This window comes from Micromonospora sp. CPCC 206061, assembly GCF_036906915.1.
Lineage (GTDB): Bacteria > Actinomycetota > Actinomycetes > Mycobacteriales > Micromonosporaceae > Phytohabitans.
Window position 1 is genome coordinate 1 of record NZ_JBAKHX010000005.1, and the last position, 56,473, is coordinate 56,473.

52 protein-coding genes and 1 pseudogene (1 of these 53 cut by a window edge) are annotated in these 56,473 nt (G+C 68.5%); 33 read left to right on the forward strand and 20 right to left on the reverse strand.

Annotated elements, in window-relative coordinates:
• Positions 1-421: 421 nt before the first annotated feature.
• The 3 genes from V6V89_RS06115 to V6V89_RS06125 all read left to right on the forward strand — a co-directional run bounded on the left by V6V89_RS06115 (position 422) and on the right by V6V89_RS06125 (position 2,247).
• Positions 422-691: a helix-turn-helix domain-containing protein gene (locus tag V6V89_RS06115; protein WP_334617961.1), complete on the forward strand. Its 270-nt coding sequence runs from the start codon at positions 422-424 to the stop codon at positions 689-691.
• Positions 685-888 (forward strand): hypothetical protein, encoded by a 204-nt coding sequence (locus V6V89_RS06120; RefSeq protein ID WP_334617962.1) that lies wholly within the window; start codon positions 685-687, stop codon positions 886-888. Before V6V89_RS06115 ends, V6V89_RS06120 begins: the two co-directional genes overlap by 7 nt.
• A 126-nt stretch (positions 889-1,014) precedes the next feature.
• Positions 1,015-2,247, forward strand: a complete 1,233-nt coding sequence (locus V6V89_RS06125; protein WP_334617963.1) for an MFS transporter — start codon at positions 1,015-1,017, stop codon at positions 2,245-2,247.
• Positions 2,248-2,275: 28 nt separating this feature from the next.
• Here V6V89_RS06125 and V6V89_RS06130 read toward each other — a convergent pair whose 3' ends face one another.
• Positions 2,276-2,506, reverse strand: coding sequence for a hypothetical protein (locus V6V89_RS06130; protein ID WP_334617964.1), 231 nt, complete (start codon positions 2,504-2,506; stop codon positions 2,276-2,278).
• Between the two features lie 38 nt (positions 2,507-2,544).
• On the opposite strand from V6V89_RS06130, the gene V6V89_RS06135 reads away from it, so the two are divergent.
• Both V6V89_RS06135 and V6V89_RS06140 read left to right on the forward strand, forming a co-directional pair.
• On the forward strand, positions 2,545-3,903 hold the full coding sequence (locus V6V89_RS06135) for a TolB family protein (protein WP_334617965.1): 1,359 nt from the start codon (positions 2,545-2,547) through the stop codon (positions 3,901-3,903).
• A 248-nt stretch (positions 3,904-4,151) separates the two neighbouring features.
• On the forward strand, positions 4,152-4,859 hold the full coding sequence (locus tag V6V89_RS06140) for an HAD family hydrolase (RefSeq protein ID WP_334617966.1): 708 nt from the start codon (positions 4,152-4,154) through the stop codon (positions 4,857-4,859).
• Between the two features lie 174 nt (positions 4,860-5,033).
• Here the strand turns inward: V6V89_RS06140 and V6V89_RS06145 are convergent, their stop codons facing one another.
• Positions 5,034-5,504, reverse strand: coding sequence for a winged helix-turn-helix transcriptional regulator (locus V6V89_RS06145; protein WP_334618144.1), 471 nt, complete (start codon positions 5,502-5,504; stop codon positions 5,034-5,036).
• An 86-nt stretch (positions 5,505-5,590) separates the two neighbouring features.
• Here V6V89_RS06145 and V6V89_RS06150 point away from each other — a divergent pair, with 86 nt between their 5' ends.
• From V6V89_RS06150 to V6V89_RS06165, 4 genes are all read left to right on the forward strand, one after another.
• The gene (locus V6V89_RS06150; RefSeq protein ID WP_334617967.1) at positions 5,591-6,952 is read left to right on the forward strand and encodes an MFS transporter; all 1,362 of its coding nucleotides are present in this window, start codon (positions 5,591-5,593) and stop codon (positions 6,950-6,952) included.
• A 126-nt stretch (positions 6,953-7,078) separates the two neighbouring features.
• Positions 7,079-8,722 carry an AMP-binding protein gene (locus tag V6V89_RS06155; RefSeq protein ID WP_334617968.1) on the forward strand — a complete coding sequence of 548 codons (1,644 nt, stop codon included), beginning with the start codon at positions 7,079-7,081 and terminating at the stop codon, positions 8,720-8,722.
• Positions 8,719-9,621 (forward strand): phosphopantetheine-binding protein, encoded by a 903-nt coding sequence (locus V6V89_RS06160; protein ID WP_334617969.1) that lies wholly within the window; start codon positions 8,719-8,721, stop codon positions 9,619-9,621. Before V6V89_RS06155 ends, V6V89_RS06160 begins: the two co-directional genes overlap by 4 nt.
• Positions 9,622-9,723: 102 nt before the next feature.
• Positions 9,724-10,284 (forward strand): peptidase inhibitor family I36 protein, encoded by a 561-nt coding sequence (locus V6V89_RS06165; protein ID WP_334617970.1) that lies wholly within the window; start codon positions 9,724-9,726, stop codon positions 10,282-10,284.
• A 67-nt stretch (positions 10,285-10,351) separates the two neighbouring features.
• Here the strand turns inward: V6V89_RS06165 and V6V89_RS06170 are convergent, their stop codons facing one another.
• On the reverse strand, positions 10,352-14,662 hold the full coding sequence (locus tag V6V89_RS06170; protein WP_334617971.1) for an nSTAND1 domain-containing NTPase: 4,311 nt from the start codon (positions 14,660-14,662) through the stop codon (positions 10,352-10,354).
• Positions 14,663-14,674: 12 nt separating this feature from the next.
• Positions 14,675-15,382, reverse strand: coding sequence for an NUDIX hydrolase (locus tag V6V89_RS06175; protein ID WP_334617972.1), 708 nt, complete (start codon positions 15,380-15,382; stop codon positions 14,675-14,677).
• A 100-nt stretch (positions 15,383-15,482) separates the two neighbouring features.
• On the opposite strand from V6V89_RS06175, the gene V6V89_RS06180 reads away from it, so the two are divergent.
• Positions 15,483-16,250 carry an AfsR/SARP family transcriptional regulator gene (locus V6V89_RS06180; protein WP_334617973.1) on the forward strand — a complete coding sequence of 256 codons (768 nt, stop codon included), beginning with the start codon at positions 15,483-15,485 and terminating at the stop codon, positions 16,248-16,250.
• A 222-nt stretch (positions 16,251-16,472) separates the two neighbouring features.
• Here the strand turns inward: V6V89_RS06180 and V6V89_RS06185 are convergent, their stop codons facing one another.
• Entirely contained in the window at positions 16,473-16,961 is a 489-nt protein-coding gene (locus tag V6V89_RS06185; protein ID WP_334617974.1) for a DoxX family membrane protein, read from the reverse strand.
• Between the two features lie 159 nt (positions 16,962-17,120).
• Complete coding sequence (locus V6V89_RS06190) at positions 17,121-18,119, reverse strand: AraC family transcriptional regulator (protein WP_334617975.1); 999 nt, start codon at positions 18,117-18,119, stop codon at positions 17,121-17,123.
• A 183-nt stretch (positions 18,120-18,302) separates the two neighbouring features.
• Here V6V89_RS06190 and V6V89_RS06195 point away from each other — a divergent pair, with 183 nt between their 5' ends.
• The 3 genes from V6V89_RS06195 (at position 18,303) to V6V89_RS06205 (ending at position 21,313) form a co-directional block, all read left to right on the forward strand.
• A complete protein-coding gene (locus V6V89_RS06195) occupies positions 18,303-18,929 on the forward strand; it encodes an anthrone oxygenase family protein (RefSeq protein ID WP_334617976.1) in 627 nt (208 codons plus the stop codon).
• 111 nt (positions 18,930-19,040) lie between these two features.
• The gene (locus V6V89_RS06200; protein WP_334617977.1) at positions 19,041-19,901 is read left to right on the forward strand and encodes an alpha/beta fold hydrolase; all 861 of its coding nucleotides are present in this window, start codon (positions 19,041-19,043) and stop codon (positions 19,899-19,901) included.
• A 227-nt stretch (positions 19,902-20,128) separates the two neighbouring features.
• Entirely contained in the window at positions 20,129-21,313 is a 1,185-nt protein-coding gene (locus V6V89_RS06205; protein ID WP_334617978.1) for an MFS transporter, read from the forward strand.
• A gap of 69 nt (positions 21,314-21,382) precedes the next feature.
• Here the strand turns inward: V6V89_RS06205 and V6V89_RS06210 are convergent, their stop codons facing one another.
• Together V6V89_RS06210 and V6V89_RS06215 are read right to left on the reverse strand one after the other, a co-directional pair.
• The gene (locus V6V89_RS06210; RefSeq protein WP_334617979.1) at positions 21,383-23,098 is read right to left on the reverse strand and encodes a carboxylesterase/lipase family protein; all 1,716 of its coding nucleotides are present in this window, start codon (positions 23,096-23,098) and stop codon (positions 21,383-21,385) included.
• A gap of 20 nt (positions 23,099-23,118) precedes the next feature.
• A complete protein-coding gene (locus tag V6V89_RS06215; RefSeq protein ID WP_334617980.1) occupies positions 23,119-23,727 on the reverse strand; it encodes a TetR/AcrR family transcriptional regulator in 609 nt (202 codons plus the stop codon).
• Between the two features lie 278 nt (positions 23,728-24,005).
• On the opposite strand from V6V89_RS06215, the gene V6V89_RS06220 reads away from it, so the two are divergent.
• On the forward strand, positions 24,006-24,761 hold the full coding sequence (locus tag V6V89_RS06220; RefSeq protein WP_334617981.1) for a GNAT family N-acetyltransferase: 756 nt from the start codon (positions 24,006-24,008) through the stop codon (positions 24,759-24,761).
• Positions 24,762-25,016: 255 nt separating this feature from the next.
• Here V6V89_RS06220 and V6V89_RS06225 read toward each other — a convergent pair whose 3' ends face one another.
• Positions 25,017-25,616, reverse strand: a complete 600-nt coding sequence (locus tag V6V89_RS06225; protein WP_334617982.1) for a TetR/AcrR family transcriptional regulator — start codon at positions 25,614-25,616, stop codon at positions 25,017-25,019.
• Between the two features lie 47 nt (positions 25,617-25,663).
• On the opposite strand from V6V89_RS06225, the gene V6V89_RS06230 reads away from it, so the two are divergent.
• The 3 genes from V6V89_RS06230 (at position 25,664) to V6V89_RS06240 (ending at position 28,741) form a co-directional block, all read left to right on the forward strand.
• Entirely contained in the window at positions 25,664-26,011 is a 348-nt protein-coding gene (locus V6V89_RS06230; protein WP_334617983.1) for a DoxX family protein, read from the forward strand.
• A 512-nt stretch (positions 26,012-26,523) separates the two neighbouring features.
• Complete coding sequence (locus V6V89_RS06235) at positions 26,524-28,572, forward strand: bifunctional diguanylate cyclase/phosphohydrolase (protein ID WP_334617984.1); 2,049 nt, start codon at positions 26,524-26,526, stop codon at positions 28,570-28,572.
• 31 nt (positions 28,573-28,603) lie between these two features.
• Positions 28,604-28,741: a hypothetical protein gene (locus V6V89_RS06240; RefSeq protein WP_334617985.1), complete on the forward strand. Its 138-nt coding sequence runs from the start codon at positions 28,604-28,606 to the stop codon at positions 28,739-28,741.
• Positions 28,742-28,785: 44 nt separating this feature from the next.
• Here V6V89_RS06240 and V6V89_RS06245 read toward each other — a convergent pair whose 3' ends face one another.
• Positions 28,786-30,030: a PQQ-dependent sugar dehydrogenase gene (locus V6V89_RS06245; RefSeq protein WP_334617986.1), complete on the reverse strand. Its 1,245-nt coding sequence runs from the start codon at positions 30,028-30,030 to the stop codon at positions 28,786-28,788.
• Positions 30,031-30,605: 575 nt separating this feature from the next.
• On the opposite strand from V6V89_RS06245, the gene V6V89_RS06250 reads away from it, so the two are divergent.
• The 5 genes and pseudogenes from V6V89_RS06250 to V6V89_RS41605 all read left to right on the forward strand — a co-directional run bounded on the left by V6V89_RS06250 (position 30,606) and on the right by V6V89_RS41605 (position 35,138).
• Positions 30,606-30,878, forward strand: a complete 273-nt coding sequence (locus V6V89_RS06250) for a hypothetical protein (protein ID WP_334617987.1) — start codon at positions 30,606-30,608, stop codon at positions 30,876-30,878.
• A 24-nt stretch (positions 30,879-30,902) separates the two neighbouring features.
• A complete protein-coding gene (locus V6V89_RS06255; protein ID WP_334617989.1) occupies positions 30,903-33,731 on the forward strand; it encodes a glycosyl hydrolase family 95 catalytic domain-containing protein in 2,829 nt (942 codons plus the stop codon).
• Between the two features lie 29 nt (positions 33,732-33,760).
• Positions 33,761-33,916, forward strand: a complete 156-nt coding sequence (locus V6V89_RS41595; protein WP_442935078.1) for a hypothetical protein — start codon at positions 33,761-33,763, stop codon at positions 33,914-33,916.
• A gap of 42 nt (positions 33,917-33,958) precedes the next feature.
• Positions 33,959-34,788 (forward strand): annotated as a pseudogene (locus tag V6V89_RS41600) (glycoside hydrolase family 27 protein); the annotation flags it as partial.
• A gap of 68 nt (positions 34,789-34,856) precedes the next feature.
• A complete protein-coding gene (locus tag V6V89_RS41605; protein WP_442935079.1) occupies positions 34,857-35,138 on the forward strand; it encodes a cellulose binding domain-containing protein in 282 nt (93 codons plus the stop codon).
• A gap of 226 nt (positions 35,139-35,364) precedes the next feature.
• Here V6V89_RS41605 and V6V89_RS06265 read toward each other — a convergent pair whose 3' ends face one another.
• Positions 35,365-36,075: a FadR/GntR family transcriptional regulator gene (locus tag V6V89_RS06265; protein WP_334617990.1), complete on the reverse strand. Its 711-nt coding sequence runs from the start codon at positions 36,073-36,075 to the stop codon at positions 35,365-35,367.
• A gap of 324 nt (positions 36,076-36,399) precedes the next feature.
• Positions 36,400-36,552 (reverse strand): hypothetical protein, encoded by a 153-nt coding sequence (locus V6V89_RS06270; RefSeq protein ID WP_334617991.1) that lies wholly within the window; start codon positions 36,550-36,552, stop codon positions 36,400-36,402.
• Positions 36,553-36,618: 66 nt separating this feature from the next.
• On the opposite strand from V6V89_RS06270, the gene V6V89_RS06275 reads away from it, so the two are divergent.
• Together V6V89_RS06275 and V6V89_RS06280 are read left to right on the forward strand one after the other, a co-directional pair.
• The gene (locus V6V89_RS06275; protein WP_334617992.1) at positions 36,619-36,933 is read left to right on the forward strand and encodes a hypothetical protein; all 315 of its coding nucleotides are present in this window, start codon (positions 36,619-36,621) and stop codon (positions 36,931-36,933) included.
• Between the two features lie 75 nt (positions 36,934-37,008).
• Complete coding sequence (locus tag V6V89_RS06280) at positions 37,009-40,482, forward strand: ThuA domain-containing protein (RefSeq protein ID WP_334617993.1); 3,474 nt, start codon at positions 37,009-37,011, stop codon at positions 40,480-40,482.
• A gap of 95 nt (positions 40,483-40,577) precedes the next feature.
• On the opposite strand, the gene V6V89_RS06285 is transcribed toward V6V89_RS06280, so the two are convergent.
• Positions 40,578-42,911: a beta-L-arabinofuranosidase domain-containing protein gene (locus V6V89_RS06285; RefSeq protein WP_334617994.1), complete on the reverse strand. Its 2,334-nt coding sequence runs from the start codon at positions 42,909-42,911 to the stop codon at positions 40,578-40,580.
• 421 nt (positions 42,912-43,332) lie between these two features.
• Here V6V89_RS06285 and V6V89_RS06290 point away from each other — a divergent pair, with 421 nt between their 5' ends.
• The gene (locus tag V6V89_RS06290; RefSeq protein ID WP_334617995.1) at positions 43,333-44,112 is read left to right on the forward strand and encodes an HAD family hydrolase; all 780 of its coding nucleotides are present in this window, start codon (positions 43,333-43,335) and stop codon (positions 44,110-44,112) included.
• Here the strand turns inward: V6V89_RS06290 and V6V89_RS06295 are convergent.
• Together V6V89_RS06295 and V6V89_RS06300 are read right to left on the reverse strand one after the other, a co-directional pair.
• Entirely contained in the window at positions 44,078-44,722 is a 645-nt protein-coding gene (locus V6V89_RS06295) for a nitroreductase family protein (RefSeq protein ID WP_334617996.1), read from the reverse strand. The genes V6V89_RS06290 and V6V89_RS06295 overlap by 35 nt on opposite strands.
• Positions 44,723-45,124: 402 nt before the next feature.
• On the reverse strand, positions 45,125-45,511 hold the full coding sequence (locus tag V6V89_RS06300; protein ID WP_334617997.1) for a MerR family transcriptional regulator: 387 nt from the start codon (positions 45,509-45,511) through the stop codon (positions 45,125-45,127).
• A gap of 124 nt (positions 45,512-45,635) precedes the next feature.
• Between V6V89_RS06300 and V6V89_RS06305 the strand changes: the two genes are divergently transcribed.
• The 4 genes from V6V89_RS06305 to V6V89_RS06320 all read left to right on the forward strand — a co-directional run bounded on the left by V6V89_RS06305 (position 45,636) and on the right by V6V89_RS06320 (position 50,946).
• Entirely contained in the window at positions 45,636-46,628 is a 993-nt protein-coding gene (locus V6V89_RS06305) for an NADPH:quinone oxidoreductase family protein (protein WP_334617998.1), read from the forward strand.
• A 79-nt stretch (positions 46,629-46,707) separates the two neighbouring features.
• Positions 46,708-47,280, forward strand: coding sequence for a cyclase family protein (locus V6V89_RS06310; protein ID WP_334617999.1), 573 nt, complete (start codon positions 46,708-46,710; stop codon positions 47,278-47,280).
• Positions 47,281-47,511: 231 nt separating this feature from the next.
• The gene (locus tag V6V89_RS06315; RefSeq protein ID WP_334618000.1) at positions 47,512-48,810 is read left to right on the forward strand and encodes a LacI family DNA-binding transcriptional regulator; all 1,299 of its coding nucleotides are present in this window, start codon (positions 47,512-47,514) and stop codon (positions 48,808-48,810) included.
• Positions 48,811-48,903: 93 nt separating this feature from the next.
• Positions 48,904-50,946: an alpha-L-fucosidase gene (locus V6V89_RS06320; RefSeq protein ID WP_334618001.1), complete on the forward strand. Its 2,043-nt coding sequence runs from the start codon at positions 48,904-48,906 to the stop codon at positions 50,944-50,946.
• Positions 50,947-51,126: 180 nt separating this feature from the next.
• Here the strand turns inward: V6V89_RS06320 and V6V89_RS06325 are convergent, their stop codons facing one another.
• Positions 51,127-51,555 carry a hypothetical protein gene (locus V6V89_RS06325; protein ID WP_334618002.1) on the reverse strand — a complete coding sequence of 143 codons (429 nt, stop codon included), beginning with the start codon at positions 51,553-51,555 and terminating at the stop codon, positions 51,127-51,129.
• Between the two features lie 589 nt (positions 51,556-52,144).
• Between V6V89_RS06325 and V6V89_RS41610 the strand changes: the two genes are divergently transcribed.
• Positions 52,145-52,300, forward strand: coding sequence for a BBE domain-containing protein (locus V6V89_RS41610; protein ID WP_442935082.1), 156 nt, complete (start codon positions 52,145-52,147; stop codon positions 52,298-52,300).
• 132 nt (positions 52,301-52,432) lie between these two features.
• Here the strand turns inward: V6V89_RS41610 and V6V89_RS06330 are convergent, their stop codons facing one another.
• Together V6V89_RS06330 and V6V89_RS06335 are read right to left on the reverse strand one after the other, a co-directional pair.
• The gene (locus tag V6V89_RS06330; RefSeq protein WP_334618003.1) at positions 52,433-52,891 is read right to left on the reverse strand and encodes a DJ-1/PfpI family protein; all 459 of its coding nucleotides are present in this window, start codon (positions 52,889-52,891) and stop codon (positions 52,433-52,435) included.
• Complete coding sequence (locus V6V89_RS06335; RefSeq protein WP_334618146.1) at positions 52,855-53,109, reverse strand: hypothetical protein; 255 nt, start codon at positions 53,107-53,109, stop codon at positions 52,855-52,857. Before V6V89_RS06335 ends, V6V89_RS06330 begins: the two co-directional genes overlap by 37 nt.
• Between V6V89_RS06335 and V6V89_RS06340 the strand changes: the two genes are divergently transcribed.
• From V6V89_RS06340 to V6V89_RS06350, 3 genes are all read left to right on the forward strand, one after another.
• On the forward strand, positions 53,044-53,256 hold the full coding sequence (locus V6V89_RS06340; RefSeq protein WP_334618145.1) for a helix-turn-helix domain-containing protein: 213 nt from the start codon (positions 53,044-53,046) through the stop codon (positions 53,254-53,256). The two genes, V6V89_RS06335 and V6V89_RS06340, sit on opposite strands and share 66 nt — an antisense overlap.
• A gap of 266 nt (positions 53,257-53,522) precedes the next feature.
• Positions 53,523-54,968 (forward strand): MFS transporter, encoded by a 1,446-nt coding sequence (locus V6V89_RS06345; RefSeq protein WP_334618004.1) that lies wholly within the window; start codon positions 53,523-53,525, stop codon positions 54,966-54,968.
• Between the two features lie 97 nt (positions 54,969-55,065).
• Positions 55,066-55,242, forward strand: a complete 177-nt coding sequence (locus V6V89_RS06350) for a hypothetical protein (protein WP_334618006.1) — start codon at positions 55,066-55,068, stop codon at positions 55,240-55,242.
• A gap of 316 nt (positions 55,243-55,558) precedes the next feature.
• On the opposite strand, the gene V6V89_RS06355 is transcribed toward V6V89_RS06350, so the two are convergent.
• Entirely contained in the window at positions 55,559-56,224 is a 666-nt protein-coding gene (locus V6V89_RS06355) for an LppU/SCO3897 family protein (RefSeq protein ID WP_334618007.1), read from the reverse strand.
• Positions 56,225-56,264: 40 nt separating this feature from the next.
• On the reverse strand, positions 56,265-56,473 hold the final stretch of the coding sequence (locus tag V6V89_RS06360; RefSeq protein ID WP_334618008.1) for a hypothetical protein. The gene runs 1,330 nt beyond the window's last position; only the last 209 of its 1,539 coding nucleotides appear in the window; its start codon lies beyond the right edge, outside the window; it ends in the stop codon at positions 56,265-56,267.

The window sequence follows — 56,473 nt, forward strand, 5'->3', positions numbered from 1 at the left end:
TGGAAACGTGCACGTCCGGTTCTGAGGGGGCGGCGGCGCAGCAATGCGCCGCCGCTACCCGGCAGATCAGCGTATGGTGCCGCTCGGCCGTGTTGACAGGCGTATGGCGCTGGATGTTTGGGGCGTCGGCTCGTACACGAGCAGAAGTGCGCCCGAATCGAACGGCCGCGTCCGGGTCAACCGTAGTTCGGTTCGCGGATACAAGCCGTCGAACAAGCGCGGGTGCCGCCACCGAGGGGCACCGGGTTCACAATGATCCGGTACTCGTCAACGACGCCCATTTGCGGCGGCAGCGCTCGCCGCTCGTCCCCGGCGAACAGTGCCAGGTTCCGGCCGTCTCGCTTGAGCTGGTTGATTGCCTCGGCCGGGTCGTCCTGAAGGACGTACGAGTTGTGCCAGTCGTTGTAGCTAGCATCGCGTCATGGCAGTCACCGGCCGACCCCGCTCGTTCGACGACACCCAGGTCATCGCCCACGCCAAGGAAATCTTCTGGCGGCGTGGGTATGTCGGCACGTCGATGCGCGACCTCAGCGACGAACTGGGCGTCCTTCCCAGCAGCCTGCACGCGGCCTTCGGCGGCAAGCGCGCGATCTTCCTGAGGCCCTCGACCACTACGCCGAAGACGCACGCGAGGCTGCTGCGGCACTCCGAGCGCAAGAGCCGGCGCTGTCCGGGGTGCGCCAGTTGTTGACCGACGCACTCGACGGGGCCCGAGCCATCCCCGGTCGTGGCTGCATGCTGGGCAACACGGCCACAGAAGTACGTTCCACCGACGACGACGCCCGCCGGACCGTACTGCGAGCCTTCGGTGACCTGGAAGCTGGAATCGACCCGAGCCGGCTCAGCGACGCCATCGACGCGGCCCTCTTCGCCGTCTCTGCGCGGTAATCGTCCTCGTTGGGCATGGCGTCGGACGTTGGCCGTGTTGGAGCGTCACTGGGTCGCTCACGCCGGTCCCGGAGAAGCTCCTGACCGCCGCCATCGACCGTGTGACGAGAGGGTTGAGGAGACCGAGTGGTTGAAGCCCCGCCATCAGCGGTACCCGGGACGAGCCGGCCGTACGCGGCGGTCGGCGCACTGTTGGCGTTCTCCGTCGCGGCGTTCTGCTACGTCGCCATGGAGACGCTCCCGATCGGGCTGCTGGAGCTCATCGCCGAGGACATGCACGTGTCCATATCGGACGGTGGTCTCCTCGTCACCGGCTACGCCCTCACCGTGGTGCTGGTATCCGTGCCGCTCGCGCACGTGACGCGGGGGATACCACGCCGGCTCCTGATGGGTACGCTGCTGGCGGTCCTCGTCATCGCCACGGTGGTCTCGGCAACCGCGCACGACTACGCGGTTCTGCTCACCGCGAGAGTCGTGGTCGCCTTGACCCAGGCGCTGTTCTGGGCGGTGGTCGCGCCCGCCGCGGCCGCGATGTTCCCGCCGCACATTCGGGGCAGGGTGACGTCCGTCGTGTTCGCCGGAGCCTCGCTCGGTCCAATGCTCGGCGTACCCGCCGGCACCTGGCTGGGTCAGCAGCTCGGCTGGCGGGCGGCCTTCTACGCCCTCGCCGGCCTGGCGTTCGTGGCGTTCGTGGCCGTCGTCGTCGTGATGCCCAAGGCTCCGGTAGCCGAGAGTCACGCCGCCACGGGGAGCAGCCCGAGCCGCGGCCGGTACTGGATGGTGATCGCCACCACGGCCTTGTCCGTGGCGGGTCTCTTCACCGTGTTCACGTATACGACGGTCTTCCTCACCGATGTCACCGGCATCGCGCCGGCCGCCATCGGCCTGATGTTGCTGATTCGGGGTGTTGCCGACTTCGCGGGCATCGCCGCCGGTGGCGTTGTCAGCGACCGTAACCAGAGGCTGGCGGTAACCGGCCCCGTGGTCCTGCTCGCGGCATCGCTGTTCGGCATGTTCGCGTTCGCTCGGACTCCCGTGCCGACAGTGGCGATGCTGGCCGTCTCCGGGTTCGCCATGGGGGCTCTGACCACTGGCTTGCAGAATCGAGTCATGACGGTGGCACCGGGAAGTACCGACATGGCATCGGCGGGCAACTCCGCCGCTTACAACGTCGGAATCGCCGCCGGTTCGCTGCTGGGCGCGGGCATCCTGCCGGCGTTTGGAACGCGCGGCACCGCCCTGGCCGGCGGACTGATCGCCGCCTTGGCACTCGCGGTGACAGCGGCGGAACCGCTGGTCGCCGGCCGTCTTCTCGACCGTAAATCGTGGACGAGAGCAGAAGCACCTCGGCCGGAATGAGCACGCCGCCGAACCGATCGCCGAGATCTCAGGGAGCCTGCCCCGGGCGTGACGTGATCAGGACCGGGCTGCTGAGGATGGTGGTGGCGCCGCGTAGGAGTTCGGCGCGCAGGTCGTGCGGTGGCACGTCGGGAAACTGGCCGATGGGGTCGGTGGCGGCGGCGAACGCCTGGGCCGCACGGACCCGTTGGCGCCAGACGGGGTTGGGACCGCGAGCAGTTCGATGGCTCGTCGCGCTCCGGTGTCGGGTGCTGGACAACGGCGAACAATCGGGGGCCAGCCGGTGACCAACAGGGTATGACAACTCGATTCGAGGCACCTGCCATGCGGCACCGGCATGTCCGTCCCCGCACCCACCGTCCGGTCCACCTGGCTGCCGCCGGCGGTATTGCCGTGCTCGGCTGTCTTGCCGCCGGCGTTCCGCCTGCCGCCTCCGCCGCGGCGGCCCCGGCGACCAGCCGGATCAGCGTGGACAGCAGCGGTGGCCAGGCCACGGAGTACCGCAGCGAGCCCTTCGCGGCGAGCGCGGACGGCCGGTACGTCGCCTTCACCACCGCCGCGCCGAACCTGGTGCCGGGCGACACCAACAACACCTGGGACGTGCTGGTCCGCGACCGCCGTACCGGCACCACCAGCCGGATCAGCGCGTCCAGTGCCGGTGTGCCGGGCGACAGTTCCAGCTACGGCCAGGCCATGAGCCCGGACGGCCGGTACGTGTCCTTCACTTCCGATGCCACCAACCTGGTGCCGGGCGACACCAACGGCGCCTACGACGGCTTCGTCCACGACCGCCGCACGGGGACCACCAGCCGGGTCACGCTGACCGACGGCGGCACCCAGGCCGACGCCCGCAGCTATGCGCCGGCCATCAGCGCCGACGCCCGGTTCGTGGCCTTCGTCTCCGACGCCACCGACCTGGTGCCCGGCGACACCAACGGTGTGGCGGACATCTTCCTGCGTGACCGGCGGGCCGGTACCACCGTCCTGGTCAGCGGGGCGCACGCCGACGCCCCCTCCGACGCGCCAGTGATCACCGCGGACGGCCGCTACGTGGCGTTCACCTCGGAGGCGGCGCTGGTGCCCGGCGACACCAACGGCGTGAACGACGTGTTCCAACGCGACCTACGCACCGGGACCATCCGGCGGGTCAACGTGTCCACCACCGGCGCCCAGGCAGACGCGCTCACCGTCTCCCCGACGATGAGCGCGGACGGCCGCTACGTGGCGTTCACCTCGGAGGCGGCGCTGGTGCCCGGCGACACCAACGGCGTGAACGACGTGTTCAGGCGTGATCTGCGCACTGGCACGACCGTCCAGGTCAGCCTGGCGGCTGACGGCGGACAGACCGTCGGCGGAAGCAGCTACGGCCCGATGATCAGCACCGACGGCCGGCACGTCGTATTCGGCTCCGACGCCGCCAACCTGGTGCCGGGCGACACCAACGGCGTGGCCGACGTGTTCCTGCGTGACCTGCGCACCGGCACGACCGTCCGAGTCAGCCTGGCGGCCGACGGCGGACAGCCCAACGGGGCCAGCAACGACGGGGTGCTCATCCGCGACGGCCGATCCGTCGCCTTCTCCTCGGCCGCCACCAACCTGGTGCCCGGCGACACCAACGGCTTGATCGACGCATTCCTGCGCCGTCTATCCCGCTGATCCACTCGCGTACAGCACGAGGGCCCGGCTTCGTGAGAAGCCGGGCTCTACGACGGCCAACTAGTCGGCCCGCAGGACAGCTTCGGGCTGCCGCGACGGCGACCGCCGAATCCTTCATCGCCGCCTCCCTGGTCGCCGGTGGACCTTCCTTGAGTGTTACCCAGTCCGGATGGTCGGCCACCTCGACGAACAAGGTTGCCATCGCACTCTGATGCGAGGCCGAGGATGCGCGGCGGATAGGCTACAGCGTGATCATCAACGAGGCGCCCGAACCGATCAAGGGGGTCATCTTTGACTTCCATGCCACGCTGGTTGAGGGCGGCGACGCCCGTCGTTGGATCGAGGCCGCTCTACGCCGTCTGGCCGAGCAGGGGAACGCGGAGCCGGACCTGAGCGCCGACCAGATCGCGGGCCTGGGTGAGCATCTTGACCAGATCTGGCAGCACGCCCACACGATCGACCCCAGAAGCGAGCGCGATCTGAGCCAGGATCGCCATTGGGACGTCTTCAACAGGACGGTCGCGTTGTATCCCGGCATCAAACCCGATCTGATCGCCGCGCTGTACGCAGTGATGCCGGATCAGTGGGTGCCCTTCATCGACACCCTCCCTGTCCTTCGAGAACTGAAGTCGCGCGGCGTCAGAATCGTGGTGCTGTCCAATATTGGGCTGGACATTCGTCCGCTCCTCGATCGGGTCGGTGTGAGCGGTCTACTCGACGGTGTAGTGCTGTCCTTTGAAGTAGGTCTGGTGAAGCCCGACCCGGCGATCTATGCCCGCGCGCTGGAGCTGCTTGATGTTCCGGGCAGCCAAACCTTGATGGTCGGCGACAGCCCCAGAGACGACGTCGGCGGAGTTTCGTTGAAGATCCGAACGTTGATCTTGCCTCGGACCCAAGGCCCGGTGCACGGCCTGGGCACGGTTCTACAGATGGTCGGCGGTCCGGGGGTGGTCTGAGATCCTCGGCGGACAGTGTGGCTGGGTTGCGTCAGGATGCTGAGACGCCACCCACTACCAGGCCGGGCCTGAAACCACCCACGAGAACGTCAGGAGATCCCTATCCTTCGTGTCGGCCAGCCGCGGCCGCGCGTCGGGCGGGGCCGGCAGCCCCGACGACTTGCCAAGCGCGCCTTAGCCGAGCGTCGGTGCCCCCAGCTTCGCTAGGACGCTGTTCTCGCCAATGAAGACGCACCCGCCTCGGCGTACCGTATCGGTGATCATCGCGATCATCTCCGGCTTCCGTGAATCGACCAGGTCGACCCACTCCATCGGGGCCTGTGTGTGTGGATCGACGCGTGCGCTCCAGGCGGCGATCTCCACGAGGATGGGGATCAACGCCAGCCCGGTCTCGGTCAACTGGTAGCTCACTCGTCGCCGGTCGGCCGGATCGGGACTGCTGACGAGCACTCCTGCTGCCTCCAGTTGGGTCAGTCGGGCGGACAGCACGCTGGGTGCGATCTTCTCCTCGGAGGCGAGGAACTCCTTGAAGGTGTGCTTACCGAAGTACACGATGTCGCGCACGATCAGCAACGACCAGGGGTCGCCGAAGGTTTCGAGGCCGAAGTTGATCGGGCAGTGCGACTTGCCGCTCGCGCGTTTCATGGTCACCCACTTGACTATGATGATGATAGTGAAATAGCCTGACGCCAGGATAGGTCACTACGGTCATCATAGTAAAGGCGGACACGATGCGCACCTTCCACCGACTGGTTGCCAACACCCTGCTGGCCGGCATGACGAACAACCTCATCTGGTTCGCGTTGACCTTCTGGGCCTACCTGGAGACGAAGTCCGTCATCGCGACCTCTGTGGTCGGTGGCGCATACATGCTCATGCTCGCCGGGAGCGGCCTGTACTTCGGCACCTTCGTCGACCGGCATCGGCGGAGAACCTCGATGCTGGTCTCCAGCGTGGCGTCGCTGACGGCGTACGCACTGGCGGGAGCCCTTTACCTGGTCACCCCGGCGGAGAATCTCCGCGATTTGGGCCGGCCCGAGTTCTGGGGGCTCACCCTGCTCGTGCTGGCCGGCGCCGTCGCCGGGAACCTGCGCACCATCGCGCTGTCCACCTCGGTCACGCTGCTGGTTCCGCAGGAGCAGCATGCCCGGGCTAACGGCCTGGTCGGCACCGTCAACGGCATCTCGTTCGCGCTCACCTCGGTCTTCAGCGGCCTCGCCATCGGGCTGCTCGGTATGGGCTGGTCGCTGCTGATCACCCTGACACTGACCGGGCTGGCCCTGGCGCACCTGTCCACCATCTCGCTGCCCGAGCCCGCTCCCGAGCCGCAGTCCGGCAACGCCCCGGCGTTCGACCTGCGCGGCGCTCTCGCCGCAGTGCGCGCGGTGCCCGGCCTGCTCGCCATCCTGTACTTCAGCACCTTCAACAACCTGCTGGGCGGCGTCTTCATGGCGCTGATGGACCCGTACGGCCTGACGCTGGTGTCGGTCGAGGCGTGGGGCGTGGTGCTCGCCATCAGCAGCGCCGGCTTCATCATCGGCGGCCTGATCGTCGCCCGCCGCGGCCTCGGCGCCCGCCCGGTGCGCGTCCTGCTGCTGGCCAACATGGCGATGTGGACCGTCACCATCCTGTTCCCGATCCGGTCCTCGATCGTCATGCTGACCATCGGCTTCCTGATCTACCTGATCCTCATCCCGGTCGCCGAGAGCGCCGAGCAGACCGTCATCCAGCGCGTCGTCCCGCTGGCCACGCAGGGCCGCGTGTTCGGCTTCGCGCAGAGCCTGGAGACCGCGGCCTCGCCGGTGACCTCGTTCCTCATCGGACCCATCGCCCAGGTCTGGGTCATCCCGTTCATGACAACCGGCGCGGGTGCGGCGACAATCGGCGGCTGGTTCGGCACCGGCCCGGACCGCGCGATGGCGCTGCTGTTCATCGGTGCCGGGTTGATCGGTCTGGTGATGACGATCGTGGCGATGCGCTCCCGGGCGTACACCGCCCTGTCCGCCCGCTACGCCGACACGACCCAGGCGTCGCCCGCCGCCGCCCAGGCACCCAGCCGCGACCAGGAGCTCGAACTCGCCACAGCGGCCTGACATCGACCCTTCCGGCAGGCCCGGCCTCCGCAGCGCGCCGGCCAAATACAACATCGACTCGCCCGTTCCGCCGTGGTACCGGCCGGTTCTGATCCGACTGTGACCGATGCGGTTCATCGTGCATCCATGCGGACGGTGGTGGATGAGATTGTTGATCGGGCCGGTGGGACCTGCGCGCTAACTGTGTTGGGCGGCGCGGGCGAGACCATCGCGGCGGTGCCGTGGGCGGTCGTGCACGGGCAGGCCCGGCGAATGGCGACCGTGCTGGCCGCCGGCGGAGTGGGGCGTGGGTCGCGGGTCGGCCTGGTCGGTGACACCGGGGTGGACCTAGTGGCCGCGCTTCAGGCGGTGTGGCTGCTCGGCGCGGCGGTGACCGTCCTGCCGCCGCCGGCCCGGGGTCGGCTGGGTAACCTGGTCGCGATCGCCGCCGACGCGGGCCTGGACCTGGTGGTCGCGGAGTCGGACGTGGCCCCGCTGGCCGAGGTGACTCGGGTGGTGTCGCTGGCCGCACTGGCGGTTTCGGCGCGGGCGGCGGTGCCCGCGAGCCCGCACCGGCCGGCGCCGGAGGATCTGGCGATCCTTCAATACACCAGCGGTTCTACCCGGGCTCCGCGGGGTGTGCCGGTTACCCATCGGCACCTGGCGGCGAACATCGCGGCGATCAAGGAAGCGATCGACTTCTATGGCCCCCGACCTACGCGGATGCTGTCCTGGCTGCCGCTCTACCACGACATGGGACTGATCGGGTTCCTGATCCTGCCGATGTCTGCCGGCTGCCCGCTGGTGCTGCAGTCCCCGCTCAATTTCGCCCGACGTCCGGCGAGCTGGTTTCAGGCGCTGTCCCGGCACCGGGCCACGACGACCGGCGCGCCGAACTTCGCGTACCACCTCATGACCCGCCTGCTGGCCGCGGATCAGGAGCTGGACCTGCGCGCGGTGCGGTTCATGCTGACCGGCGGCGAACCGGTCGACGCGGAGATGATGGACCAGTTCGCCGGCGCCGCCGGCCGGTACGGCTTGGACCCGTTGGCGATCGTGCCAGCGTATGGGCTGGCCGAGTCGACGCTCGCCGTCACGTTCTCTTCGCTGGGTGCTGGCGTGCGGGTCGATGCCGTCGACCCAGGTGCTCTGGAGCATCACGCTCGCGCCGTACCGGCCACGCCGGGCGGCCCGGCCCGGCGGCTCGTCCGGCTCGGCCCCGCTGTCCGGGGTACGACGCTGCGCGTGGTCGATCGGCACACCGGTGCCCCGGTGGGCGAGCGGGTCGTTGGACACGTCGAGATCCGTGGCCCCTCTGTCGTGGGCCACTACTGGGGGGAGCCGCAGCCACCGGCCGGATGTTGGTTGCGCACGGGAGACCTCGGCTACCTCGTCGATGGCGAGCTGGTGGTGTGTGGCCGGTACAAGGATGTGCTGTTCGCCGCTGGCCGCAACATCTTCCCGCAGGACGTGGAGGCCGCGGCCCAGGTGTCCGGCGTACGTCCCGGCGCCGCCGCCGCGTTCGGCGTGCCACACGATGCCGGCGACCGGCTCGTCGTCGCGGTCGAGTCCCGCGCCGCGGACCCCGCACAGCTACGCCATGACGTGGCCGTCGCCGTGCTCGACGAGGTCGGCCTGACTCCGGCCGATGTGGTGACGCTGCTACCCGGGCGGCTGCCCAGGACCTCCTCCGGCAAGCTTCGCCGCGCCGAGACTCGTCGCCGGTACCTGGCCGGCGAGTTCGACGGCGCCCGCATCATCCAACCAGTCCAGAAAGGAAGCTTTCGATGACCACCCTCGACACCAGAGGTGACCCGAGCAGAGTTGACCCGAGCAGGGTGGCGCCGAGCCGGGAGGCGTACCGCCGCGAGCTTGCCGACCTTCTCGGCCTCGACCACGCCGCGCTGCCCGACGCCGCCCGGCTCGTCGACGACTTGGCCTTGGACAGCCTGGCCATGATGCGGCTGCTCACCTGGCTGGAAGCCGGCGGCGTCACTCTCGACTCCGCCAGCGGCCGGCCGACGAGTGTTGGCGGGGTGCTGTCGCTCTTGGAGAAGGCGACCTTTCCCGGCCTGTCCATCCGGGTGACCGGTGGTCCGGACCCGCACCCCGTCGGGCCCACCGACGTCACCGCGAGAGCGCAACCGGCAGTCGATCCGCTCGTCCCGGTGCTAGAGACACACGCGTTCCGGTTGGCTCCCATCGAACCGAACGACATGGGCTTTCTGTACACCCTCGCCATCCAACCGGAGACCTGCTTTCGCTGGCGGTACCGCGGCGCCCCGCCACCGTTCGACCGGTTCACCGCGGACCTGTGGAAGCAGGTGCTCGTGCAGTATGTCGCCCGGCGCGCCCAGGACAATGAGCCTGTCGGTCTGGTTGTCGCATATGGCGCCAACGTCAGCCTGCGGCACGCGTATCTGGGTGCCGTGTTCCAGCCGCGATGCGCTGGCACCGGGCTCGCCGCGCAGATAGTGGCGCTGTTCGCACGGCATCTGTTTCACACGTTCCCGCTGCGCAAGCTGTACCTCGAGGTCCCCGGCTTCAACTGGCCGCAACTGCGCAGCGGCGAGAATCGGCTCTTCCAGGTTGAGGGCGTGCTGCGCGACCACCACTACTACGCCGGACGGTACTGGGATCAGTTCGTCTGCGCGATCTACCGCGACGAGCCCATCGAGGACGCACGGTGATCCGGCGCCGGCCGGCGCGCGCCCGATCGCCGCCTCTTCACGGCCTGCACCACGTCGACATCGTGACGACCGATAGAACACTCAACCAGAATGGAGATTCTCGTGCACACTGCAAATCGTCGCCGGCAGTTGCTGGCCATGGCCGGTGCGACAGTCGGCCTCGCCTCTGTCCTCGCACCCTCGGCCACACCCGCCTACGCCGGCACACAGTCGCAGGTGGACAGCGGCAAGTCGCAGGCCGGCCTGACTTCGGCCGACGCGCCGGACGCCGTGGCCGGCGCAGCCGCGAGCGGCTGGCTCGGCGTCGCCGCCGCGGCGCCGGACAGCGACGACGTGACGGTCGCCGCGCCGCTACGCAACGGCGTCTGCGATCCCGGAGAGATCTGCGTCTACAAGAACAGCAACCGGGAAGGCCCGATCATCGACTGGGCGCGCGGTGACGCCGACTACCACTACGGCAACGACAGCTGGCCGATCGTGGGCGGCGAGGTCATCAACGAGGCGTCGTCGGTATGGAACCGCACCGACTGCGAGGTGCGTCTCTACGCGGACGACAACCACAATGGCAACTCGACTCCCGTCGGCGCCAACCGCTGGCGCAATCTCGGCGGCACCCCCGTCGGCAACGACAACGCCGAATCCCACAAGTCGTTCTGTCCCTGATCCCGTCCGCTGATCAGCGTCTGGTGAGCTCTTGGCGGCAACCGGGAGCTCATCAGGCGCCGCGGGATCAGTGCGGGCAGGCGGGGGTGCCGGGCGTACCCGGGGGGAGGGTGCGGCGCTCGGCGGCGGTCAGATCGCGGCCGATGGCGCGGCACAGGTGCTCGGCCCAGCGCTCCGGTTCCAGCGGCATCCGCATCAGGCCGGCGGACCGCATCCAGATGAGTAGGGTGTCACCGTCGGCCGAGAGCACGGGCCGCACGTTCAGCGAGTCGATGTCGATTTCGGCCATGATGGAGTCGCGCGCCAGATCCCAGATCCGCAGTCCGCCGCCGATCTTGACGATGATCCGGTCGCGGGTCGGGAAGTGCACGATCGAGTGGTACGGCAGGCCGGCTGGCAGCACGGTCAGCGCCTCGATGACGCGCAGCCGCTGGTCCACGTCCCAGACGTCCAGCGCGCCGTCCGCGCCCAGTACGGCCAGGTGGCTGCCGTCCGTGCTGAACCTGACGTCCACGATCTCGGCGGGACGGTCGAGCGGGAAACTGGCCACCCATGCCTTATCCGTCAGGCTCCACACCTCGACCGTGCGGCTGTTGTCGAACGCGAGCTGGTCGTGTCGGGGTCGGAGGGAACAGCTGTTGGTGCCTGCGAAGGTCGGCAGCTCCGTCCGGTCGCGCCAGAGTCGGATCCGGTCGACCAGCGTGCCAGATCGCAGGTCGATCCGGCTGGCGTAGCCGGCGAAGAGAACGGCGACTATGTCCGGATCGGGGGTGTCGGCCGCGCAGAGGCCGTAGAAGAGCCCGTTCGCGACCACCTCCGGCTCGGTGTGCAGCGGTAACCGTCGCCCCACGACGCCGAGCGATGGCACGTCCCGCACCACGAGATTGTTGGGCGCGACGCGGGTCAGCAGCCGGTCGTCGGCGGCGAACCGCACCAGCGTCTCGTTCTTGCCGGCCGCGACCGTCGTTCCTCGCTGGCCGGTGTCGGTGTCCCAGATGGACAGAGCCGGGGGTTTCGAGGCGGCGGTGGCGGCCACGGGCTGTCCCGGCCCAAGGAGCGGGCCGGCGGCGAAGTCCGGCTCGAGGCCTCGATTGAGCGGCGCGAAGTCGGCGGGTGCCAGGTCCACGACCGCGATCGCCGAACCGGCCGCGCTGACCACCCGGACGGTGTCGCCGACAGCGGCGATGTCGTACGCGAGAACGGGGCCGCTGTTGGGCGGCAGCACCGGATACGCCATGGCGCGTCTCTCAGTGTCCATGAGGGACGCCCGGACGCGGAGGTGCTGGTTGCGGCCCTCCAGTGGAGCACCGGTGACCAGGAAACGACCACTGTGGTCGGTCGGCACGCCACCGTGGATAACGCTGCCGCTCTCGTCGAGCGCGTAGTCGGACAGATCCGGGCACCGCGCGCCAGGTGCCGGCAACGAGGTCTTCTTCCGCGTGACGAGGTTCCAGGCGGTCAACGTCGTGCCCGCGCACGTGTACGCCGTACGCCCGTCGCTGCTGACCGCCGCGCCGTTCGCGCCGGCCCCGGTCATCCGGGCGTCCTCGTTGGTGCTCAGGTCCCAGACGGTGAGTGTGCCGTTCACCGCCACGACGAGGTCGTCTCCGGATGGGCCGAACCACGCCTGGACGCGTTCGGCGTCCCTGACCTGATCGATGGCGTCCGCGGGCAGGGTGACGGCCCGGCCCTCGACGTCCCATGCCTTCAGGCCGACGCGGGGCTGCACCGCGAGCAGGCGCCGCCCGTCGGGGGCGAAGCGCAGCGAGGGGATACCGGTGAGGAGGTTGCCGAACTCGCCCAGCGCCACCCTGGCGCCGTCCTGCCCCCAGACGGCGACCCGCCTCGACCCGTCGATGCCCGCCACCCGCTGCCCGTCCGGGCTGAGGGCGATCCCGGTCAGTCCACTGTCGAGGTACACGGGCGTGGCCGGCTGCTCGTTCAGGCGCCAGAGCACGCCGCCGCCGGTGCCGACCGCCGCGATCACCTGGCCGTCGGTGCTGACCCGCACCTGTCGCAGGTACGTCACGTCGCTGGGGAGAAGGCGGTCGGTCGACCGGTACCGCTGGTACTGGCCGGCCAGGTGGGCCAGTACGGTCGGGTCCGAGTTGGCCCGGTACGCCGCCACCGTCATCAGCGCCGCGGTGTCCGGCTTGTTCGGCGCGACCTCGCCGGCGTCGGTGACCAGCGCGTGCGCGGCGTTTTGCCGCACCTGCTCGGCGAGTTCGCCGCCGCGCTTGGTCAGGATGACCGTCAGCGTGCTGGTCAGCAGGGCGAGGATGGCGATGAGGGCAGCGGCGCCGCGCCACGCGGCCGTCCGGCGGCGGTGCCGGTGCAGGCTGCCGGCGATGAACCGGCGCTCCTCGCCGGTGATGTCCTGGGGGTGCTCGCGCAGCCACCGCCGGGCCTCGGACAGCCGCTGCCCGCGCAGCGGCTCGCCGCGCTGCTGGCTCTCGCGCAAATCCTCCTGCCAGGCGCGGAAGTCGCGTTCCTCGGCGAGCCAGCCGGCCAGGCGCTGCCAGTGCGTCGCGAGGGCGGCGTGCGCCAGGTCGTAGGCCGGCTCGCCGCCCGCGTCCACGCTCTCCACCACCAGCCTGGTGGCGGCCAGCCGCCGTGCCACGGGCCGCAGGCCCGGGTCCAGCGCGCCCGCCCGGGCGGTGCGGCGCACGACGCCGTCGGCACCGATCGGGCGGGTCAACTGAGGCAACAGGCGGCGGGCCGCGGCCCGCTCGTCCGGGTCGAGGTCCGTGGCCCAGACCCGTTCGGCGTACCCGGCCAGCGCGCCCTCGAAGCCGCCGAAGCCGTCGTAGACGGCGTGCGTCAGCAGCGGCCCGTCCTGCTCCTCCCACAGCCTGGTCAGGGCGAACTGGATCAGCGGCAGCGAGGCCGAAGCGCCGCCAGCCGCCACGATCCGGTCGACCAGGCCCTCCTGGAAGGTGACGCCGGTCGGCCCGACCGGGGCTTCGATGGCGGCCCGGAGCTGGTCGGGCCGCATCGGCGTGAGCAGGAAGACGGAGGTGCGGGCCAGCTCGCCCAGGCCGAGCCGGCCGGCCGCGAGGTCCAGCGCCTCGGTGCGCAGCGTCAACACGACGTGCACCGGCAGGGCACCGGTGGCCAGTCTGGCCAGCAGTCCGGCCAGGTCTTCGGCCGCCCCCTCGTCCAGTTCCTCGAACTGGTCCACGCACACCAGCAGGCGAGCCGCGCCGGTCTCGGCCAGCACCGTGCCGACCAGGTCCGGCAGCCGCCCGTCGGCGATCATGCCGGCCATCGCGGCCCGGCGCGGCGACGTGTCGGTGCCCTCCGGGTGCAGCAGCGGCAGCAGGCCCGCGGCGAGGGCCTTGGCGGCGGGGACGCCGGCCAGCGGGCGGAACGCGGCGATGGCCCACCCGTGCGGGCGCAGGCGTGGCTTCAGCCCGGCGTGCAGCAGCGACGACTTCCCGCTGCCGGACGGACCGGTGACGGCGACGAACCGTCGCCGTGTCACCAGGTCGGCGAGTTCGTCGGCGAGCTCGCCGCGGCCGAAGAACAGGTCGGCGTCCTGCTCGCCGAACGCGGCCAGGCCGGGGTACGGGCACGGTCCGGTCTCGGCCCGCCGTGCGGGCGGCGGCGCCGGTACCGGTCGGACGACCCGCTCGGCCATGGTGACCGCGAAGGCGGCCGCGTGTACCGCCGCGCGCGGCTGCCAGCCATGCGCGTCGGTGCGCCGCTTGTGACCGCCGGCAGCGTCGCTCACGCCTCGGATGGTGACCGCCCGGTAGAAGTCCTTGCGGAGTGCGGCCTCGGCGACGCCGACGCTTTCCATGTCGATCGCGATCGCGTCGCTGAAGTTTTGGAAGATCGTCTCGGCGATCGGTCCGGTGTGGGTGTCAAGCACCACGTCGCCGGAGACCAGCGGCTTGAAGTGCACCCGGGCGCCGCCACCGCCGCCGCCCAGCGACGCGGTCCAGTCACCGGTACGCGCCACGCCGCGGGCGATCTGCTCCAGGCGATGGGCCAGCGGCCAGCCCTTCGGGCGGACCCGTGTGCCGCCGGGCTCGGCCCGGGCGCCCTGGTAGGCGTACACGTGGGTGGCCACCACCACGTCGCCGAGTCTGGTGTCGTCCACGAGCCCGCCGGCGATCCCTACCAGGAACAGCGCGCGTGGCCGGAACTCCTCGATGGCACGGCCGGTCAGCGCGGCGGCGGCCACGTTGCCCGGACCCATGACCGCGAGGGCCACCCGGCAGGCGCCGCCGCGCAGCACGCCGACCGCGTAGCGCGTGCCGTCGGAGTCGACGTGCTCCCGCGGATCGGCCAGGTACGGGTACACCGCGTCGTATTCAAGACCCAGCGCGGTGAGGACGACGACGTCCACACCAGCATCCCGCGACCGCGTCACGGGCGCATGGTATTAATCCGTGTCCATTCCGATGTTGGTGCGCAGCATCGGCGGATAGAGCGTCTTCGCCGGACCAGCGCGGTAGAGCGCCGCCGGTCGGCCGGGGACCGAGCGCCTGGTCTCGCCGGTCGGCACCACGAACCCGTCGGTGCCGGTCACCTTGCGGTTGAAGTTGCGTGCGTCGACCGGACCGCCCCACACCGCCTCGTACACCCTTCTGAGCTCCCCGATGGTGAACGTTTCCGCGCAGAACACGGTCGCGAGCGTGCTGTGCTCGAGCTTGCTGCGGGCGCGTTCGAGGGCGTCGGCGAAGATGTCGTTGTGGTCGAAGGCGAGCCGGTCCACCCGATCCACCGGCTCCCATCGGGCGTGACGGGCGTCCGAACCGGCGATCGGGACCGGCAGCCTGGGCGCGATCGCCAGATAGGCGACGGTGACCACGTGGTCCCGCGGGTCCCGGCCGGGCTCGCCGTAGGTGGCCACCTGCTCCAGGTGTAGGCGGGCGTCGTCCAGGCCGGTCTCCTCGGCCAGTTCCCGGCGGGCGGCGTCGGGGAGGTTCTCGCCCTCCCGCAGAAACCCGCCGGGGAGGGCGAGCTGTCCCTGGTACGGCTCCTTGCCGCGCTCGACCAGCAGGACGTGCAGGCCCTCCTCCCGGATGGTCAGGATCACCAGGTCGACGGTGACGTAGAGGCGGGCGTGCCTTCGCGATACGGCGGCCATGACCATGAGACTACGTCATAAATGTCAGCTTGACACTAATGGGTGACGACAGTTAGTGTCAGAAAGGCATTAATGAATGTCCGATGTGGAACGAGGGGCGATGGACATTCGACTGCTCGGCCCGGTGGAAGCGTGGCTGGACGGGGTCCGCCTCGCCCTCGGGCCGCGAAAACAACGGTTTTGTTTCGCGCTGCTGGCGTTGGAGATCAACCGTGTCGTCAGCGTCGACCGGTTGGTCGACCTCACGTGGCCGCGATCTCCGCCGCGGACCGCGCGGCACGCCATCGCGGTCAACGTCTCCGGGCTGCGGGTGGCGCTCGGCCTCGGCCAAGGCGCCCGGCCGGCCGAACTGGCCACCCATGGACGCGGGTACACGCTGCGCGCCGACCCGCAGTGCGTCGACGTCCACCGGTTTCGGGCGCTCGTGCAGCAGGCGCGGGAGACCGCGCGCCACGCCGACCGGCTGGGCCCGCTGCGCCGGGCCCTGGCCCTGTGGCGAGGCACCCCGCTCGCCGACGCCGGCCCTCCGGAGATCGTCGACCGACTCACCCACAGGCTCATCCAGGAGCGACTGGCGGCCGAGGAGGAGCGGCTGGACGCCGAACTGCACGTCGGCAACCACACCGGCGTACTGGGCACGCTGGTCGAGATGGTGGCCCAGCACCCGCACCGGCAGCGACTCGTTGGTCAGCTCATGCTCGCCCAGTACCGGTCCGGCCTCATCGCCGACGCGCTGGCCACCTATCGCATCGCCCACGCCAGGATCGCAGGCGACACCGGCCTGGACCCCGGACGGCGACTACGCGAGCTGCAAAGCGCCATCCTGCGCGGCGACCACCAGCTCGACCTGCCCGCGACCGGTCGGTGAGTCGTCACAAGCCGGACCGGGGCTCCGCAGCGGTCAACCGCAACATCGACGCCTCCGCCGGGGAAGCAGCCTGAACTTGAGCTCGATCAGGTGTCGTTCGGCTACGAGCCCGGCCACCAGGTGTTCCCCCGACCGTGGGCGAGCCCGCGGTGCTGCGCCGGCTCACTACGGGAGATGGGCTCCACCTCCCGTAGAGGTGGAGCCCATCGGCCGGGGCTGGGGTCATTGCACCAGCCGGGCGCCCAGTGCCCGCGCCGCTACCACCATGCCGCCGGTCGCCAGGACGATGTCCTTGAAGACGTACTGGGCCTCCAGTGTGGGCGTGCCGGGGAACATGTCACCGTAGAAGAGGACCAGCGGCGACATGATGCCGACCAGAGAGGCGGCTAGCACCAGTAGGCCGGCGCGGAGGAACTTGCCGCTGATCAGGGTGATGCCGATGACGCACTCGGCGACCGCGGTCAGCAGCACTGCCGCGCGGCCGGAGACGATGCCCAGTGACAGCGTGTCGATCGTGCGGGCGACCAGGGCTTCGGCTGGACTGGCGCCGGGAAAGAACTTCAGGACGCCGAAGCCGAGGAAGACCACGCCGAGGCTGACGCGGAGCAGGTCGATGCTGTGTTTGGCCAGCCACTGGGTCAGGCGCGTGACCACCTCGTCGAGGAACATCTGGTGGCGTGGGGCCGCGGGTCGGGGAGTCGTGACAGTCATGGTGTTCGCTCCGTTCGAGAGGCGTTTCGTCAACGCGTCCAGAGTGGTCGGAGCTGGGCTTGTGGGCGTCCGTCGGTCACCGTCATCGGGGGTACGGCGTCGCGCGCATGGACCTCGCGGCGTGTACGCACGCCGATGTAGACGCCCTGCGTCGCGCTCTCAGCCTGGTGTGGCGGCGGTCAGCGCGCGGTCCTGATCGCTGGTGCTTCTCCTAATCGCGCCCGGCGAGACGCCGATGATGCGCTTGAAGGCGCGGCTGAACGCGGCCTCGGACCGGTAGCCGAGCCGGTCGGCGAGCTGGCTGACGGTGGAGCTCTCCTCCTTCAGTGCAGCTACCGCGAGGTGCATGCGCCAGCGTGCGACGTAGCTCATCACCGGCTCGCCCACTAGATCGGTGAAGCGAGCGGCGAACGCGGAGCGCGACATTGCCAGCTCGTGGGCCAGCGCGGCGACGGTCCAGTGCCGAGCGGGGTCGCGATGGATGTTTGAGATGGCGCGGCCGATTTGGGGGTCATGGAGTGCTCCCAGCCAGCCCTTCTGCGCGGCCGGGTCGCTCTCCATCCAAGCGCGGATTGCCTGAATTACGAGGATGTCCCCGAGGCGTGTGATCACGGCCTCGCCTCCGGGCCGGAATTCGCCGGCCTCAGAGGCCATCAGTCGTAGGAGGCTGCGCATCCACTCCAGGCGGGGTGAGTTGGACGCCTCGATGTGGATCGTGCTCGGCAGCATCTCGATCAGGTTGGCTGCGGCCGGGTGTTCGAAGCGGACGGCCCCGCAGATGAGGCTGGTAGGCGCGCCACCTTCGCCGTGGCGAAGGATTTCGTAGCGATCGCTGACGGGCTCACGCTCCAGGTCGAGAATCCCCGGCGCTGGAGCACCCGGTTCGCTGCGCAGGACATGACCGTCCCCGTGCGGCACGAGCGCGAGGTCTCCGAGTTGGATCCATCCCTGCTCCTGCTCGCCGGTCTCGAGCCAGAACCGGCCCGAGGTGACCACGTGGAACCAGAGGTATCCCGGCATTGGCGGCAGCGTGATGCCCCAGGCTGCGGTGAGCTCGGAGCGGCAGTAGTACGCGCCGTTCATTCGCAGAAAGTGCAGTGCCTCGCCGAGGGGATCCGCCGGCGGGAAGGGATCGGGCGTTTCCATGACGTCAAGCATGCGCGCTGCCTACCTAGTCATCCAATGCCGTGGACGAGTAAGCATGGATCCCGTCGTTTTGGTCATGGACAGTCCCATGCGAGCGCGGAAGTCTGGACGTGTTGCATTCACGACCAGAACGGTTGACCCAGGGTGCACAGAGGACAGACGCCCACAACAGCCCCGGGGCCGAAGGAGGCCAACATGGCCAGCAACAACACCACACCCCGAGACCCCGCCAGTGGAGACCGACGACGGATGGGCGGGGATCACCCACACCCGACGAGCCCTGACCGCGCCGCGGGGATCGTGCTCGGCGCGGCCGTGATCGCCATGGGACTGCTGGCAGGGCTCTTCTACGACTGGTCGATCGCCGTTATGCCGGGTCTGACCGCAGCCGACGACCGCACGCTTGTCGATGCGATGCAACAGATGATCGACAAGATAGAGAATCCGGCCTTCTTCCTCATCTTTTTCGGTGCTCCGGCGCTCGCCGCGGTCGCTCTCTTTCAGGCGCGTCGCTCCGGCCCGCCCAAGACCGCCGGCTGGATCGTCGCCGGCCTCGCTCTCTATACGATGACGGTCGTCGTCACCTTCGCGTTCCATTTCCCGCTCAACGAAGACCTGGTGAAAGCGGGTGACCCCGACCAAATCGAGAATCTGGCCGCTGTACGCGACGACTTCGTTGCGCCCTGGGTGGCCTGGAACATCGTCCGGACGCTGGCCTCGACGGCGGCCTTCGGCTCCCTTGTCTGGGCGCTCGTCTTGCACGGCCGTATGGGGCGAGCGCAGCAGCCACACGGGACCAGGCCTCGAGGCTACGCAGCATGACTCTCGCGAATCCGCCAGAAGTGTCGGCACCCACGGCCGCGAAGAGCCGGCATCCCGCACTGATGAGCGCGATCCGGTCGGTAACGTTCCCACGTCCTAAGGAGACGCCAGGTGACGTCGATAGAACTTCCGCACGGAGTCGTGAGTTACCGGGTCGCCGGCCCGGCCGACTCGGCCGCACCGCCGGTGGTGTTTGTCCACCCGTTCCTGATGGACGGGTCGCTCTGGTCCGGTGTTGCCGACCTGCTCGCGGCACAAGGCATTCGCTCCTACGCGCCAGACTGGCCCCTAGGCGCCCACCGCACCCCGATGAAGCCGGGAACCGACCAGTCACCGCGCGGCGTCGCCAGGCAGATCCTGCTGTTCATCGAGGCGCTCGACCTGCGTGACGTCACGCTGGTGGGTGGCGACACCGGTGGCGCGCTGTGCCAGTTCCTGCTCGACACGGACCCGAGCCGGATCGGCCGGGTCGTCCTCACCAACTGCGACGCCTTCGACACCTTCCCGCCATTTCCGTTCAACGTCATATTCGCCCTGCTCAAGGGCGAGACGCGAATGAAGATCAACCTACAGCCGATGCGATGGCGCGCCTTCCGGCACTCGCCGTTGGGGCTAGGGCTGCTCGCCAACAAGCTCGACCCGGCACAAACACGAGCCTGGATCGAGCCGAGCCTCAGGGACAAGGCGATCCGTAGGGATGCTGTCGAGTTCCTCAAAGCGGCCGAGCCCAAGGACCTGCTGGACGTGTCGACCCGGCTTAGCCAGTTCACCGGCCCGGTCACCATCGTGTGGGGCACCGCCGACCGCGCCTTCACCACGAAGCTAGGCCGTCGACTACAGCACGCCTTCGGTAGTGCCCACTTCGTGGAAGTCCCGAACGCCAAGACACTCGTCTCGCTTGACGCTCCAGTGCAACTCGCCGATGCCATCGCCGCCTGCACGGCGCAAAGCCCGCCCAGAGGCGCCGAGTGAAGCCGATCCGTATCGTTTGTTGGCTAGGTTCTTGACCATGCACGCTCATAGCGCGGCAGCCGCCGTGACCGCGATTGGCAGGACAACGGTGGTTGCCTTCGCAGCGGCGGTGTTAGCGGTAGCAACGGGAACGGCGGTGGCAGGTAGCGCTGGCGGGACTGATTGGAACACCCCACGTGCCTAGCGGCGTGAGTTCCGGCCCTGGCGGGCCGGGGACGGGCGGTCGTGTGAGCGCAGTGGGGCTGCTGGCCGCCAATCGCGGCTTCCGGTCCCTGTGCGGGGCCCGTTTTCTGTCCAGTGCGGGCGACGCGCTCAGCCTGGTCGCGCTCATGGTGCACGTCGCGGACTCGACCGGGCAGGCGCTGGCGGTGTCGGTGCTGCTGCTGGTCGGTGACTTCGCGCCGTCGCTGTTCGGGCCGCTGACCGGGGCGATCAGTGACCGCTTCGACCTGCGCCGGGTCATGATCGGCTGCGAGCTCGCCCAGGGGGCGCTGCTCGTGCTGATCGCCCTCTCGCTGGACCACCTGCCGCTGGTGCTGGTCCTGGTGGGCCTGCGCGCGTTGGCCGGCCAGGTCTTCTTGCCGGCCTCCCGGGCCGCCGTACCCGCCCTAGTGCTGGACCGCGACCTACCGGTCGCGAACTCCACATTGGGCTTGGGCACCAACGGTGCCGAGGCCGTGGGCCCCTTGCTCGCCGCCGCGCTGCTTCCCTTCGCCGGGGTACGGGGCGCGCTGCTGGTCGACGCCGCCACCTTCGGACTCTCGGCCCTATTGCTTGCCACGCTGCGTCCGATCCCGCCGGCGCCCGCCGCGCCCGCGCTGCTCGCCGGTGCCCGCGAGGGCCTGCGCTTCATCTGGTCCACGCCGGCGGTACGGGTGATCGCGCTCGGCTTCTGCGCCGTGGTCGCCTGCAACGGCATCGACGACGTCGCCCTGGTGGTTCTCGCCAAGGACACGTTCAAGACCGGCGACGCGGCGGTGGGCATCCTGCTGGCCGGCGTAGGCATCGGCCTGCTCGCCGGGTACGCACTGCTGTCCCGGTACGCCGGCCGGTTCGCCATGGCCGGGCTGCTGGTCGCCGGGTTCGCGATCAGCAGCGTCGGCAACCTGCTCACCGGACTGGCCTGGGCGGTCGCGGCGGCGTTCGCGCTACAGACCCTGCGCGGGCTGGGCATCGCCGCGATGGACGTGGCCACCAACACCCTCGTCCAACGGCAGGTCCCAGCCGGCCTGCTCGGCCGCGTCTTCGGCAACCTGTACGCCGGCATCGGCGCCGCCGCCGCCCTCTCCTACGTAGCCGGCGGCCTGCTCCTGGACGCCACCTCAGCACCAGCGACCTTCCTGATCGCCGGCACCGCCGGCACCCTCGCCACGATCGCGGTCGCGGCCCGCCTGCCACGAACCCTCCGCTAGCGCTGTGACCGGATACGTTCGCCGGGCGGAGGTGTGACGTGACCACCGGTCCCGTTGCCGTGCACCCCGTTACCGTGCAGTCCGCCGCCGGCCGGAAGTGTCCAAGGCGGCCCAGAAGTCAAGCTGGTGTTCGGCGGCGTAGTCGACCGGGCCGATGCGGTCGGGCGCGAGCGATTGGACGTGTGGCACGCCTTCGGTGGGCCGGAACCGTGGCCACCGGTTGAGCTCGGCGCCGTTTGGGTCGCCGGTACGCGCGAAGTTCGTCCAGTAGCGGATCATCAGGTCGGACAGTCGGATCTGCTGTGCGGTGGCGGTGTCGGTGAACTGCTTGTCGCGGAACACGTATGGCGTGTCGCCTGCGTGGTAGGCGCCGGCCGGGAAGTCGTCTGGGAACGGCAGGTACACGGGCGCGTCGCGGTCAGCGAATTCGTAGGCGTAGGTGGGTACTCGGGTGGCCAGCGCCCGGTGCTGCTCAAACGTCGAGCGCGCCCACATTCGGTCGGTGAGCAGGCTGGCCCAGGTGATGCTCGGTGACTCGGTGTTCGTGAGCGGGTAGCGCCGCATGATCGATTCGACCTGGTCCGCTCCGAACGCGGCGGAGATCAGCTCCGGGTACTGCTGTGCGGTCAGTGGATTACCGGCGAGCACCCGGAACAGTCCGACGAACGTACGGTGCTCGTCGCGGGTGGCGCCAGAGACCACCGGCATCCGGTGGAAGCGCCCCTCGCGCAGCGCCGTGGCGGGCAGCTCTGGCAGTATGCGTCCGCCGTACGCGATTGGCTGGAAGATGTTCATTACCTGGGGGAACTCCAGGATCTTCTCGACGGGGAGCGCGCGGAGGCAGTGGAGCGCGGCGGCGGGGTCGGTCGGGTCGCAGCCGAGTTCGCCGGCGACCCAGGTGCCGGCCTCGGTGACTTCCGTTTCCGGGCGCCAGCCGTACCACGGCAGGGCGCCGAGGCCGGGGTACAGGGCCTCGGCGGGCAGGTCCATCAGGGCGAAGCCGCTCTCGATGATGGCGCGGTCGAACAGGCCCTTCGACCGTGGCGCGGTGAGGTGGGCGGTGGTGGCGAGGCCGCCGTAGGACACGCCGAACAGCGTGACGTTGCGTGGGTCGCCGCCGAACGCGTCGATGTTGCGCCGTACCCAACGCAGCGCCGCCTGCTGGTCCTGGAGTCCGAAGGTGCCCGCGCCGTCCAGTCCCGGAAGGCCGAAGCCACCGAAGACACCCAGCCGGTAGTTGATGGTGACCGCGATGACGTCACCGTCGGCGGTCAGCCGGTCGGCGTTGAAGAAGTGTCCGGCCCCGACCGCGCCGTCGCCGTGGATCCACACCATGACCGGCTTACGGGCACCGCGGCGCGCGTCTCGGGGTGCGATGACGTTCAGCGACAGGCAGTCCTCGTCGACACTGGTCACCTCCGCGTACGACGAGGGCAGCTGCGGGCAGGGGCTGCCCGGGTTGGTGGCGTCCCGCGGCTGTGTCCACGGTGTGACCGGCTGGGGTGCCCGCCAGCGGAGGTTTCCCGCGGGCGCGGCAGCGTACGGGATGCCCTGGAAAACGCGGTGCTCCGCAATGACGGTGCCGCGCACCGGGCCGGCATCGGTCTGCACGATGGGGTGCCCGTTCATCGGCGTCCTCACCTGGTGGTCGACGGCGGCGGCGCCGGTCGTCGGGGTTATGAGCACTCCAACCAGCGCCACGGCCGGCAGCCGGTGTTTGAGGCCATTGCCGCGCCGCGCCTGGCCGTCGGCGTCGGGGCTGATGCGTGCCGCGTCGTCGTTCATGCTTGTCCCCTTCCAGGTGTTTACTTCTGGGTGGCCCGTTCGACCAGCGCGACCAGCTCGCGCCGGTATGGCTCCAGGTCCAGTTCGGGATCGGCTGCGAGCTGGCTGATGACGGCGTTTCGCAGCGCCATCACCGCCACCGCCATCACCCGGGTATCGAAGCGGCGGAACTCGCCGTCGCGCTGCCCCTGGCGTAGTAGCTCCTCCATCGCGGTCAGGTCCGACTCGGCGATGTTCGACGCGAGGGTGGCGGCGCCGCCACCGCCGGCCCTCCGCGCGTTGCCGAGAATGTCGGCCAGGGCCAGCAGGTAGGTCCGGTGCTCACGCATGAAGTCCACGTTGGACTCCAGGAAGGCGCGTAGCTGGCCAGCCGCCGTGCTCTGCGCATCAACCCGGGGAAGCACGAACGCGGTGAACTCAGCGAGCACCCGTCGCGCCACCTCGTCCATCAGCTCGTCCCTGCCGGCGAAGTGGTAAGAGATCAGCCGCGTGCTGCTTAGCCCCGCACGCTTCGCGATCTGGACGAACGAGGCCCCAGCGGCTCCCAGCTCGGCGATAGTCGCGATGGCGTGCTCGATGATGTGCGCCCGTCTCGCCTCGTTCGTGAACGTGCGCGCTTTTACTTGCACGAGTAAAACCTAACACGGCCAAGTAAGGGCCGCCAGCCGCGCATGGCCGCTGGGCTCGTCCCGGACCTCGTGTCCTTGCCACCGTGGCTGGCGTCAACCAGGCTTACCGCGGTAGCTCTACTCGGCGCCCGAGAACCGCGGAACCGCAACATGGCACCCAAACGCCGAAGGTCAACGGCCAGATGGTTGGACGCCCCGCATCGCGGCGATATGGCGGACGTCGTGCCGCAGCAGGCCGGGCCACTGGCGGGATGGACGAGGCTGGCAACAATGGCCGGATGCGTAGGGTCACACTGGAAGGCGGCTCGATCGCTGCTTGGTTGGCCGAAGAGGCGCCTGGCCCCGGCGCGATCCTTGGACATGTGGTCGCCACCGGGCACGGCCGGGCGTGGGCCGACCGGTGGCCTTCGCCGTCGGCGCTGCTCGTTGAGGTAGGCGGCAATTACCTGCTTGCCGGTACGCCGGCGGCGGTCGACCCGGCGGCGCTGCGCCCACTAGTCACGGGGTTTCTCGCCGCGTCGAAGATGTTCGCGCCGGTGGTGGCGGAGGCCTTCCCGGACCGGATGGTGTGGGACCGGCTCATCTACCGGCTGCCGGCCGGGCACAGCGGTCCGCCGTCGGGTCCGCTGCCCGGCGTGCGCGCACTGTCCGCGGCGGACGCGGAGGCGGTCGCGGGGTTGAGCGAGGAGGTCGCCTGGGTCGTCAAGACCTGGGGCGGGCCCGCCGGGTTGGCCAGCTATGCCCACGCGCACGGTGCGTTCGTCGACGGCCGGCTGGTGGCGGTGGTCGGCACCTTCTTCCTGGGCGTCAGGCACGAGGACGCCGTTGTGGCGACCGAGCCGCAGTGGCGTGGACGTGGGCTGGCCACCGCCTGCGCACGGGCGTGGTGCGCCGGCGTGGTGGCGCGGGGTCGCACGCCGACCTGGACCACCTCACCGGACAACCATGGCAGTTGGCGGATCGCCGAACGGCTGGGCCTGGAGCTGGTACGGCGCGACGTGCTGCACGTGATTGGTGTCGACGTTTTCCGTTAACGCTAAGCACCGCCAAACCGCGCGCCTCATGCCTCAGGTGTACGCGGGCCGGCGCGCAGGTGGCGAAGCGGTCCTCAGCCAGCGGTGGCGTCGGACCCGGGTCGGCGAAGCGGTCTTCGCCACCATCTCCCACCGCTGTCGCCCTCGCGGTGCGGCCAAGCTGGTCCAACAGTTCAACTCGCCGTGGTCGGGGCCATTGCCGGCCTGGCGCTGATTGGCGTACTCCATCGTGTCGAACTTCAATCGACGGACTGCTCATGACGTGCGACCGTGCGTCGCACCCGTCGGCGGCATGACCGTGCGGAGGCGGGCCTGCGCGCGCACCATCCGGTGTCCCTCGATGGCGAGGCCCGGGTCGACCAACGACTGGAAGAGCAGGCCGTTGAAGAGGGCGAGTACCAGCCCGGCGGCGTCCCGGCCGCTGGCGTCGGTGCCTAGGCCGAGCACCGTGGCGACCTCGCCGCGGGTGCGCCGGAACCCTTGAGATAGCAGGCCTCTTATCCGTTCGTCGTGGGAGGCCCTGGCGAGCGCGCCGAGGAAGTTGCGGGCGAGGCCCTCATGCTGCCGGCGGCTGTCGGCCACGACGGCCAGCGCAGCGCGGAACCGCTCCTGCGGTGCACGTGCCCCGAGCTCGTCGAGGCGGTGCGCGATCTGCGCGAGCCACCGGTCGAGCCCGGCGATGACCGCCTCCGTGACGAGTTGGTCCTTCGATCCAAAGTGGTAGGTGATGGAGGCGAGGTTCGCGCCCGCCTCGTGGGCGATCGCTCGAGCGGTGATCTGCTCCGGCGGAAGGCGTTCCAGGCATCGGAGGGTGCCCTCGATCAACTCGGATCGGTTGCTGCGCTGCGGACTCACGGGTTAAATTGTACAAGCGTTTAGATTCCGCTTCCTGGAGGCACGCCATGACCGTCGCCACCACGATCATTTCTGTTCTGCTTGCCGCCCTGCTCGTCCTCGCCGCCGCACGCAAGCTCAGCCACCGCCCCTCGGTCGTCGCTACGTACCGCCGCGTGGGGGTGCCGGAGGAACGGCTCAACCTCCTCGCGGTGCTGCTGCTGGCCGGTGCGGCAGGCCTTGTCGTTGGCCTATGGTGGGCGCCGGCTGGGGTCGCGGCCGCAGCCGCGCTGGTTGGCTACTTCGGGTTGGCGATCGGCGCACACGTGCGTGCCCATGACGTCGGCAACACGCCGATGCCCGCGCTCTATCTGGCACTGTCAGCTGCCGCGCTAACCTCCTACCTCGCCGACTAGTGCAAGCGCCGCCGGCCAGCGCGCTTGATGCGGTATGGGAGAGGGCGGCCGGCAGTGCGGCGGCTGCCGGTCGTTGGCGCGCCGTATGTTCGCCGGATGATCGACACCAACGTCCGGTCATCCCTCGGGGCCAGAAAGCGCTCTCCGATCCGGTCGGGTATGGCTATCGCTGCTGCTCTGTGAATGGCCGACAGCAAGATCCGCAACGTGAAATCGTCGGGTTGAGAGAACTGGTTGCGATGTTATGTGTTTTGGGGGTACACAGACGGTGATCTCGTGATCCACAATACGTCTCTGTGTGTCCAGCAGGAGTGCGGCTTGGCTCGATGTCGGAGGCGAAGGTGGCGGTCGGTCCGGATCGGATGGCGGCGCGGCGTCGGTTTACACGGCGGGCAGTCGTGGCCGCTGCGGCCTGGCTCCTGTTCTATGCGCTGCTTACGGCCTTGAGTCGGGACTCCCCGGCGTTCGCCCGGTTTGTCTCTAACGTGATATATCTGGCGCCCCTGGTCCTTATGGTGCCGCTGTGCTACCTGGCGGCCCGGCGCGTCACCAGTCGCCTACGCCCAACATGGTGGCTGCTGACGGCGTCGAATCTCTTATGGCTCACCGGCGAGCTGATCTGGTCGGGCTACGCCTATCTGGCCCCGGACGGCGCCTCCACTCCTTCCGCAGCTGACGTGCTCTATCTGGCTTCGTACGCCTTGGCGTTGCCTGCGGTCGTGGTCGGCTTCGGCGGCGTCCGGTCCGACCGGAGACTGCGGGGCCTGCTGGACGCCGCGCTGGTGGCGCTGGCCGTGGGTGCGGCGGGCTGGACGCTGGTGATCGGCCCGCTGCTGCCACGGTCACCGCAGCTGGGTGCGGTCGTGGCGTTCGCATACCCACTTTTGGCCGTCACGATCATCACCTTGCTGATCGTCGTGGGGCTTTGCGGCCACCGGGCGGTGCCACGATCGATACTGATCGTCGGTGCGGCCTTCACCCTCGCGGGCCTGTCGGACGCTGGTTACTCCTACCTGTACACGATCCATTCGTATGATGACTCCAGCTGGCTCAACCTCGGCTGGCAGGCGGAAGCGGTGCTGCTCTGCGTTGCCGCGCTCACGGCGGCGCGGATACCGGAGCACGAGCCGCGCGTGCGGCGGCTCGACAGGGACGCGGCGGTGCTGCCCGCGACGGTGGCTGTGGTGACGGTCGTCTGCCTGGCCGCCGTCGACCACCTCGGCGACGGCAGCCTCGGGCTGTCCACCCTGGTCATCGCGGTGCTGCTGTTCGGCGGCCTCCTTATCCGGCAGGCCCTGGTGACCCGAGACCGGACCCGGCTCGCGACCGCTCTAGACGCCGCCCTCCGCGAACAAGAGCGACTAGCGATCACCGATGGCCTCACCGGCCTGTACAACCGGCGCTTCTTTGAAGAGATGCTCCAGCTGGAGGCGGACCGCTCGGCCCGTCAAGGCGCTGCGCTCAGCCTAATCATGATCGATCTTGACCGATTCAAGAAGATCAATGACACATTCGGCCATCCCGCCGGCGACGTCGTACTGGCGGAGACCGCGAATCGCATATGCCGGGCGGTGCGCCCGAGCGATCTGGTCGCCCGCTACGGCGGGGAGGAGTTCGTGTGCCTTCTTCCCGGCGCCGACGAGGAGACGGCCCTGGAGGTGGCCGAGCGGGTGCGGTGGATACTCGCCCGCATACCCATGACCCTGCCCGACAGCCGCGAGGTCCGGCCCACGGCATCTCTCGGCGTGGCGAGCGCCGGGATACGCGGCGGACGCCCGCTGGCGGACATCCAAGGGCTTATCCACGACGCGGACGGTGCGCTGTACCGGGCCAAGGCGCATGGCCGGGATCGCGTCGTGGCCGCTGGACGCATCGCCGACCCTGCTCTGGACACGGACCCCGACCTACCCGCTGGGCTGGTGTGGCTCGCCGACCAGATCGACGCCCGGCTCAGCAGCCACGAGCACAGCACGGCGGTCTCGCGGTGGGCATTGCTCACCGGCGAGCGGCTCGGACTGGGCCAGGCGGCGCTGCGCCGGGCGGCCGCGGCCGCCCGGCTGCACGACATCGGCAAGATAAACGTGGACGAGGCGATCCTCACCAAGGCCGGCAATCTGACCAACGCCGAATGGCGCGTGCTGCGCCGGCACCCGGAGGAGGGTGCCCGGCTTCTGGTGGATCTGAGCGACCGGGCCGACCTCGCCCCACTGGTAGCCGGCCACCATGAGCGCTTCGACGGCACCGGCTATCCAGCAGGCCTGGCCGGCGATGACATACCTATCGAGGCGCGCATCATCGCGGTGTGCGACTCCTGGGCTGCTATGCGCGCCGACCGGCCTTACTCCGCGCCACTGACCGAGAGTCAGGCTCGCGAACAAATCCTCCAAGGACGCGGTACGCAGTTCGACCCTGTCGTGGCCGATGCGTTCCTGGCTCTACTCGACGCCGGCGCCATCGACGAACTGGCGCCACTGCGGCTGCGCCAGCCAGATGTGTCCGCAGAGCCCCACGCACCGGTCAGCATGCCCACAGTGGACGCCCGCGTCCAACGGACAGGTTGAAATTCGCGGCGGCGTAGCTCCTCGGTCCGCCATGGGTGTCGAGGCTGACGTTTTCGCCGTCGAGAATGAGTCGGCGTCGCGGGAACCGGGCGGCCAGGGCGGGCAGTTCGGGGTAGGCATCGACGACGTCATCATTTGCCGGGCGGCGGTGGTCGCGATCGCGAAATAGGCATTGACCGGCGTCTTGCGGATGCGGAGGGATTGCACCGAGGTTCAGCGGTTCGCCACCCCGCCGCCAGAGGCTGGCTGGACCCGCTCGAACCGCACCCGGCTCAGCCATCCCGGGAGGTCACTGAGCACATACAGCTCGCCGTGCACATCGGTGCCGATCGCGGTCGGCTGGGTGGGGAACTTGCCGATCGTGGCGGACTCGTAGCCGCCCCTGGGTTTGGGACGCACGGCGAACGCGAGGGTCGAGCAGTAGTCGCTCGCGACGTAGGTCCCCCATGCCTCCGGGGTGGCGGACCCTCGGTACACCACGCCGCCGATCACCGAGCAGTTCTCCGTAAGGAAATGTTCGTACTCGAAGACCGGGTCGGTGTACCGCACGCCCGACCGGCATTGCTGCGGGTCGAACACCGGGGTGCCCTCCCGGCAGGACCAGCCGAGGTTCGCCCCACCCTGCCACGGGCGGATGTGGTTGATCTCCTCGACCAGGCCTTGGCCGACGTCACCGATCCACAGCGAGCCGTCGACCGGGTCGACGGAGAACCGCCACGGGTTGCGCAGCCCATAGAGCCAGATCTCCGGCCGCGCGCCCGCCACGCGGACGAACGGGTTGTCGAAGGGCACGCAGTAGGGCTTCGCCCCGCAGGTGCGGTTGACATCGATCCGCACGATCTTGCCGAGCAGGGTGCCGAGGTTCTGACCGGCCTTGAACGGGTCGTTTGCGTGGCCGCCGTCGCCGAGGGACCAGTAGAGGTAGCCGTCGCGGCCGAACGCCACCTGTCCGCCGTTGTGGTTGCCGTACTCGGCGTGCTCCTGGGTGAGCAGCACCTGCACCCGCTCGGGAGCGCCGATCGGCACTCGCGCCAGGGTCAGCGCACCGGCCGGCAGGCTCGTGTAGGCCACGTAGAGGATCCCGGTCCGCGCGAAGTTCGGCGCAGGCGTGATGCCGAGGAGGCCGCGCTCGTTGTCCGACGTGTCGATCCGGGCGGTGAGGTCGAGCACCGGCTCGGCCGCCAAGCCGGTGTCGGGGTGGTAGGCGCGGACGGTGCCGTCCTTCTCCGCGATCAGCATCCGGCCATCCGGCAGCCCGGTGATCGCGATCGGACGCCGCAGGCCGGAAGCCACCTGTTCGGACACCACGGTTAGCTCAGTGAGTGGCACCGCGCGGGTGTGGGATGTGCCGGCCACGGCGATGCCGGCCACCGACACCGAGGCCAACAGGAACGCAGACAAAGCCAGAACGAGCAGGCCGGCCAGCATGGCGGCCGGGCGACAACGCCGTCGCGACATGTTTCAGCTCCTCGAGCAGAGTGGAGGACGCAATCTGGGAGCGCCCCTAACCGTACATCGATGCTCGGCAATATCCAACCATGCTTTGGTTGTCACTGTCACCGCCATGGGAAGGTCGCCGTGACCACTCGTCCTCACGGACTTGATCTCCTCGACGTCCGAGACGCTGCTAGGACGTCCGCGTTCGAATCGATTCGAGCATCGAGGTGTGCCCGCCGCCGTCCCGGTCGGGTACGGCTCTAGGCTTCGATGTTCGGCGCCCTCGTCGATCAACGTGTGGGGCGGCTGAGGTCGACGCGCATCTGTGGCATGTGCGCCACGCGCTATTTCTGGCCGTCCGCGAGAAAAGTGTTATCCGCGACCGCTGTCGACAGTCGCAAATCGAAAACCGCATTCCAAGTATGCTTTTGACGGCTCCCTCTTGAAGGATCGTGAACAATCTGGCAATCTCCAAGCATCGATGGTGGGCGTTCTTGTAATGCCCTAGTTGATGCGGGCGGGTCGAGTCCCATTTCGGGATTGTTAGCGCTAACATGCGCGGCGGTCGCCCTCAACCCCCGGAAGGGCAAAACACGATGTTGAGACGCAGCTTCATCGCCAGGCCCGTCGGGGGTGCGTTGCTGAGCGGCAACATCGGCAGCGTCGCGTCCGCCGCCGATGTCGGCACCCTCGACCCGTATGTGCGGCAGGTGGCGGAGACGATTGCCTGGGCGGTCGGGGTGAAGACGGAGCCCTCCCGTGAGGGTGGGATGAACGTCGCCCAGCTCAGCAACGGCGGCTTCCAAGGCGATGTCACGGTCGCCGACGGTGCGCCATCCACACCATCCATCACCTTCACCAGCCCCTGACCCGCACTGCCTGGAGAAAACGCCATGTCTGAAGTCACACGAAGGAACCTGCTCCAGGCGGGAGCCGTCGGGGCCGGCGCCGCCCTGCTGCCGGCGGGATGGACCGCGGCGGCCAAGGCCGGTGCGGTGGCGCCGCCGCAGGTGCTCGCCGCGAACGACCTCGCCCTCTGGTACGACGAGCCGGCCGGCACCGACTGGCTTCGGGCGCTGCCGATTGGCAATGGTCGCTTGGGCGCGATGGTGTTCGGGAACGTGGATACCGAGCGGTTGCAGCTCAACGAGGACACGGTCTGGGCTGGTGGGCCGCACGATTCGAGCAATCCTGCCGGGGTCGCCAACATTGGGGAGATCCGGCGGCGCGTCTTCGCCGACCAGTGGACCCAGGCACAGGACCTGATCAACCAGACGATGTTGAGCAGGCCCGTCGGGCAGCTGGCGTACCAGCCGGTCGGCAACCTTCGGCTGGTATTCGGTTCGGCCAGTGGGGCGTCGCAGTACAACCGGACGCTGGACCTCACCACCGCCACCGCCACCGTCACCTACGTGTTGAACGGGGTGCGGTATCAGCGGGAGGTGTTCGCGAGCGCGCCGGATCAGGTGATCGCGGTTCGGCTGACCGCCGATCGGGCCGGTTCGATCACGTTCAACGCCACCTTCGACAGTCCACAACGGACGACGGTGTCGAGCCCGGACGCCGCGACGATCGGCCTCGACGGCGTCTCCGGCAATATGGAGGGCATCAGCGGGCAGGTGCGGTTCCTGGCGTTGGCACACGCCGTTGCGACTGGTGGCACCGTGACTAGTTCGGGTGGCACCATGCGCGTGGCCGGCGCCACCAGCGTGACACTGCTGGTGTCGATCGGTTCCAGCTACCTCAACTACCGCACCGTCAACGGCGACTACCAGGGCATCGCGCGAAGCCACCTCAACGCCGCCCGCACCGTCGGCTTCGACCAGCTGCGGGCCCGGCACGTCGCCGACCACCAGGCGCTGTTCAACCGGGTGACGATCGATTTGGGCCGCACGGCCGCGGCCGACCAGACGACGGATGTGCGGATCGCGCAGCACGCGAGCGTGAATGATCCCCAGTTCTCGGCGTTGCTGTTCCAGTTCGGCCGGTATCTGCTCATCTCGTCCTCGCGGCCGGGGAGCCAGCCGGCGAACCTGCAGGGCATCTGGAACGAGCTAATGGCCCCATCCTGGGACTCGAAGTACACCATCAACGCGAACCTGCCGATGAATTACTGGCCCGCTGATACCACCAACCTGTCCGAGTGTTTCCTGCCGGTGTTCGACCTGATCAAAGACCTGACCGTGACCGGTGCCCGGGTGGCCCAGGTGCAGTACGGTGCCGGCGGTTGGGTGGCGCATCACAACACCGATGGGTGGCGGGGCGCGTCGGTGGTCGACGGCGCGGTGTGGGGTATGTGGCAGACCGGTGGTGCCTGGCTGGCCACGATGATCTGGGATCACTACCTGTTTACCGGGGACGTGGAGTTCCTGCGCGTCAACTACCCGGCGATGAAGGGGGCCGCGCAGTTCTTCCTGGACACGCTGGTTACGCATCCGACGTTGGGTTTTCTGGTCACGAACCCGTCGAACTCGCCGGAGTTGCCGCACCACAGCAATGCCAGTGTGTGTGCGGGGCCGACGATGGACAATCAGATTTTGCGGGATCTGTTCAACGGGTGTGCGCGGGCCGCCGAGGTTCTCGGTGTGGACGCTGGTTTGCGTGCCCAGGTGTTGGCGGCGCGGGACCGGTTGGCGCCGACGCGGGTGGGTTCGCGCGGCAATGTGCAGGAGTGGCTGGCTGACTGGGTGGAGACCGAGCGCACCCACCGGCACGTCTCTCACTTGTATGGTTTGCATCCGAGCAATCAGATCACTAGGCGGGGTACGCCGCAGTTGTATCAGGCCGCGCGGCAGACCCTGGAGTTGCGCGGTGATGACGGGACCGGCTGGTCGCTGGCGTGGAAAATCAACTTCTGGGCCCGGCTGGAGGACGGCGCACGGGCGTACAAGCTCCTGCGTGATCTGGTACGCACGGACCGGCTCGCGCCGAACATGTTCGACCTGCACCCGCCATTCCAGATCGACGGGAACTTCGGCGCCACCTCCGGCATCGCCGAAATGCTGCTACACAGCCACAACGGCGAACTGCACCTACTGCCCGCCCTACCAACGGCCTGGCCCACCGGCAGCGTCACCGGCCTGCGCGGGCGGGGTGGATACACCGTCGGCATGGCCTGGACGAGCGGCCAGGCAGACGAGTTCCGTATCCGGGCCGACCGCGACGGCACGGTGAGGCTCCGCGCTCGGCTGTTCACCGGGAGCTTCACGCTCGTCGACCTCGCCGACGGCAGCACACCCGCCACTACGCGACCGGAGGCCGACGTCGTCCAGCTCACCGTCGAGGCAGGCCGCACCTACCGCGCGGCCCGGCCCGGTGTGACGGCATCACCGACCGTCACGGCCACGCCGACGCCGACGTCGACCTCGACGCCGAGCGCCTCTCCGTCGGTGAGCCCGACAACGTCACCCACACCGTCATCGGGGGCGCGTGCCGTATACGCCGTCACGAGCTCGTGGCCCGGCGGCTTCCAGGGTGAGGTGACGGTGACCGCGGGTTCGTCGCCGATCCGGGGCTGGACCGTCAGCTGGACGTTCCCCAGTGGACAGATCATCAACCAGATCTGGAGCGGCACACATACGCAGAACGGCGCGAACGTCACGGTGACGAATGTCGCCTACAATGGCGCGCTCCCCGCCGGCGGCTCCACCACGTTTGGGTTCATCGCCTCAGTGAGCGGTGCGAACAACCCTCCAGCCAACATCGCCTGCACGACCACCTGACTGGCACCTCGGGAAGGGACCGAGAAGCGATGAGACACCTTGAACACGGCCGCAGGATGGCGGCCGCGCTGGTGGTCGGGATGCTGGTGGCGGCCGCGGGGGCCGTGACTGTGCTGCGGACCTCCGAAGCGCAGGCGCTGGGGAACGGAGTCGCCCGCACCCCGCCCATGGGCTGGAACAGCTGAAACACGTTCGGCTGCAACATCAACGAGACTCTCATCCGGCAGATGACCGACGCGATGGTCAGCTCCGGCATGCGCGATGCCGGCTACCACTACGTCGTCGTCGACGACTGCTGGATGAACCCCAACCGTGACTCGGCCGGCAACCTGCAAGGCGGCCCGAGCCGGTTTCCCAGTGGCATGAAGGCCCTCGGCGACTACATCCACGCCAGAGGCCTGAAGTTCGGCATCTACCAGGGACCACTCGATCGGACGTGCGCGCAGTACTTCGGTTCCTACCCTGGACAGACCGGTGCTCAAGGCCGCGAGGCACAAGACGCACGGCAGTTCGCCGCGCCAACGTCAACGTCACCGTGCCACTGGCGAACTACGCCCGGCCCGGCTCGTTCAACGACATGGACATGATGGAGGTCGGCCGCGGTGGCATGACCGACACCGAGATGCGCTCCCACTTCGCGCTGTGGGCCATCATGGCCTCACCCCTCATCGCCGGGAATGACCTGCGGAATATGAACGCGGCCACCCAGACGATCCTGAAGAACCAGAACCTCATCGGCCTCAGCCAGGACGCCCTCGGCCTGCAGGCCACCCAACTCTCCTTTGACGGCACCCGTCGCATACTCGTCAAGCGTCTGTCCAATGGGGACCGCGCTGTGGCCCTGTTCAACCAGGGCACCTCGACGACCACGATCAGCACCACCGCGTCCGCGACCGGCCTGTCGGGCAGCTCGTTCACCCTGCGCGACGCGTGGACCAACGCGGTCAGCACCACCTCTGGCGCCATCAGCGCGAGCGTGCCCGGCCACGGCACTGTTGTCTACCGGGTCAGTGGCGGATCGAGCAGCCCCACCGTCACGCCCACGACCCCGACGACCCCACCACCCACGACGAGCCCGCCCCCGTCCACCGGCCCCTGCCAGGTCACGTACGCGATAACCGGCCAGTGGCCCGACGGCTTCCAGGGGAGGCGACGATCCGCAACACCGGCACCGCGCCCGTCAACGGGTGGAGCCTGCGCTGGTCGTTCGCCGACGGCCAACAGCTCAACCAGGCCTGGGGCGCGACCTACACGCAGAGCGGCACACAGGTCACCGCGACGAACGTTTCGTGGAACGGATCGATCAGCCCATGTGTGACCGCGAGCTTCGGGTTCATCTCCAGCTGGTCCGGCAGCAACACCAAACCGACCGCGTTCACCCTCAACGGCTCCGCGTGCGGTGACTGAGCCAGCGCCGTGTCCCACCCGCTAGACCACATCCCGCACGGCGGCGCGGGGGACCGGGCGACCCAGCGCCGCCACCCCTCTTCGGCTTCCGGGCCAATGGCACCGCGGGCGTCCTCACCCCGACCTGAGGCAGCCCCATGGGAAACGCCGGTGCGGAGGGGCAAGCTCCGCACCGGCACTTGCGGCGCCGAGGCCTCTGGCTCCACCTTCCGCACTCGCTCCTCGATCAGTTGGTGGACCGTGTGTCGTCGTCGGGCAGCCCGCGCAGGGATTCCTCGACGCCGAGCAGGTGGTTGGCCATCCGGATGCGTGCCCGTTCCGGATCGTGCGCGGCGAGCGCCTTCCAGACGGCGAGGTGCTCCTCGTGCGTGCGCCAGTCGGCACCCTCCTCGTGCAGGCTCCGCCACAGCCGCGCCCGCACCGTACGGCCGGCGAACGCGTCTATCAGACCCACCAGCACCGAGTTGCCGCTGTGCGCGGCGATGATGCGGTGGAACTTGATGTCGATCTCGATGATGCGCTCGTGGTCATGCGGCGTTTCGGCCGCGATCCGCGTCGCCTCGTCGAGCAGCGTCCGGGCTTCCTGGAGCGCTCCGTCGGTGATCCTGGTGGCCGCCAGCCGGGCCGCTTCGCACTCCAGCAGCCGGCGGACCGCGTGGACGTGGCGGGCGTCGCCTCGGCCTTCGAGGTCGACCACGAAGCCCATCGGGGCCAACAGGTGGGTCACGTCGAGATTCGTGATGTACGTGCCGTCGCCCTGGCGCGTGTCGACCACGCCGAGGATCGACAGGGCGGAGATCCCTTCGCGGAGGGAGCCGCGCGAGACGCCGAGCGACTCGGCGAGTTCCTTCTCGACCGGCAGACGGTCTCCGGGCCGGAACACGCCGTCGAGGATCATGCGCTTGATGCTGTTGATCACTTCGGCTGTGCGAGACATCGACGCCCATTTTCGCCTTCGTGTCGGCGACGGGTCAACCTACATGCCGGGCAGCCCTTCTGACCGATACATCAGATGATTCCCTACTTTCGGTAGGGAGGGAGGTCGATGTTGGATCGCCCCTGGGCTGGAGATATTCATCGAGGTCGGTGCTCGGAGCGCATTGACTGACTCCGATGGGAGATCTAACGTGTGATGTCTGGCGGCTGTGCGCTACTTGGCACCCCCGCATCCAAGAGAGGGTTACCACGATGACCTCGTCGATGTTCGCGTTCACACGTCGCAGGCTCATCGCGGCGGCCGGGCTCAGCCGCGCCACTGCGGCTACCGGCCACGCTCGATCATGCGCGACGTGGCGCGCGCGGCCGTCTCGAACGTCCATACCCCCGAACGCCGGTCGGTGCTGGAGGCGGTCGACCGCCTCTGCCAGCACGTGGCCGAGGGCATCGTCGCCATCGCGTCCAAGCCCTCGTTCATGGACGCGCTCCTCCTGGTGCCGTCGGGCCTGCCCACCGTCGGCGTGGGCGGCGGGGTAGCGACAGCGTGCCCACCGTCCGCATCGACAACCAGACCGGCGCTAGCCTCGCCACCCAGCACCTGCTCGACCTCGGCCACACCACCGTCCACCACGTGGCCGGCACACCCGACTGGCCCGAGGCGCAGGAACGCGTCGTGGGATGGAGTAGCGCTCTGCGCGCCGCCGGCGCGCCGGTACCGGCGCGCCGGCCTGGGCAGTGGAGCGCCGAGTCCGGATACGAACGGGGGCTGGCACTCGCCCGTGACCCGTCGGTGACTGCCGTCTTCTGTGGCTGGTGGTGCGGGCCAGCACCGCCCGCGTTCGCCGGGATGGGGCGTTAGCTGTGGTGCTGCCAGTCGGGGGTTCGGCGGCCGTTGTGGCATTGATTCATACGACAGGAAGCGAGACCACCGATAATGTTTCGAAGATTGGCCCTCTGCTTTGCCATGGTCTTGGCCGCGGTGAGCTTCACCGCGGTCCCGGCACAGGCCGCGGCGGATTTCAACGTTCTGGTCTTCAGTAAGACGGCAGGGTTCCGGCACGACTCGATCCCAGCGGGTATCACGGCGATCCAGCAGTTGGGCGCCGCGAACAACTTCACCGTGGAGACCACGGAGGACGCTGCCCAGTTCACCACCTCCAACCTGGCTCGCTTCCAGGCCGTGATCTGGCTATCGACCACTGCGGACGTGCTCAATGCCGGACAGCAGGCGGCGTTCGAGCAGTTCATCCGCGCAGGTGGGGGCTATGCGGGCATCCACGCGGCCTCGGACACGGAGTACGACTGGCCGTGGTACGGCAACCTGGTCGGCGCGTATTTCGCCAGCCATCCGGCGAACCAGAACGCGACCGTGCGGATCGAGGACGCGACGCACCCGTCGACGGCTGGGCTGCCGGCGGCGTGGTCGCGGTTCGACGAGTGGTACAACTACCGCACCAACCCGCGTTCGCAGGTCCACGTACTGGCCACATTGGACGAGAGCACCTACACCGGCGGTTCGATGGGTGGGGACCACCCGATCGCGTGGTGTCGTGGCTACGACGGTGGCCGCTCGTGGTACACCGGCATGGGCCACACGATCGAGAGCTACAGCGAGGCCAACTTCCGCACCCACCTGCTGGGTGGTATCCGGTACGCGGCGCAGGGCACGGGCAACTGCGCGACCGGTCAGCCGCCGCAGGCCGGCTACAACCAGGTGAACCTGGCCAAAGGGGTCGCCGAGGTGGGCGAGCCGATGGGGCTGACGGTGCTGCCCAACCGGGGTGTGCTGCACACCTCGCGGGACGGCACGATCCGGTACACCGACCCGGCCGGCAACACCAAGGTGGCGCTGACGATCCCGGTGTACACGCATGACGAGGAGGGGCTGCAGAGCATCAAGGTGGATCCCAACTTCGCCACCAACCGGTGGGTGTATGTGTACTACTCGCCGCGGTTGTCCACACCAGGCGGTGACGCGCCGGCAACGGGTACGGCGGCGCAGTTCGCTCCGTTCAACGGGGTCAACCGGCTGTCCCGCTTCACGGTGAACGCGGACTTCACACTGAGCGCGGCGTCGGAGGTGACGGTCCTGGAGGTGCCGACCAGTCGCGGCATGTGCTGCCACGTCGGCGGTGACATCGATTTCGACGCGGCGGGCAACCTCTACCTGTCCACAGGGGACGACACTAACCCCTTCGACTCCAGCGGTTACACGCCAATCGACGAGCGGGCCGACCGCAACCCGGCCTACGACGCCCAGCGCACGTCGGGCAACAGCAACGACCTGCGTGGCAAGGTGCTGCGGATCCGGCCGAGCGCGGGCGGTGGATACACGGTCCCGGCGGGCAACATGTTCGCGTCGGGTACGGCGAACACCAAGCCCGAGATCTACGCGATGGGCTTCCGCAACCCGTTCCGGATGTCCGTGGACAAGGCGACCGGCGTTGTGTACCTCGGCGAATACGGCCCAGACGCTGGCACCAGCAGCCCCACCCGGGGGCCGGCGGCCAACGTCTCCTTCGAGCGGATTACGCAGCCAGGCTTCTACGGCTGGCCGTACTGCTCGAACTACAACACGCCGTACATCGACTTCACGTTCCCGTCCGGCCCTTCAGGTGCCGCGTTCAACTGCACCGGCGGGCCGGTGAACAACTCGCGCAACAACACCGGCATCACCCAGCTGCCCCCGTCGCAGAGAGCCTGGCTGCCGTACGGCGGTGAGCAGAACCCGCCGGCGCTCGGTAGTGGCGGCCTGTCGCCGATGGGCGCAGTGGTGTACAACTACAGCGCCTCGCTCGCTTCCGACGCGAAGTTTCCGGCGGCGATGAACGGCAAGGTGTTCCTCGGGGAGTTCGGGCGACGGTGGATCAAGGCGGCCACAGTGACGTCCTCCGGTGGGGTGGGCGCGATCGACGCGTTCCCGGCCTACACCGGTACCCAGGTGATGGACCTGGAGTTCGGCCCGGACGGCGCGCTCTACGTGCTCGACTACGGCACTGGCTGGGGGAGCGGTGACGCCAGCTCGGCGGTGTACCGGATCGAGTACAACTCTGGCGGCCGGTCGCCGATCGCGTCCGCGTCTGCGAACCCGACGAGCGGAAACGCGCCGCTGACTGTGCGGTTCAGCTCGGCCGGCTCCAGCGACCCAGATGGTGACGCCATCACGTACGCGTGGGACTTCACCACGGACGGCACCATCGACTCGACCGCCGCCAACCCGTCGTTCACCTTTGCCAGCAACGGCGAGTTCACGACGACGCTCACAGTGCGGGACAGCACCGGCCGCAGCTCGACGGCGAGCCTGGTGATCGGGGTGGGCCGGCCGACGGTCGCTCTGAACCTGCCGGTGAACGGGAGGCTGTTCAGCCCTGGCGACGCCATTCCGTTCGATGTCACGGTCACCGACGCGAACGCGCCGACCGTCGACTGTAGCCGCGTGAGGGTCAAGTACACCCTGGGGCACGACAGCCACGGTCATGACATAACCAGCACCACCGGGTGCTCGGGCACGATACAGACCACTGCGGACGGCGAGCACGACACCAACGCGAACATCTTCGGCGTGCTGGTGGCCGAGTACACCCCGGCCGGCTCGACCACGCCGGTGACCTCGCCGCAGGCGGTCATGCAGCCGAGGACCCGCCAGGCCGAGCACCACAGCGGCCAGCAGGGCGTCACCGTCGTGGCCAAGCCGTCGGCCAACGGCGGCAACGCGGTCGGGTTCATCGAGAATGGTGACTGGATCTCGTTCACGCCGTACAACCTGAGCGGGGCCACGTCGTTCACGGCCCGGGTCGCCTCCGCCGGTGCCGGCGGCACCATCTCGCTGCGCACCGGCTCGGCCACCGGACCTGTCATCGGTGCGGCCACGGTCGCGCCAACCGGCGGCTGGGAGACGTGGGCCACCGTAACGGGTACCGTCACCCCGCCGGCCGGCACGCACAACCTGTTCCTGGTGTTCACCGGTGGCTCGGGTTACCTGTTCGACGTCGACGCATTCACCTTTGGCGGCGGCACTCCGCCGCCCACCACTCCGCCGCCCACGACGCCGCCGCCTACAACCCCGCCGCCTACAACCCCGCCGCCCACCACGCCGCCGCCAGGTGGTCGGTCATGCGCGGCGACGTACTCCGTGACGAGCCAATGGTCCGGTGGCTTCCAGGCCGAGGTGCGGATCACCGCCGGCTCCACCTCGATCAGCGGCTGGACGGTCACCTGGACGTTCAGCAACGGGCAGGCCGTCACCCAGTTCTGGAACGCCACGGTCACGTCGAGCGGTGCCAGCGTGACCGCGCGGAACGTCTCCTACAACGGATCGCTCGGCGCCGGCGCCAGTACGGCGTTTGGCTTCATCGGCTCGGGGAGTGCCACGAGCAGCCCACCTTCGCTCACCTGCACCGCCACCTGATCCACAAGCGGCGCGGCACCATATGGTGCCGCGCCGCTTGCCAAGCTTGCTCTTCGACCCGTGTGCCCACGGTAGTGGGCCCACAGCCCGGATATTCAGCTGATGCGAACGAGGCGCCAGCGGTTGTCGGCGCTGCCGTTGTCGGAGTCTTGGACGGCTTGGGCGCCCCAGGCGGTGTTGCCGTTGAGGACGCCGAGGAGCTTGCCGCTGTTGGCGTTGCGGATCCGGTAGGTGCCGTCGCCGTTGTCTACCAAGATCCAGCGGTGGTCGGCGGTGCCGTTGTCGGCCCACTGAAGCACCCGCGCGTTGTCCGCTGTGGACATGTTTTCCACACCGAGGACCTTGCCGCTGTTGGCGTTGCGGAACCGGACGGCGTTGCCGTCGGTCACCATCACCCAGTTGTGGTCGGCGGTGCCGGTGTCACCCCACATGACCGCCAGGCCACCGTCCGCTGTGGACATGTTCTGCACGCCCAAGACCAGGCCGGTGGCTGCGTTGGTCAGCTTGTATGTGCCGCTGCCACCGCTTGATCCGGTGTTCCAGTAGACGGTGTAGTTGAAGCCGTGCGCGTCGTGGAAGGGGCCGATGTTGACGGTGGCGCCGTTGGCGGTCGCGGTGAAAGCCAGCGCGCTGGTGCTGGTCCGGGTGATCGACGAGGTGTTGAGCGTCGGTAGTGAGCCGAGCGAAGTGTTGCCGTAGTTACCGCACAGCACGGCTGGGCCGTACGTGATGGCCTGGACGTTGGTGTTGTCGTTGGCGGCCTGCATGATGACCCGCATAGGCAGCCGCACCGTTATCGTGTCACCCGCCGCCCAGGGCCGGGTGACGGTGGCGTAGCTGCCCGGCGTCGCCGCGACGCTCTGCGCCTGGCCGTTGACGCTGATGGTGGCGCCGCTGGTCCAGGACGGGATTCGTACCCGGATGCTCCACGAGCCGCTCATCGAGCCCGAGAGCGTGAGCGTCGTGGTGTCGCTGACCGGGTAAGTGGTGCTTTGGGTCACCGTGATGCCCCGCTGCGTCCAGTCCAGCACCGACGGCACGAACAGGTTCACCGTCAAAGTCGTGTCGTTGTAGAAGTAGATGGAGCCCATCAGCTTCGTGTTGATCTCGATGCCGGTGCCCTGACAGCACCAGAACGACGAGTAGTCGGTGCTCCAGGTGCCGCCGCCCCACGCCGGCCCCACGCCTCGGCGGCCACCGGGGTTCAGCGGAGTGAAGTAGGTGATGTGGCCGCGGCTGTCGTTCGGATTTTGCGCACCGATCAGGTGGTTGAGCAGCGCCCGCTCGTAGTAGTCGAAGTACGCCGCCCGATTCGGGTCGATCAGCCACAGCTCCTGGGTCAGCTTGAGCATGTTGTACGTGTTGCACTGCTCGCAGGTGTCCGTGTTGAGGTAGCCGGCGATGGCGTTCGGTGGGCGGAAGTGCTCGGCCTGACTGTTGCCGCCGATGACGTAGGTGTGGGCGTTGACGGTGATGTTCCAGGCGTTGGTGGCGATGTCGCGGTAGCGGGTCGTGCCGGTGGCCTTGTACTCGCGGGCGGCGCCGATCCACTTGGGCACCTGGGTATTCGCGTGCAGCCCGTTGAGCTGGTCCTGATTGGAGGCGAGGGGATTGAACACAGCGGCGTGGTCGAAGCGCTGCGCGACGGTCAACCACCGGCTGTCGCCGGTCTGCTGGTAGATGTCGGTGAGCACAGCGTTCATGCCGCCGAACTCGGTGCCCAGCATGTTCTGCATTTGGCTCGAGGACAGCCGTGAGGTACGGGTGTCGACCCAGCCGGCGAGCGCCAGCAGCACCGTGCGGGCCTGGGTGTTGCCGAGGTACCGCCACGCGTCGAGCAGCCCGGCGAGGGTCTTGTGGATGCAGTAGTAAGGGACGTTGCCGTTGCTCAAGGTGCGGGCTTCTAGCGCGGTGAAGTCGGACTCCGGGAAGCCAGACAGGTAGCCGGTGCCGAATCCGGCGGCTGCGTTGTTGGCCTGGCACTTGGCCATCTCGGCCACCATGTAGTTCGCCTTGTCCCGGCATGTGGTGTCACCCAGGACCGCCCACGCTTGGGCCCAGGCGGTCAGGAAGTGGCCCTGCATGTGCGTGCGGAACGGGAAGTTGGGGGCGTCCCAGCCGCCGTTCGAGGCCGCGCCGTTAGTGGAGAGCCTGTGATTGGCCCGAAAGTTGTAGAGCAGCCGGTCAACGTCGACGAACCGCAGGTAGTTCAGCGTGCGGGTCTGGTTGTCCATGAACCGACCGGGATTGAGCCGGACCTGGCCAAGCGGAAACGGGTAGGCCGAGACACCAATGTCCGCGCGGGCCGGGGGAAGTTCGGCGGCCAAGGCCGGACGCGCACCGAGCACCTCGACTCCGGTGGCCGACACGAGCGCACCGCCGGCGGCCGCCTGCATCAGCCGCCGACGATTGAACGAGAGGGAAGGCATGGGATCTCCAGATGTTGTGCGGAGCACGTAGCTATGCGGTGCGGACGAACGGTCGCTGCTGCCTCCGAGACTGTTAGCGTTAACAACCCGTGCATTGCCGGCGCGGACGGCAATGTATTGCTGGGCATTCGACCAAATGCCGGCCGAGCGAGGGCGACTGCCCCGCACCTGACTGTGAACGATAACAGTGATGTCCGTCAAGATGTTGTGGACTGTTTTCGGGAGCGATCCGTCAGGAGCCGCACGCCCACCCGACTCACCCTCAGACAGCCCGTCAGGGGTGATCTCAACACATGGCTGACCTGCCCGAACCTCTCGCTGGCTGTTCCCCGGAGGCGAACCGGAGCGGCCGCCTACGCAGCGGACGTCAGCCGGCGCAGCGTCCCATCAAGCCGATGAGCGGCCGTGATCTACTACACCGATGCCGTTGCTGCTGGTGGATCTCGACAACACTTTGATCGACCGAGACTCGGCCTTCCGGGCTGCTGGCGCCGCGTTTCTGGCTGAATACGGCTTACCCAATACCGATCTCGCCTGGATCATGAGCCTCGACGCCGGCGGTTACACCGCGCGCGACGTTGTTGCCTCGGCTATGTCAGAGAGGTATGAGGGCGCCGCGCCCGTGGCCACGATCCGTGCTCTTCTCGACAACGGGGCAGCCGACCGTGTGGTGCTGGAGAGGGAGAGCAAGGAAGCGCTGATGTTGGCGCGCGCAAGTGGCTGGACGAGCGTGATCGTCACTAATGGCCGCACAGCGCAGCAGGAAGCGAAGATTCGCAACACCGGTCTTGACCGGCTTGTCCACGGCTGGGTCGTCTCGGAAGAGGTCGGCCACAAGAAGCCTGCCCCAGAGATCTTCCACGCGGCCGCCAGGATCGCTCAGATCCCTCTGCGTGATGCCTGGGTCATCGGCGACTCGCCCCAGGCGGACATTGCGGGAGCAGTGGCACTGGGCCTTCAGAGCGTGTGGGTGTCGAACAACCGAAGCTGGAGCCAAGAGGGCTACGAACCCACCGAAATCTCCAGCGACGTCGCCTCCGCCATACATCGCGTCCTCCGCCGTTCCTTGACCTCAGATTTTTTTCTGCCGGCCGTGGCATCCACTGCGGGCGACCTCACCCACCAAGATCCACCGAATCCGCAAGGTCAGCCGTGTCCCGGTGAGTTCAGTGCTGACGGCCCCACTGTCCACGATGGATGACCGAATCGAGGCCACGGCGGCGTTCTGCGACGGCGGCAGAGTTCTGCGGCGGCAGATCATCGGCCCGATAGCCGATACAGATACCCCCGATCGGCGTGTACTCGTCGGGGATGGCGAACTCGGCCTTGAACGCTGCTGTGTGCGCGGGTACGTCGACGGCAGGATCGAGGTGGTCACCCGCCGCCGGCATGATGCCGAAGAAGCATGCCCCCAAGCCCTCGTCTACCGCGGTCAGCAGCATCATCAGCGCGGCCATGCCCGTATCGATATACCAGTAGGGCGCCGGCCAGCGGGCCTCGGATCGATCGGTCCAGCCTTTGTCGGCTTCGGCATACCGGGAAAGGTACGCAGCCTTGTGCGCAAGCGGCACCACGACAAGCGGGGCGTCTTGCATGGTCGGAGTCTGTGCGACGCGGGTGGGGACGAACGGCCAGAACCTGGCTCGGTCGGCCGCGTCGGTGAGCGCAAGGAATGCCCAGCCCTGGGAGAAGCCAGCTGACGGCGCGCGCAGTGCACTGGCCAAGATCTTCTCGATGACGTGGCGACTCAACGGCCGGTCGGCATAGTGCCGCACCATTCGGCGACGACGGATCACCTCAGCGAACTCCATGCCGCAAATCTTTCCACCAGCGACCACAACCGCTACCACCCGATCACACTTCGCGTCGCCTTCAGGCCGATGACGTGGATCTGGTGTTTGTAGACCAGTTCCCAGTTGGTGATCGCGTCGTCACACCCAGTCAGCTAGACAACCACGTGCTCCCACGATGACAGCGGGTTCTTGCGCTGGCTGGCCTATTCGCTTGCTGCCTTGAGCTCTCGCGCGAGGGCGGTCACCTGGTCTACCTGTTCGGCGGTGAGATGCGTGGCTGCGGCCACGAGGCTGCCAATCTCCTGAGTGGCCGCATAAGGACCTGGTCGGTTCGGGTTGTATTCCGCGGGTAAACCCGCGATGACCAGAAGGTCCGCCACCGTCATCTCTAACGCCGGAGCGATGTCCGTATCCGGCTGGTCAGCTCGCCGCGAGAGCGTTCGGCTGGGCGTTGGCACGCACTGCGTCTAGGTATTTGGCGATAGCGTCCCGATTGCGGGTCAGGCACTCGATGCGCTGGGTCATGCGATCGAGTTCTCGGTCCAGCGTGGCGATCGTCTGCGGCGTCGCGTCGGAGACGACGATGGCCCGCGGCGTGTCGAGGCACGGCAGGATCTGCTTGATGATCCGGGTCGGCAGGCCCGTATCGAGCAGCCCTCTGATCTGTAGGACTCGATCAACGAGCTGTGGGTCGTAGACGCGGTAGCCGTTCGCGCAGCGTTGCGACGTAAACAGGCCCTGTTCCTCGTAGTAGCGCAGTAGGCGGCGGGACGTGCCCGTCCGCTCGGACAACTCCCCGATACGCATGTGCGCGACCCCACATCCCACCAGGTTGACCCTCACATAGATGTGAAGGCTCGAGCATACATACCGAAAGGACTGCACCCGTACGTCTCGGCTTTGGTCTTGCGAAGAACGGAAGCAATCTCAGATGAGCATCCCCGCCACCATGCGGTCCCTGGAGCAGACGTCCCTGAATGGGCCAAAGGACATGCGTCTGGTCCCAGACGCGCCAGTGCCGACCCCAGGTCCGGGCGAGATCCTCGTCCGGGTCACCGCCGCGGGCGTCAACTTCGCCGACATCATGCAGACCAACGGCACGTACCACGGCGGCCCGCAGCCGCCATACCGCGCGGGTTTCGAGGCCGCTGGCGAGATCGTCGCCTTGGGTGATGGGGTAACCGGCCCCGCGCTTGGCTCCCACGTCATCGGCACCGGATACGGTGCCTTCGCCGAGTACATGGTGCTGCCCGTCGTCGCGGTGGCGCCGGTGCCGACGGGCTGGGCCGACGAACAGGCGCTCGGCTTGGTCCTCAACTGGGCCACCGCACTGGCCGCGCTCAAACCACTGGGCCGCATCACCGCCGGCGAGACCGTGCTGATCCACGCCGCAGCAGGCGGGGTCGGACAGGCTGCGGTAAAGCTGGCCAAGCACTACGGCGCCACTGTCATCACCACCGCCTCATCAGGCAAACACGAGACGGTGCGGGCGCTGGGCGCCGACCACGTCATCGACTACCGCAACGACGACGTCGTCGCCGAAGTAATGCGGCTGACCGACGGCGCCGGCGCCGACCTGGTGCTGGAGTCGACCGGCGGCCCTAGCTTCAACGCCAGCGTGGCCTCCGCCAAACGGGTCACCGGCCGGGTTGTCGTATACGGCGTGGCCGGTGGTGAAGCGGCGATCACCAACTGGGAGCTGAACTTCACGCATCCGATTCACCTGATCGGCCTGCACATCGGCGTCCTGATCCAGACGGCACCGCAGATCTTCGACCAACTGATGGACGAGCTGTCCGCACTCATGGCCGAGGGGGTGCTGACGCCGGGCCAACCCATCGTCTACGACCTGGCCGATGGACCAAAGGCACTGGCGGACATGCAGGCGGGGACCACCATCGGCAAACTCGCCATCCGGCCCTGAGCACGCCCATGCCAGTCGACGACCGCGACCCCGGTCTCGCTCACCCGGGCTGTGCCGCGGGGAGGCGTACCGTCGAGGGGTGAGTCGCTTCGTCGACCTCTCCCATCCGATCACCGGTGGTGTCGGCCTCGCCGGAGCTGTCGACGCTCGGCTGACGACGCACGTGGATGCACCGTTCCATCAGCACCGGGCTCGCGCCGACATCGGGGCACTTCCGCCGGAACGACTGGTCGACGTGCCGATCGAGGTCGTGCGCGCCGCTGGTGCGGCGCTGGTGACGGCGGCCGACCTCGGACCGCCGGACCGGTTTTGGGGACGTGCCGTCCTCATGCAGACCGGCTGGTCCCGCCATTGGGGCACCCCCGGATACGAGGCTGGTGGCCCATACCTGGCCAGCAGCGCGGTCGACGTGCTGATAGACGCGAACGTAGCCGCGGTCGGCATCGACTCGTACGCCGACGAGGCCGCGGACGCGACCGGCCCGGCCCATGACCGGCTGCTGGGTCATGACGTGCCGATCCTGGAACACCTGACCAATCTCGACCGGCTCCCCGACACCGGTGCCCACCTCTTCGCGTTGCCGCCGTCCCTGACCGGTCTCGGGTCCTTTCCGGTCCGCGCCGTCGCGGTGGTTGAACGGAGACCGGCGTAGCTTGACGGGAACGGTCTAGGGCATGCTCGCGCGGCGTCCCGGTGCCACATCAGCGCTACACCGGCCAGCAGCAGGTCGGCGGCCACCGCTGCCACAGCCCACCCACCGTCGAGGAGGTAGCCGGCCGCGTCGGCGCTCACGTAACTCCGGCTCGATCTGGAGCGACTATGGAGCTAAATCTGGAGCTAAGTCGACAGCGCGGATGGAGCCATTTTTGGTATCGTCGTGGGTATGTCGGTGGAGTCAGAACGGCCGCGGCGGGCGCGCGGTGAGATCGAGCGGCTGCCGAGCGGTTCGCTCCGGGTGCGGGTGTACGTCGGTGTCGATCCGGTGTCCAAGAAGCGGAACTACCTGGCGCGGATCGTGCCGCCCGGGCCGGGAGCGGCCCAGCAGGCCGAGGATGTGCGCGCTCGCCTGTTGCAGGAGGCGGCAGAGCTCAGTGACGCGCGACGCCGGGCCCGTGCCGAAGCGAAGGTCGGCCCGCCCCCGCCAAGGGGGACCGGGGCGGATAGGACCCGCAGGCGGGCGGGCGGCGGGTTGACGGTCGCGGCGATCGCGCAGCTGGCCGGGGTGTCGCCGCCCACGGTGTCGAAGGTGCTCAACGGGCGGCGGGGCGTGGCCGCGCAGACCGAGCGGCGTGTGAAGGAGTTGCTGCGTGAGCAGGGCTACCGCCGCCCGGAGAAGGTCACCCGGGCGGCGGTGGTGGAGGTGGTGTTCTACGGCGGGCTGAGCGATCTGACGGTGGAGATCATGGCGGGCGTTAAGCAGGTCGCCGTCAAACACGGCCTGGCGGTCGGTTTTACGGATGCGCTGCGGGAGGCTTCGACGGGCCGTAGCTGGGTCCAAGACCTGCTGGCCAGGCGACCGACCGGCGTTATCGCGGTGCATGCCACCCTGATGGAGGAGCACGGCATGTGGACTGCCACGGCGATCCCGGTGGTGGCTGTAGACCCCGGCAGCGAGCCGCTGCACCCCATCCCGTCGGTCGGAGCGGCCAACCGGCGCGGTGGCTTCGCCGCAGCTCAGCACCTGCTTAACCTGGGCCACCGACGGATCGCAGTGATCACGGGGCCACTTCAACGCACGTGCGCCCGGGACCGCTTGGACGGCGTACGGGCGGCGCTGGCGGCCGCCCAGGTGCCGCTGGATGAGAGCCTGGTCCGCACGGGGATCTGGTTCTCGTTCGAGGACGGGCTCAACCATGCCCGGGAGCTGCTGCGCCTGCCGGATCCGCCAACGGCGGTGCTCTGCGGCAATGACCTGCAGGGACTCGGCGTCTACGAAGCTGCCCGCCAGGCCGGGATCCGCATCCCAGCCGACCTGAGCGTGGTCGGCTTCGACGATATCCCCCACACCCGGTGGTGCGGCCCGCCCATGACGACCGTCCGGCAGCCGTTCGCTGAGATGGGCGCCGCCGCCGCTGAGCGGGTGCTCGCGCTGGCCGAGGGAGAAACCGTCACGCAGACGCACGTCGAGCTCGCCACCGCCCTGATATCCCGGGACAGCACCGCGCCCCCGCCGGCTGGTTGACGCACCCGGGTGGCGCAGACAGAAACGATCCTTGTGTTCTTCGAACGTTTCTGAGAGATTCATCTCGTTCACTTTGTCGAGAGGGATCCGACGATGTCCTCACCCGCGTTCCGATACACGCGTCGCAGACTGCTCGCCGCCGCTGGCATCGCCGGGGCCACAGCGGCCACCGGAGTCCTGCGGGCCGGCGCCGGCTGGGCCATCGCCGGCCCGTCCAGCTACACCCCGACCTGGGCGTCGGTCGACCAGCACCCGGCAGCCCCGGAGTGGTTCCAGGACGCCAAGTTCGGCATCTATTGGCACTGGGGGGCATTCACCACCCCCGAGTATGGGTACGAGTGGTATGGCCGCGAGATGTACAACGACGGCACCGGCATCAACAACCACCACAAGGCGACCTACGGCGATCCTCGCACGCAGTGGGGGTACAACAAGTTCATCGACGGTGGCGTCGACAGGGCCGGCAACTGGGTGCAGTTCCGACCGGTGCTGAGGGCGCAGGGCGGCAGGTTCGACCCGGACGAGTGGGTCCAGCTGTTCAAGAACGCGGGCGCGCGGATCAGTGGGCCGGTCGCCGAGCACCACGACGGCTACTCGATGTGGGACAGCCAGGTCAACGAGTGGAACTCAGTCGACCGTGGTCCACGACTGAACTTGCTGAGACTCTTCGCGGACGCGGTGCGTAGGCAGAACATGAAGCTGTTCGTATCTATGCACCACTCGTTCAATCACAACGGGTTCTACCGGTTCGTGCCGCAACAGTCCGACCCGAGCCTGAGGAAGCTCTACGGCCAGCTTTCCCGAGCCGAAGAGGACCAGCTCTGGTTCGACAAGCTCAAGGAAGTCATCGACCAGGTCCAGCCGGACGTCATCTATCACGACTTCGCCCTGGACAGCCCCGGCTACTGCCACGGCGACCCGGGCCCGTGCGCGGTTGCCGAGCAGCAGCGCCTGAACTTCCTGGCCTACTACTTCAACAAGGGCGTGGAGTGGGGCAAGGACGTCGTGACCACGTACAAGCACTTCGACCGGGGTTTCCATAACGCCAGCGCGGTCGAGGACTACGAGCGCGGCGGCCCAGCGGATCTGGTGTATCCGTACTGGCAGACCGACGAGTCGATCGCCTCCGGCAGTTGGAGCTACACCCACGGGTTGAGCTACTACTCGTCCCAGCAGATGATCCACCAACTCATCGACCGGGTCAGTAAGAACGGCAACATGATGCTCAACGTCGCCCCGACCGCCGAAGGGGAGATCCCGCAAGCGCAGCGCAACGTGCTGAACGACTTCGGGGTCTACCTGAACCGTAACGGCGAGTCGATCTATTCCACCCGGGCGTGGGTGGTCTACGGTGAGGGCCCGACCAAGATGGGCGGCGGCTCGTTCGTCGCGCCGAAGGCCGGCACAAACACCGACATCAGGTTCACGCGGAGCAAGGACAACCGTGTCCTGTACGCCACCGTCCTTGGCTGGCCCAGCGGCACGCTGAACATCACCACCTTGAACTCGAATCGGATCAACCTGGGCACCCTGACCTCGGTGCAGCTGCTCGGCTCGGCGGCTGGCACCTACGTCAACCTGCCCAGCAGAACCCAGGACGGCTCCGGTCTGCGTATCACCATGCCGGCGAATGCTCCCTACAGCGCGCCGGCGTATGTGGTGAAGCTGACCTTCTCCGGTGCTATTCCCGCCCTGGGCGGCGGTAGTAGCGGATCCATTCCCACTGGGTGGGCGCGGATCGGCAACGTCGCCACCGGCCTGGTGCTGGACAGTGGCGGCAACGTCTCATCCGGGTCGCAGCTCAAGCAGTGGAATTCCGGCGGGAGCACCAACCTGCAGTGGCAGCTGGTCGACGTCGGCGGCGGCTACTACCGTCTGGTCAACCGCACCAACGGCATGGTGGCTGACAGTTGGGGCGATACCGCCAACGGAGCGCCGGCTAAGCAGGCGGCGTGGAACGGCGGCAACAACCAGCAATGGCGGCTCAACAGCATGGGCAACGGCCGCTATCAGATCATCAACCGCGGCACCGGCACCTGTCTGGACAGTGGCGGCGACACCACCGCCGGCTCCAGGGTCAAGCTGTGGGCGCAACAGTCCAGCACCAACCTCCAATGGACTATCACCGCGATCTAACTAACCAACGAACGCGAAGCCGGCGGCACCAACGCCGCCGGCGGCGCCCAGGAACTCGACCGGGGTCGGCTCAATTACGTGCTCGAACATTGCAGCGCGGTGCGCGAGCAGCTCAGGGCCGCCCCTGCTTACTGTGGGATCAGTTTGGCGCGTGTCAGCGAGGTGCTCGCGTATTGCGGCTTACCGTTGGGGTGAGCCGTGTAGAAGCAGGTAGGCGACGTACAGCGTGGCGAGGCTCAAGACAACGTTTCCTACCCCGCTGAAGATCAGGACGGCTGTGGGCACGTCTGGGCTGGGTATCCCAAACGCCTCGCCGCTGCCGCCGACAATGATCAGCAACGATATGAGGACGATCGCTATCGTGCCTGCGCTGCCGATCCGGCCGGGCCTCGAGGCGGCGACTGTCGCCAGCGCCAGGACGATGGTCAAGACCACCGGCGCGCCGATCGCGGTGCCTCGCAGCCACATCTCCCCGGCGACGTCGTCCGGATCGCCCGCTCCGCCGAACTGCGCTGGCCAGCGCAACGCTACGCAGATCACGGTGGTTGTTATGTGGAATGCGATCACTGCGACGTTGAGCTGAACGAAGCGGCTTCGGAGCTGATCCATCGCCGAAACTCCCTCTGTGGGCGCCCTTAGACGGTGGTCATCGTTGGGTGGTTCGGGTTGCGTGGCCGCTTGCGCGACCGCATCGACTGGAGGGCGCGCCAGCATACCTCGGCGGGGGTCCCTGATGTTCATGGTGTTTCGGGCGGCTGCCTGTCCTACGAGTTGTCGCAGGCATTCTGCCCGGCGGGTGAGAAGATCCACGGGGTCGGCGCATCCCTGACCAACCAGCTCTTTGGCGTCACGAGCGACGTGGTCATCGGCAAGCTGACTTCACCGCGGCGATTTCTGGCGTCCAGGTGCAGGCAAGCGAGAACGACGCCACCACGGCCAACTGGGGCGTCCGGGCATACGTCGCCTGCGCAGCCCAGTGGCCCGACCCCACCGACCGTACTCCCACAAGGGACGGTAGAGCGTATCGCGTAGTTGCTCGACCAGGCGGCGGTAGGGGTAACTCCACCGTCGCTCTTCTGGGCAGCGGGATGTCACTGCCGCGCGGCCCCTCCTAGGATCGGAGAGATCGACACAAGCGAAGGTATTATGGGTGTCCACAGTCGACGGAGTGTGCTCCGTGGGGCCGCAGTCACGGCGGGTGCGTTGGCGGCGGGAACGGCGGCAACTGCCGCGGCGCCGGACGCCACCGCCACCGCGCATCGCGACGCCATACGGCGGAAACGCGGCGAGGCTGCGCGCGGCGAAACGGCGGTGGGACCCGCGGAACGTGTTCCACCACGCACTCACCCCGTGATCGAAGGTGACGCTGATCCGGGCCAGTGCTGGCCGGTGCCGACGCTGGTGGAGCTCGTCGAGGTGAACGGTACGCGGCCGGGTCAGGAGTTCCTGATCCGTTCGGATGGGCACGTGGTCGCCGCGGCGGTGCTCAGGTTGTCAGGCGGACCAGGAGTGCGGGATGGCCTGCCAGCGCCGATTCCACCATGGCCCGGGCATGGGGCTTGAAGAAGTCGAGGTCGGCGCATCTCCAGTCGCAGCCACCCAGGGGTGGCTGCGGGTCGTACTCGATGAAAAGTTGGACCGTGCGGGCGGTCTGCTCGCCCGCGAGGCGTTCGACCAGGTGGAGGGCCATGTCGATGCCGGCCGACACGCCGGCGGCGGTGAGCACGGGACCAGACTCGACCCAGCGTTCGGCGACGGGCCTCGCGCCAAACTTAGCCAGCAGGTCACGGAAGCCCCAGTGAGTGGTGGCCCGACGGCCGTCGAGCAGGCCAGCGGCGCCCAGGATCAGTGAGCCGGTGCACACCGAACCGACGACCTCGGCCGTCCGCGCGGCCTGGCGGATCCACCTCAGCAGCCTATCTGCAACGGCCAGGCAACCAGGCACAGATGAGCATATTCACTGCCACCCCAGCACCCACGAACAGCCTCATCAGGCGAGCCGTCGACTACATCACCAGCCATTTGACCGAAGACCTGACCGCAGCCGCACTCGCAGCCGAGGCAGGGGTAAGCCAACGCCACCTGACCCGCCTCTTCATCGACCATCTTGGAAAGGCGCCAGGTCGATTCGTCCGCGACGCACGCACCGAAGCCGCCGCTCACCTCCTGGCTTCCACCTCGATACCTGTGGCGAGTGTGGCCGCACAATGCGGCTTCAGGACCGCTGAAACGCTCCGCCAGGCATTCGTCAACCGCTACGGGACGCCGCCTTCGCGTTACCGAGCAACGCAAAGCACACCAGCTACCTGACGGCAGCACCTTGCCGACGGCGAACACGTGTCCGGACCAGCGGCCGACACACCTCCGCAACCGCTGGGACGTCGATCTGGTGCCGGTTCGGGTCAGCCAGGACGGCGCGTCCCCCAAAAGGGGCGAATCCGAAGTGTCAGGGATCCCGCCGGAGGGAACTCTCCGTGAGTCACGCCGCTGTGACGCCGCGTTTCGCATGATCGAACGAACCGGAATCCCGGAACGGAGGACGATCGATGACGGACCGGACCAGTCGCGCTCGAATTATGAGGTCCGATGGCAGCGGCAGCCGGTCACGTTCGCTGCTGCTCGCCGTCCTGTGCACCGCCCAGTTCGTCACCCTCCTCGACTTCTCGATCGTCACGGTCGCGTTGCCGGAGATCGCCCTGGATTTGAATATCGACTCCACGTTGTTGCCGTGGGTGCTTAACGCGTACGGACTGGCCATCGCGGCTCTGCTGGTGTTCGGTGGTCGGTTGGCCGACCTGTTTGGGCGGCGGGAGATCTTCTTCGCCGGTATGGCCATCTTCGGCCTGACCTCACTGCTCGCCGGCTTTGCCCAGGATCCAGCCTTCCTGGTCGCTATGCGTGCGCTGCAAGGTGTGGGCGCGGCCCTGGTCACGCCCGCCGCGCTCTCGATCGTGACCACCGTATACACCGACCCGCGCGAACGCGGCCGGGCACTGGGCATCTGGGGTGCGGTCCTGGCCACTGGACTGACCGCCGGGCTGGTGTTCGGCGCGGTCATCACCCAGACGCTCGGCTGGCGATGGGTGCTCTGGGTGACCGTGCCCGTGGCTTTCGTGGCACTTGTGCTGACCCCGATCTTGCTGCCGACGTCGCTGCGGCGCCAGTCCGGCAGGCTCGACCTGCCCGGTGCGGCACTCGCCGTCACCGGCCTCGCCGCGCTGGTACTCGGTATCGGCCAGATCGAGACCGCCGGCCTGTCCACGAGGTCGCTGCTGCCCGTGCTGGCCGCGGCGGTCCTGCTGGTCGGGTACGTGGTATGGGAGCGCCGGGCCGCCCAGCCGCTGACGCCGCTGTCGCTGCTGGGCAGCCGCTCGGTGGTATCGGCGAACCTGGTGTCGGTGGCCGGTAACGCCGCGATGGCCCCGGCGTGGGTGCTTCTGTCGCTCTACCTGCAACTGGTGCACGAGGTCAGTGTGCTGGCGGCGGGGATGCTGCTGGTGCCGGCCGCGGTCGCGATCGCCGGCGGCTCCGGAGTGCTGGCGCCGAGGCTGCTGCGGCTGCTGTCGCGGCGGGCGCTTGTCGTCGCCGGGATGTCCATCTGCGCGGTGGGCATGCTGGCGCTGGCGCTGTCGCTCGACGACACGATCCCGTGGGCCTGGACGCTCCCGGGCGGGATCCTCGCCGGGCTGGGCTACGGGTTGGCCTTCACCGCGTGGGCGCTGGTCGGCGTCGACCGTATCCCGGAGCGCCATCAGGGCATCGCCTCCGGCCTGCTGGTGACCTCGCAGGAGGTGGGCGCCGCGATCGGCATCGCCCTCGCCGTCGCGTTCGCCGCGTACGCCGGAGCCGAGGACATGGGCAGCCCGGGCGACCTCGCCCACGGGTACCGGATCGCGGTGTTCGGCCTCGTGGTGCTGGCCGCGATCGGCGCAATCCTCGGCCGGCTGGTGCCCCGCGACGACGTCGGTGACCCGGGCGCGTCGGCGGAGGCACCGATGGAGGCGCGCGCCTCCACGCTGTGACGGCCCTTACGATCCCCGGCCGCCTCCCGCGCCTGCGCCGGCGAGCCCGGCCCAGGCCACCAGCCACACGGATCACGGATCACGGATCACGGCCAAGATGGTCTTGCCGGACAGTGGACCCACCCGGTCGCTCCAGCGCAGCCAGTCGGCGACGCTTCCGCTGGCCTCGGCCAGGGTGGGTCATCAGCACGCCGACGGCGAGGGCGCCGGCCACGGCGGCAAGTTCGAACGCCGCCACGGAAAGCCCCATCGCGGTACGCCGGACCGGTTGTGAGGGATCAGGCCGGTGCCGTCGTAGACGACGCGATGAGGCGAACGTAACCGGCGGCTCTGGGCCGGCGAGGCCGAACAGTTGGCGTCAACTCCGCAACCGCTCGTCCAGCCAGCGGTGCGGATCTCGCGGAGGCGGTGGCCGAGTGCTTCGAGCGCTTGCTGCGCACTCGTTAGCGGATGTACTGGCCGGACCTGCACGGCCCGTCCCTTGGTCTTCCGACCAGTTTCGACCAGGGATGCCACCACGAGGCGGGATCGGCCGGGTCGAGGCGGACTCCGGTTCGGGGTCGCGCCGCCAGCGCGACCCCGAAGGATCCTTAGTTGGTCTCCAGGCAGAGGACCGTGCCCGACTCGCCTGAGCGGCCAGCCCAGTAGGTCAGCTCGGCCTGGTCGTACGGCTGGCACACCTCGTCGTCGGCCTGCTCCTCGCTCCGGCCCTCGATCCGCCCGACCACCGTGAAACTGGCCGCCGCGTCGGTGCAGTCGACGATCCTGAGATCGGCGTCCTGAATCTCTTCGAAATTCTTCCCGGCCGACTCGCCGGCTAGGCACTCGCCCACCGTGGCGTTGGTGATTTCGCTCCCGCCCGAGCCGCTGCCCCCGGCGCCGCTGGAAAGGCTGGCGCTGCCCCGCAGGACGAGGATTCCCCCGATGATGAGGCACAGCAGCAACAGCGCACTGATGAGGGCCAGGAGCGCCGGCACCGGTCCGCGACCGGATCGCGAGGTCGGCGTTGGTGAGGTGCCCGGCGGTGGTGGCGGCACGCCGACACCGTACATGTTGTCACCCCTCGGGAGGCCCGGCGGCACAGCCAAGGGACCGTGCGCCATGCCGTCACCGGGCGGCGGAGGCACCGGCATGCCGGTCATCGGCGAGATAGGGCTGCCAACCGGCGGCGGTACGCCGTTTCCAGGCGGCGGTGTCGGCGGGTTCGGCTGTTGCGGGGTGCCCGCGCCGTGCGGCTGCGGGTGCTGGTCAGACATACGTCCCTCCGGCCAATTGGTCGCTACGAACGGGGAATCATCAGATCTCGCGGTTGCGGGCCCACCTCCACCACTGACGCAACGAGCGCAACGGCCCGAGGCGCCGGCAGTAGCCCTGGTCGGCCAGGTCGTAGACGATGTCCTGGGCGGCGATCTGCAGCCCGAGGAAGGTGTCCACCCCGGGGAAGTAACCGCCCAGCGTCGCCTGTCCGGAGGCGTAGAGGCGGCCGACCCCGCTGCGCGCGCCGC

What these genes read in the sequence shown, in the direction of transcription:
- V6V89_RS06115 (WP_334617961.1), top strand. Translation starts at nt 422, where the DNA reads ATGGCAGTCACCGGCCGACCCCGCTCGTTCGACGACACCCAGGTCATC.
- V6V89_RS06135 (WP_334617965.1), top strand. Translation starts at nt 2,545, where the DNA reads ATGACAACTCGATTCGAGGCACCTGCCATGCGGCACCGGCATGTCCGT.
- V6V89_RS06145 (WP_334618144.1), bottom strand. Translation starts at nt 5,504, where the DNA reads ATGAAACGCGCGAGCGGCAAGTCGCACTGCCCGATCAACTTCGGCCTC.
- V6V89_RS06150 (WP_334617967.1), top strand. Translation starts at nt 5,591, where the DNA reads ATGCGCACCTTCCACCGACTGGTTGCCAACACCCTGCTGGCCGGCATG.
- V6V89_RS06155 (WP_334617968.1), top strand. Translation starts at nt 7,079, where the DNA reads ATGCGGACGGTGGTGGATGAGATTGTTGATCGGGCCGGTGGGACCTGC.
- V6V89_RS06160 (WP_334617969.1), top strand. Translation starts at nt 8,719, where the DNA reads ATGACCACCCTCGACACCAGAGGTGACCCGAGCAGAGTTGACCCGAGC.
- V6V89_RS06175 (WP_334617972.1), bottom strand. Translation starts at nt 15,382, where the DNA reads ATGGCCGCCGTATCGCGAAGGCACGCCCGCCTCTACGTCACCGTCGAC.
- V6V89_RS06180 (WP_334617973.1), top strand. Translation starts at nt 15,483, where the DNA reads ATGGACATTCGACTGCTCGGCCCGGTGGAAGCGTGGCTGGACGGGGTC.
- V6V89_RS06185 (WP_334617974.1), bottom strand. Translation starts at nt 16,961, where the DNA reads ATGACTGTCACGACTCCCCGACCCGCGGCCCCACGCCACCAGATGTTC.
- V6V89_RS06190 (WP_334617975.1), bottom strand. Translation starts at nt 18,119, where the DNA reads ATGCTTGACGTCATGGAAACGCCCGATCCCTTCCCGCCGGCGGATCCC.
- V6V89_RS06195 (WP_334617976.1), top strand. Translation starts at nt 18,303, where the DNA reads ATGGCCAGCAACAACACCACACCCCGAGACCCCGCCAGTGGAGACCGA.
- V6V89_RS06210 (WP_334617979.1), bottom strand. Translation starts at nt 23,098, where the DNA reads ATGAACGACGACGCGGCACGCATCAGCCCCGACGCCGACGGCCAGGCG.
- V6V89_RS06220 (WP_334617981.1), top strand. Translation starts at nt 24,006, where the DNA reads ATGCGTAGGGTCACACTGGAAGGCGGCTCGATCGCTGCTTGGTTGGCC.
- V6V89_RS06230 (WP_334617983.1), top strand. Translation starts at nt 25,664, where the DNA reads ATGACCGTCGCCACCACGATCATTTCTGTTCTGCTTGCCGCCCTGCTC.
- V6V89_RS06235 (WP_334617984.1), top strand. Translation starts at nt 26,524, where the DNA reads ATGGTGCCGCTGTGCTACCTGGCGGCCCGGCGCGTCACCAGTCGCCTA.
- V6V89_RS06240 (WP_334617985.1), top strand. Translation starts at nt 28,604, where the DNA reads ATGGGTGTCGAGGCTGACGTTTTCGCCGTCGAGAATGAGTCGGCGTCG.
- V6V89_RS06245 (WP_334617986.1), bottom strand. Translation starts at nt 30,030, where the DNA reads ATGTCGCGACGGCGTTGTCGCCCGGCCGCCATGCTGGCCGGCCTGCTC.
- V6V89_RS06250 (WP_334617987.1), top strand. Translation starts at nt 30,606, where the DNA reads ATGTTGAGACGCAGCTTCATCGCCAGGCCCGTCGGGGGTGCGTTGCTG.
- V6V89_RS06255 (WP_334617989.1), top strand. Translation starts at nt 30,903, where the DNA reads ATGTCTGAAGTCACACGAAGGAACCTGCTCCAGGCGGGAGCCGTCGGG.
- V6V89_RS41595 (WP_442935078.1), top strand. Translation starts at nt 33,761, where the DNA reads ATGAGACACCTTGAACACGGCCGCAGGATGGCGGCCGCGCTGGTGGTC.
- V6V89_RS06265 (WP_334617990.1), bottom strand. Translation starts at nt 36,075, where the DNA reads ATGTCTCGCACAGCCGAAGTGATCAACAGCATCAAGCGCATGATCCTC.
- V6V89_RS06270 (WP_334617991.1), bottom strand. Translation starts at nt 36,552, where the DNA reads ATGAACGAGGGCTTGGACGCGATGGCGACGATGCCCTCGGCCACGTGC.
- V6V89_RS06280 (WP_334617993.1), top strand. Translation starts at nt 37,009, where the DNA reads ATGTTTCGAAGATTGGCCCTCTGCTTTGCCATGGTCTTGGCCGCGGTG.
- V6V89_RS06285 (WP_334617994.1), bottom strand. Translation starts at nt 42,911, where the DNA reads ATGCCTTCCCTCTCGTTCAATCGTCGGCGGCTGATGCAGGCGGCCGCC.
- V6V89_RS06290 (WP_334617995.1), top strand. Translation starts at nt 43,333, where the DNA reads ATGCCGTTGCTGCTGGTGGATCTCGACAACACTTTGATCGACCGAGAC.
- V6V89_RS06295 (WP_334617996.1), bottom strand. Translation starts at nt 44,722, where the DNA reads ATGGAGTTCGCTGAGGTGATCCGTCGTCGCCGAATGGTGCGGCACTAT.
- V6V89_RS06300 (WP_334617997.1), bottom strand. Translation starts at nt 45,511, where the DNA reads ATGCGTATCGGGGAGTTGTCCGAGCGGACGGGCACGTCCCGCCGCCTA.
- V6V89_RS06305 (WP_334617998.1), top strand. Translation starts at nt 45,636, where the DNA reads ATGAGCATCCCCGCCACCATGCGGTCCCTGGAGCAGACGTCCCTGAAT.
- V6V89_RS06315 (WP_334618000.1), top strand. Translation starts at nt 47,512, where the DNA reads ATGTCGGTGGAGTCAGAACGGCCGCGGCGGGCGCGCGGTGAGATCGAG.
- V6V89_RS06320 (WP_334618001.1), top strand. Translation starts at nt 48,904, where the DNA reads ATGTCCTCACCCGCGTTCCGATACACGCGTCGCAGACTGCTCGCCGCC.
- V6V89_RS06325 (WP_334618002.1), bottom strand. Translation starts at nt 51,555, where the DNA reads ATGGATCAGCTCCGAAGCCGCTTCGTTCAGCTCAACGTCGCAGTGATC.
- V6V89_RS06345 (WP_334618004.1), top strand. Translation starts at nt 53,523, where the DNA reads ATGAGGTCCGATGGCAGCGGCAGCCGGTCACGTTCGCTGCTGCTCGCC.
- V6V89_RS06350 (WP_334618006.1), top strand. Translation starts at nt 55,066, where the DNA reads ATGGTCTTGCCGGACAGTGGACCCACCCGGTCGCTCCAGCGCAGCCAG.
- V6V89_RS06355 (WP_334618007.1), bottom strand. Translation starts at nt 56,224, where the DNA reads ATGTCTGACCAGCACCCGCAGCCGCACGGCGCGGGCACCCCGCAACAG.